General features: G+C 65.4%; 78 protein-coding genes, 1 tRNA gene and 1 pseudogene (2 of these 80 cut by a window edge). 13 read left to right on the forward strand and 67 right to left on the reverse strand.

Annotation, left to right across the window (positions count from 1 at the left end; translation table 11 throughout):
- On the forward strand, nt 1-351 hold the 3' portion of the coding sequence (locus tag AC4LGL_RS32675; protein ID WP_491842379.1) for an ABC transporter ATP-binding protein. It extends 390 nt beyond the left edge of the window; the window shows 351 of its 741 coding nt (coding positions 391-741); the start codon falls outside the window, past its left edge; its stop codon occupies nt 349-351.
- A gap of 195 nt (nt 352-546) precedes the next feature.
- On the opposite strand, the gene AC4LGL_RS32680 is transcribed toward AC4LGL_RS32675, so the two are convergent.
- Complete coding sequence (locus tag AC4LGL_RS32680; RefSeq protein WP_491842380.1) at nt 547-1233, reverse strand: GntR family transcriptional regulator; 687 nt, start codon at nt 1231-1233, stop codon at nt 547-549.
- Nucleotides 1234-1244: 11 nt separating this feature from the next.
- The gene (locus AC4LGL_RS32685) at nt 1245-2402 is read right to left on the reverse strand and encodes an acyl-CoA dehydrogenase family protein (protein WP_491842381.1); all 1158 of its coding nucleotides are present in this window, start codon (nt 2400-2402) and stop codon (nt 1245-1247) included.
- Between the two features lie 405 nt (nt 2403-2807).
- Between AC4LGL_RS32685 and AC4LGL_RS32690 the strand changes: the two genes are divergently transcribed.
- Entirely contained in the window at nt 2808-3470 is a 663-nt protein-coding gene (locus AC4LGL_RS32690; RefSeq protein WP_491842382.1) for a hypothetical protein, read from the forward strand.
- 380 nt (nt 3471-3850) lie between these two features.
- Nucleotides 3851-4705, forward strand: a complete 855-nt coding sequence (locus tag AC4LGL_RS32695) for a tyrosine-type recombinase/integrase (protein WP_491842383.1) — start codon at nt 3851-3853, stop codon at nt 4703-4705.
- On the opposite strand, the gene AC4LGL_RS32700 is transcribed toward AC4LGL_RS32695, so the two are convergent.
- The gene (locus AC4LGL_RS32700) at nt 4702-4884 is read right to left on the reverse strand and encodes a helix-turn-helix transcriptional regulator (protein ID WP_491842384.1); all 183 of its coding nucleotides are present in this window, start codon (nt 4882-4884) and stop codon (nt 4702-4704) included. The genes AC4LGL_RS32695 and AC4LGL_RS32700 overlap by 4 nt on opposite strands.
- A 138-nt stretch (nt 4885-5022) precedes the next feature.
- Here AC4LGL_RS32700 and AC4LGL_RS32705 point away from each other — a divergent pair, with 138 nt between their 5' ends.
- The 5 genes from AC4LGL_RS32705 to AC4LGL_RS32725 all read left to right on the forward strand — a co-directional run bounded on the left by AC4LGL_RS32705 (nt 5023) and on the right by AC4LGL_RS32725 (nt 6997).
- Nucleotides 5023-5508 carry a hypothetical protein gene (locus tag AC4LGL_RS32705; protein ID WP_491842385.1) on the forward strand — a complete coding sequence of 162 codons (486 nt, stop codon included), beginning with the start codon at nt 5023-5025 and terminating at the stop codon, nt 5506-5508.
- On the forward strand, nt 5508-6143 hold the full coding sequence (locus tag AC4LGL_RS32710) for a DUF732 domain-containing protein (protein WP_491842386.1): 636 nt from the start codon (nt 5508-5510) through the stop codon (nt 6141-6143). The genes AC4LGL_RS32705 and AC4LGL_RS32710 overlap by 1 nt, the downstream gene beginning before the upstream one ends.
- Nucleotides 6140-6289, forward strand: a complete 150-nt coding sequence (locus AC4LGL_RS32715) for a hypothetical protein (RefSeq protein WP_491842387.1) — start codon at nt 6140-6142, stop codon at nt 6287-6289. The genes AC4LGL_RS32710 and AC4LGL_RS32715 overlap by 4 nt, the downstream gene beginning before the upstream one ends.
- Before the next feature lie 283 nt (nt 6290-6572).
- Nucleotides 6573-6761 (forward strand): hypothetical protein, encoded by a 189-nt coding sequence (locus AC4LGL_RS32720; protein ID WP_491842388.1) that lies wholly within the window; start codon nt 6573-6575, stop codon nt 6759-6761.
- Entirely contained in the window at nt 6758-6997 is a 240-nt protein-coding gene (locus tag AC4LGL_RS32725; RefSeq protein ID WP_491842389.1) for a hypothetical protein, read from the forward strand. Before AC4LGL_RS32720 ends, AC4LGL_RS32725 begins: the two co-directional genes overlap by 4 nt.
- Here AC4LGL_RS32725 and AC4LGL_RS32730 read toward each other — a convergent pair.
- From AC4LGL_RS32730 to AC4LGL_RS32895, 34 genes are all read right to left on the reverse strand, one after another.
- A complete protein-coding gene (locus AC4LGL_RS32730) occupies nt 6994-7242 on the reverse strand; it encodes a hypothetical protein (protein WP_491842390.1) in 249 nt (82 codons plus the stop codon). The two genes, AC4LGL_RS32725 and AC4LGL_RS32730, sit on opposite strands and share 4 nt — an antisense overlap.
- A complete protein-coding gene (locus AC4LGL_RS32735; protein WP_491842391.1) occupies nt 7242-7433 on the reverse strand; it encodes a hypothetical protein in 192 nt (63 codons plus the stop codon). The genes AC4LGL_RS32730 and AC4LGL_RS32735 overlap by 1 nt, the downstream gene beginning before the upstream one ends.
- Nucleotides 7434-7464: 31 nt before the next feature.
- Nucleotides 7465-7920, reverse strand: a complete 456-nt coding sequence (locus tag AC4LGL_RS32740; protein WP_491842392.1) for a hypothetical protein — start codon at nt 7918-7920, stop codon at nt 7465-7467.
- Between the two features lie 196 nt (nt 7921-8116).
- On the reverse strand, nt 8117-8497 hold the full coding sequence (locus AC4LGL_RS32745; RefSeq protein ID WP_491842393.1) for a putative phage holin: 381 nt from the start codon (nt 8495-8497) through the stop codon (nt 8117-8119).
- Entirely contained in the window at nt 8498-8680 is a 183-nt protein-coding gene (locus AC4LGL_RS32750) for a DUF7620 family protein (protein ID WP_491842394.1), read from the reverse strand.
- Nucleotides 8680-8961, reverse strand: coding sequence for a hypothetical protein (locus AC4LGL_RS32755; protein ID WP_055117158.1), 282 nt, complete (start codon nt 8959-8961; stop codon nt 8680-8682). Before AC4LGL_RS32755 ends, AC4LGL_RS32750 begins: the two co-directional genes overlap by 1 nt.
- A complete protein-coding gene (locus AC4LGL_RS32760) occupies nt 8958-9212 on the reverse strand; it encodes a holin (RefSeq protein ID WP_491842395.1) in 255 nt (84 codons plus the stop codon). The genes AC4LGL_RS32755 and AC4LGL_RS32760 overlap by 4 nt, the downstream gene beginning before the upstream one ends.
- A gap of 23 nt (nt 9213-9235) precedes the next feature.
- On the reverse strand, nt 9236-10369 hold the full coding sequence (locus tag AC4LGL_RS32765) for a peptidoglycan-binding protein (RefSeq protein ID WP_491842396.1): 1134 nt from the start codon (nt 10367-10369) through the stop codon (nt 9236-9238).
- The gene (locus tag AC4LGL_RS32770; protein ID WP_491842397.1) at nt 10369-11589 is read right to left on the reverse strand and encodes an N-acetylmuramoyl-L-alanine amidase; all 1221 of its coding nucleotides are present in this window, start codon (nt 11587-11589) and stop codon (nt 10369-10371) included. The genes AC4LGL_RS32765 and AC4LGL_RS32770 overlap by 1 nt, the downstream gene beginning before the upstream one ends.
- Before the next feature lie 114 nt (nt 11590-11703).
- The gene (locus AC4LGL_RS32775; protein WP_491842398.1) at nt 11704-11832 is read right to left on the reverse strand and encodes a hypothetical protein; all 129 of its coding nucleotides are present in this window, start codon (nt 11830-11832) and stop codon (nt 11704-11706) included.
- Nucleotides 11829-12005 carry a hypothetical protein gene (locus AC4LGL_RS32780; protein ID WP_491842399.1) on the reverse strand — a complete coding sequence of 59 codons (177 nt, stop codon included), beginning with the start codon at nt 12003-12005 and terminating at the stop codon, nt 11829-11831. Before AC4LGL_RS32780 ends, AC4LGL_RS32775 begins: the two co-directional genes overlap by 4 nt.
- A gap of 2 nt (nt 12006-12007) precedes the next feature.
- Complete coding sequence (locus tag AC4LGL_RS32785) at nt 12008-12319, reverse strand: hypothetical protein (protein WP_491842400.1); 312 nt, start codon at nt 12317-12319, stop codon at nt 12008-12010.
- Nucleotides 12320-12336: 17 nt separating this feature from the next.
- Nucleotides 12337-14934 carry a hypothetical protein gene (locus AC4LGL_RS32790; RefSeq protein WP_491842401.1) on the reverse strand — a complete coding sequence of 866 codons (2598 nt, stop codon included), beginning with the start codon at nt 14932-14934 and terminating at the stop codon, nt 12337-12339.
- Nucleotides 14934-16025, reverse strand: a complete 1092-nt coding sequence (locus AC4LGL_RS32795; RefSeq protein ID WP_491842402.1) for a phage tail protein — start codon at nt 16023-16025, stop codon at nt 14934-14936. The genes AC4LGL_RS32790 and AC4LGL_RS32795 overlap by 1 nt, the downstream gene beginning before the upstream one ends.
- 2 nt (nt 16026-16027) lie before the next feature.
- The gene (locus AC4LGL_RS32800) at nt 16028-16525 is read right to left on the reverse strand and encodes a phage gene 29 protein family protein (RefSeq protein WP_491842403.1); all 498 of its coding nucleotides are present in this window, start codon (nt 16523-16525) and stop codon (nt 16028-16030) included.
- On the reverse strand, nt 16526-18235 hold the full coding sequence (locus AC4LGL_RS32805; protein WP_491842404.1) for a Gp37-like protein: 1710 nt from the start codon (nt 18233-18235) through the stop codon (nt 16526-16528).
- Nucleotides 18232-19254 carry a hypothetical protein gene (locus tag AC4LGL_RS32810; protein WP_491842405.1) on the reverse strand — a complete coding sequence of 341 codons (1023 nt, stop codon included), beginning with the start codon at nt 19252-19254 and terminating at the stop codon, nt 18232-18234. The genes AC4LGL_RS32805 and AC4LGL_RS32810 overlap by 4 nt, the downstream gene beginning before the upstream one ends.
- Nucleotides 19251-22967, reverse strand: a complete 3717-nt coding sequence (locus AC4LGL_RS32815) for a phage tail tape measure protein (protein WP_491842406.1) — start codon at nt 22965-22967, stop codon at nt 19251-19253. The genes AC4LGL_RS32810 and AC4LGL_RS32815 overlap by 4 nt, the downstream gene beginning before the upstream one ends.
- Nucleotides 22967-23293, reverse strand: a complete 327-nt coding sequence (locus tag AC4LGL_RS32820) for a hypothetical protein (protein WP_491842407.1) — start codon at nt 23291-23293, stop codon at nt 22967-22969. Before AC4LGL_RS32820 ends, AC4LGL_RS32815 begins: the two co-directional genes overlap by 1 nt.
- A 15-nt stretch (nt 23294-23308) precedes the next feature.
- Entirely contained in the window at nt 23309-24061 is a 753-nt protein-coding gene (locus tag AC4LGL_RS32825) for a hypothetical protein (protein ID WP_491842408.1), read from the reverse strand.
- Complete coding sequence (locus AC4LGL_RS32830; RefSeq protein ID WP_491842409.1) at nt 24051-24299, reverse strand: hypothetical protein; 249 nt, start codon at nt 24297-24299, stop codon at nt 24051-24053. The genes AC4LGL_RS32825 and AC4LGL_RS32830 overlap by 11 nt, the downstream gene beginning before the upstream one ends.
- Complete coding sequence (locus AC4LGL_RS32835) at nt 24296-24817, reverse strand: hypothetical protein (RefSeq protein ID WP_491842410.1); 522 nt, start codon at nt 24815-24817, stop codon at nt 24296-24298. The genes AC4LGL_RS32830 and AC4LGL_RS32835 overlap by 4 nt, the downstream gene beginning before the upstream one ends.
- 11 nt (nt 24818-24828) lie before the next feature.
- Nucleotides 24829-25236, reverse strand: a complete 408-nt coding sequence (locus tag AC4LGL_RS32840) for a hypothetical protein (protein WP_491842411.1) — start codon at nt 25234-25236, stop codon at nt 24829-24831.
- Nucleotides 25236-25490 (reverse strand): HMG-box domain-containing protein, encoded by a 255-nt coding sequence (locus tag AC4LGL_RS32845; RefSeq protein ID WP_491842412.1) that lies wholly within the window; start codon nt 25488-25490, stop codon nt 25236-25238. Before AC4LGL_RS32845 ends, AC4LGL_RS32840 begins: the two co-directional genes overlap by 1 nt.
- Nucleotides 25490-25816 carry a hypothetical protein gene (locus tag AC4LGL_RS32850; RefSeq protein ID WP_491842413.1) on the reverse strand — a complete coding sequence of 109 codons (327 nt, stop codon included), beginning with the start codon at nt 25814-25816 and terminating at the stop codon, nt 25490-25492. Before AC4LGL_RS32850 ends, AC4LGL_RS32845 begins: the two co-directional genes overlap by 1 nt.
- On the reverse strand, nt 25816-26361 hold the full coding sequence (locus AC4LGL_RS32855; RefSeq protein ID WP_491842414.1) for a hypothetical protein: 546 nt from the start codon (nt 26359-26361) through the stop codon (nt 25816-25818). Before AC4LGL_RS32855 ends, AC4LGL_RS32850 begins: the two co-directional genes overlap by 1 nt.
- A complete protein-coding gene (locus AC4LGL_RS32860) occupies nt 26354-26581 on the reverse strand; it encodes a hypothetical protein (protein WP_491842415.1) in 228 nt (75 codons plus the stop codon). Before AC4LGL_RS32860 ends, AC4LGL_RS32855 begins: the two co-directional genes overlap by 8 nt.
- Before the next feature lie 83 nt (nt 26582-26664).
- Nucleotides 26665-27939 (reverse strand): phage major capsid protein, encoded by a 1275-nt coding sequence (locus tag AC4LGL_RS32865; RefSeq protein ID WP_491842416.1) that lies wholly within the window; start codon nt 27937-27939, stop codon nt 26665-26667.
- Nucleotides 27936-28748: an HK97 family phage prohead protease gene (locus tag AC4LGL_RS32870; protein WP_491842417.1), complete on the reverse strand. Its 813-nt coding sequence runs from the start codon at nt 28746-28748 to the stop codon at nt 27936-27938. The genes AC4LGL_RS32865 and AC4LGL_RS32870 overlap by 4 nt, the downstream gene beginning before the upstream one ends.
- Nucleotides 28735-30123: a phage portal protein gene (locus AC4LGL_RS32875; RefSeq protein WP_491842418.1), complete on the reverse strand. Its 1389-nt coding sequence runs from the start codon at nt 30121-30123 to the stop codon at nt 28735-28737. Before AC4LGL_RS32875 ends, AC4LGL_RS32870 begins: the two co-directional genes overlap by 14 nt.
- Nucleotides 30124-30135: 12 nt before the next feature.
- Nucleotides 30136-31950: a terminase large subunit gene (locus AC4LGL_RS32880; RefSeq protein WP_491842419.1), complete on the reverse strand. Its 1815-nt coding sequence runs from the start codon at nt 31948-31950 to the stop codon at nt 30136-30138.
- The gene (locus AC4LGL_RS32885; RefSeq protein WP_491842420.1) at nt 31901-32380 is read right to left on the reverse strand and encodes a phage terminase small subunit P27 family; all 480 of its coding nucleotides are present in this window, start codon (nt 32378-32380) and stop codon (nt 31901-31903) included. The genes AC4LGL_RS32880 and AC4LGL_RS32885 overlap by 50 nt, the downstream gene beginning before the upstream one ends.
- A 120-nt stretch (nt 32381-32500) precedes the next feature.
- Nucleotides 32501-32662 (reverse strand): hypothetical protein, encoded by a 162-nt coding sequence (locus tag AC4LGL_RS32890; protein WP_491842421.1) that lies wholly within the window; start codon nt 32660-32662, stop codon nt 32501-32503.
- Between the two features lie 5 nt (nt 32663-32667).
- Nucleotides 32668-32841, reverse strand: a complete 174-nt coding sequence (locus AC4LGL_RS32895) for an HNH endonuclease (RefSeq protein WP_491842422.1) — start codon at nt 32839-32841, stop codon at nt 32668-32670.
- A gap of 386 nt (nt 32842-33227) precedes the next feature.
- On the opposite strand from AC4LGL_RS32895, the gene AC4LGL_RS32900 reads away from it, so the two are divergent.
- Nucleotides 33228-33473 carry a DUF2188 domain-containing protein gene (locus tag AC4LGL_RS32900; protein ID WP_491842423.1) on the forward strand — a complete coding sequence of 82 codons (246 nt, stop codon included), beginning with the start codon at nt 33228-33230 and terminating at the stop codon, nt 33471-33473.
- Between the two features lie 9 nt (nt 33474-33482).
- Nucleotides 33483-33656, forward strand: a complete 174-nt coding sequence (locus AC4LGL_RS32905) for a hypothetical protein (RefSeq protein WP_491842424.1) — start codon at nt 33483-33485, stop codon at nt 33654-33656.
- Between the two features lie 35 nt (nt 33657-33691).
- Here the strand turns inward: AC4LGL_RS32905 and AC4LGL_RS32910 are convergent, their stop codons facing one another.
- The 28 genes from AC4LGL_RS32910 to AC4LGL_RS33045 all read right to left on the reverse strand — a co-directional run bounded on the left by AC4LGL_RS32910 (nt 33692) and on the right by AC4LGL_RS33045 (nt 48280).
- A complete protein-coding gene (locus AC4LGL_RS32910; protein WP_491842425.1) occupies nt 33692-33901 on the reverse strand; it encodes a hypothetical protein in 210 nt (69 codons plus the stop codon).
- A gap of 452 nt (nt 33902-34353) precedes the next feature.
- A complete protein-coding gene (locus AC4LGL_RS32915) occupies nt 34354-35199 on the reverse strand; it encodes a hypothetical protein (RefSeq protein WP_491842426.1) in 846 nt (281 codons plus the stop codon).
- Nucleotides 35196-35630 carry a RusA family crossover junction endodeoxyribonuclease gene (locus AC4LGL_RS32920; RefSeq protein WP_491842427.1) on the reverse strand — a complete coding sequence of 145 codons (435 nt, stop codon included), beginning with the start codon at nt 35628-35630 and terminating at the stop codon, nt 35196-35198. The genes AC4LGL_RS32915 and AC4LGL_RS32920 overlap by 4 nt, the downstream gene beginning before the upstream one ends.
- 11 nt (nt 35631-35641) lie before the next feature.
- Nucleotides 35642-36037 (reverse strand): hypothetical protein, encoded by a 396-nt coding sequence (locus AC4LGL_RS32925; RefSeq protein WP_491842428.1) that lies wholly within the window; start codon nt 36035-36037, stop codon nt 35642-35644.
- A gap of 254 nt (nt 36038-36291) precedes the next feature.
- Nucleotides 36292-38829, reverse strand: a complete 2538-nt coding sequence (locus AC4LGL_RS32930) for a DNA primase family protein (protein ID WP_491842429.1) — start codon at nt 38827-38829, stop codon at nt 36292-36294.
- Entirely contained in the window at nt 38826-39239 is a 414-nt protein-coding gene (locus AC4LGL_RS32935; RefSeq protein ID WP_491842430.1) for a DUF4326 domain-containing protein, read from the reverse strand. The genes AC4LGL_RS32930 and AC4LGL_RS32935 overlap by 4 nt, the downstream gene beginning before the upstream one ends.
- Entirely contained in the window at nt 39239-39631 is a 393-nt protein-coding gene (locus AC4LGL_RS32940) for a hypothetical protein (protein WP_491842431.1), read from the reverse strand. The genes AC4LGL_RS32935 and AC4LGL_RS32940 overlap by 1 nt, the downstream gene beginning before the upstream one ends.
- Nucleotides 39628-39822, reverse strand: a complete 195-nt coding sequence (locus AC4LGL_RS32945) for a hypothetical protein (protein WP_491842432.1) — start codon at nt 39820-39822, stop codon at nt 39628-39630. Before AC4LGL_RS32945 ends, AC4LGL_RS32940 begins: the two co-directional genes overlap by 4 nt.
- Nucleotides 39819-40211: a hypothetical protein gene (locus AC4LGL_RS32950; protein ID WP_491842433.1), complete on the reverse strand. Its 393-nt coding sequence runs from the start codon at nt 40209-40211 to the stop codon at nt 39819-39821. Before AC4LGL_RS32950 ends, AC4LGL_RS32945 begins: the two co-directional genes overlap by 4 nt.
- A gap of 64 nt (nt 40212-40275) precedes the next feature.
- Nucleotides 40276-40662: a hypothetical protein gene (locus tag AC4LGL_RS32955; RefSeq protein WP_491842434.1), complete on the reverse strand. Its 387-nt coding sequence runs from the start codon at nt 40660-40662 to the stop codon at nt 40276-40278.
- Entirely contained in the window at nt 40659-41069 is a 411-nt protein-coding gene (locus AC4LGL_RS32960; RefSeq protein WP_491842435.1) for a hypothetical protein, read from the reverse strand. The genes AC4LGL_RS32955 and AC4LGL_RS32960 overlap by 4 nt, the downstream gene beginning before the upstream one ends.
- Nucleotides 41069-41890, reverse strand: coding sequence for a DUF6551 family protein (locus AC4LGL_RS32965; protein WP_491842436.1), 822 nt, complete (start codon nt 41888-41890; stop codon nt 41069-41071). Before AC4LGL_RS32965 ends, AC4LGL_RS32960 begins: the two co-directional genes overlap by 1 nt.
- A complete protein-coding gene (locus AC4LGL_RS32970; RefSeq protein WP_491842437.1) occupies nt 41890-42165 on the reverse strand; it encodes a hypothetical protein in 276 nt (91 codons plus the stop codon). The genes AC4LGL_RS32965 and AC4LGL_RS32970 overlap by 1 nt, the downstream gene beginning before the upstream one ends.
- 95 nt (nt 42166-42260) lie before the next feature.
- Complete coding sequence (locus AC4LGL_RS32975; RefSeq protein WP_491842438.1) at nt 42261-42857, reverse strand: hypothetical protein; 597 nt, start codon at nt 42855-42857, stop codon at nt 42261-42263.
- A 76-nt stretch (nt 42858-42933) separates the two neighbouring features.
- The gene (locus tag AC4LGL_RS32980) at nt 42934-43224 is read right to left on the reverse strand and encodes a DUF4406 domain-containing protein (protein WP_491842439.1); all 291 of its coding nucleotides are present in this window, start codon (nt 43222-43224) and stop codon (nt 42934-42936) included.
- Nucleotides 43221-44111 carry a hypothetical protein gene (locus tag AC4LGL_RS32985; protein ID WP_491842440.1) on the reverse strand — a complete coding sequence of 297 codons (891 nt, stop codon included), beginning with the start codon at nt 44109-44111 and terminating at the stop codon, nt 43221-43223. The genes AC4LGL_RS32980 and AC4LGL_RS32985 overlap by 4 nt, the downstream gene beginning before the upstream one ends.
- Nucleotides 44112-44402: a hypothetical protein gene (locus tag AC4LGL_RS32990; protein ID WP_491842441.1), complete on the reverse strand. Its 291-nt coding sequence runs from the start codon at nt 44400-44402 to the stop codon at nt 44112-44114.
- Nucleotides 44399-45256: a DUF2303 family protein gene (locus tag AC4LGL_RS32995; protein ID WP_491842442.1), complete on the reverse strand. Its 858-nt coding sequence runs from the start codon at nt 45254-45256 to the stop codon at nt 44399-44401. Before AC4LGL_RS32995 ends, AC4LGL_RS32990 begins: the two co-directional genes overlap by 4 nt.
- A gap of 33 nt (nt 45257-45289) precedes the next feature.
- Nucleotides 45290-45625 carry a YfdP family phage-associated protein gene (locus tag AC4LGL_RS33000; protein ID WP_491842443.1) on the reverse strand — a complete coding sequence of 112 codons (336 nt, stop codon included), beginning with the start codon at nt 45623-45625 and terminating at the stop codon, nt 45290-45292.
- A gap of 11 nt (nt 45626-45636) precedes the next feature.
- Nucleotides 45637-46002 carry a WhiB family transcriptional regulator gene (locus tag AC4LGL_RS33005; protein ID WP_491842444.1) on the reverse strand — a complete coding sequence of 122 codons (366 nt, stop codon included), beginning with the start codon at nt 46000-46002 and terminating at the stop codon, nt 45637-45639.
- Nucleotides 45999-46286 carry a hypothetical protein gene (locus AC4LGL_RS33010; protein WP_491842445.1) on the reverse strand — a complete coding sequence of 96 codons (288 nt, stop codon included), beginning with the start codon at nt 46284-46286 and terminating at the stop codon, nt 45999-46001. Before AC4LGL_RS33010 ends, AC4LGL_RS33005 begins: the two co-directional genes overlap by 4 nt.
- Entirely contained in the window at nt 46283-46522 is a 240-nt protein-coding gene (locus AC4LGL_RS33015) for a hypothetical protein (RefSeq protein ID WP_491842446.1), read from the reverse strand. Before AC4LGL_RS33015 ends, AC4LGL_RS33010 begins: the two co-directional genes overlap by 4 nt.
- Nucleotides 46519-46809, reverse strand: coding sequence for a hypothetical protein (locus tag AC4LGL_RS33020; RefSeq protein ID WP_491842447.1), 291 nt, complete (start codon nt 46807-46809; stop codon nt 46519-46521). Before AC4LGL_RS33020 ends, AC4LGL_RS33015 begins: the two co-directional genes overlap by 4 nt.
- Complete coding sequence (locus tag AC4LGL_RS33025; protein WP_491842448.1) at nt 46809-46967, reverse strand: hypothetical protein; 159 nt, start codon at nt 46965-46967, stop codon at nt 46809-46811. Before AC4LGL_RS33025 ends, AC4LGL_RS33020 begins: the two co-directional genes overlap by 1 nt.
- Nucleotides 46964-47326, reverse strand: a complete 363-nt coding sequence (locus AC4LGL_RS33030) for a hypothetical protein (protein ID WP_491842449.1) — start codon at nt 47324-47326, stop codon at nt 46964-46966. Before AC4LGL_RS33030 ends, AC4LGL_RS33025 begins: the two co-directional genes overlap by 4 nt.
- Nucleotides 47323-47691, reverse strand: coding sequence for a hypothetical protein (locus AC4LGL_RS33035; RefSeq protein ID WP_491842450.1), 369 nt, complete (start codon nt 47689-47691; stop codon nt 47323-47325). Before AC4LGL_RS33035 ends, AC4LGL_RS33030 begins: the two co-directional genes overlap by 4 nt.
- A 62-nt stretch (nt 47692-47753) precedes the next feature.
- Entirely contained in the window at nt 47754-48122 is a 369-nt protein-coding gene (locus AC4LGL_RS33040; RefSeq protein WP_491842451.1) for a hypothetical protein, read from the reverse strand.
- Entirely contained in the window at nt 48119-48280 is a 162-nt protein-coding gene (locus tag AC4LGL_RS33045) for a hypothetical protein (RefSeq protein ID WP_491842452.1), read from the reverse strand. Before AC4LGL_RS33045 ends, AC4LGL_RS33040 begins: the two co-directional genes overlap by 4 nt.
- A gap of 107 nt (nt 48281-48387) precedes the next feature.
- Between AC4LGL_RS33045 and AC4LGL_RS33050 the strand changes: the two genes are divergently transcribed.
- A complete protein-coding gene (locus tag AC4LGL_RS33050) occupies nt 48388-48750 on the forward strand; it encodes a hypothetical protein (RefSeq protein ID WP_491842453.1) in 363 nt (120 codons plus the stop codon).
- 14 nt (nt 48751-48764) lie between these two features.
- Here the strand turns inward: AC4LGL_RS33050 and AC4LGL_RS33055 are convergent, their stop codons facing one another.
- Nucleotides 48765-48983, reverse strand: coding sequence for a helix-turn-helix domain-containing protein (locus AC4LGL_RS33055; protein WP_491842454.1), 219 nt, complete (start codon nt 48981-48983; stop codon nt 48765-48767).
- 150 nt (nt 48984-49133) lie between these two features.
- Between AC4LGL_RS33055 and AC4LGL_RS33060 the strand changes: the two are divergent.
- Nucleotides 49134-49370, forward strand: a pseudogene (locus AC4LGL_RS33060) (helix-turn-helix domain-containing protein); the annotation flags it as partial.
- A gap of 13 nt (nt 49371-49383) precedes the next feature.
- Here AC4LGL_RS33060 and AC4LGL_RS33065 read toward each other — a convergent pair.
- Nucleotides 49384-49456, reverse strand: a tRNA-Arg gene (locus AC4LGL_RS33065).
- A gap of 105 nt (nt 49457-49561) precedes the next feature.
- Here AC4LGL_RS33065 and argS point away from each other — a divergent pair.
- Nucleotides 49562-49779 carry the start of an arginine--tRNA ligase gene (argS, locus tag AC4LGL_RS33070; protein ID WP_491842455.1) on the forward strand. The gene runs 1432 nt beyond the window's last position, so the window shows 218 of its 1650 coding nt (coding positions 1-218); its start codon is at nt 49562-49564; its stop codon lies off the right edge, out of view.

Raw genomic sequence — 49779 nt, forward strand, 5'->3', positions numbered from 1 at the left:
GGCGGTGAACAACAGCGTGTGGCACTGGCCCGGTCACTGGTGCGCAATCCGGCGCTGCTGCTGGCCGACGAACCCTTCGGGGCGCTCGATGCGCTCACGCGGGTTCGGATGCACCATCTGCTCAAGGAGTTGTGCGTGAAGTACGAACCCGGGGTGCTGCTGGTGACCCACGACGTCGACGAGGCGGTGACCCTCGCCGACCGGGTCCTCGTTCTCGATGGTGGTTCGTTTGTCGTCGATCGACACCTGGATTTTCAGACTCCGGACGCCCGTACCTACCGCAATCCCGAGTTCGTCGCGCATCGTGAGGCGCTGCTCGCCGCGCTCGGCGTGGGGGAGCCCCAAAATTGATCAGTGGTGACCCGCTGTAAACGGACCACCACTGATACGTGGGCGGTGTTGGAGGGTTCCTCCCCCTGATCACCACCACCGCTCCCGCGCCTCTGGTCGAAAGCCGACGCGATGGAGCCACTGTATACCTCCCGCGCAGTTTGCTGAAGGGTTGTTTGCAGAGGCGAACAACCAACTTCAAGATCGCTTCGCTGTCTAGGACTGGTCTTTGCCCGCGGAGGATTCGCCCTGAGCGAGATGCTCGGCGAGCAGCGCTCCGGCATTGCGGATGTGGCCGGCCATGGCAGCCCGGGCCTTCTCGGGGTCGTTGGCCCGCAGGTGCTCGATGACGGCGCGGTGATCCTGGGCCGAGGCTTCGGGCCACCCTTCCACGGCGGCGAAGAACTTGCGTGGCGCGTAGGACAACGTCGTCTTGATCAGCCAGCGCATCTTGCGTGATCCGCTCAGCTGGTAGATGAGCGCGTGGAACTGATGGTTGAGGCGTTCTTCCTCGTCGAAATCGCTGGTGGCAGCGGCTCTTTCGAGAGCATCTTGGATGCGCTCGAGTTCGTCGACCAGTGCCGGGGTGATCGTCGCGGCGGTACGGGCGGTGAGTTCACCGCCCAGCAGTGCCTGCGCGTCGTAGATGTCGCGGATGTCGTCGCTCGACAGCGCGGTCACCATGAAGCCGCGCCGAGGCTCGACGGACAGAAAGCCTTCGGTCTGCAGTTGCAGCAGGCCTTCCCGCGCCGGGGTGGCGCTGATCCCGAGTTCGTCGGCGACAGTTTCCGGGCGGATGAATTCTCCGGAGTGCAGCTGCCCCGAGACGATGAGCTCGCGAACGTGGGCCGAGGCGACGTCGGACAGCCGCATCGGCGCGCGTCTCTTCGAATTCGCGGTCATGCCAGCGGGCCTCAGATGTCGAGTCCGCCGCGTTTGACCAACTGCTTGGCGATCACGCCGCGCTGGATCTCGTTGGTGCCCTCGCCCACGATCATCAGTGGCGCGTCGCGGAAGTAGCGCTCGACGTCGTACTCGGTGGAGTATCCGTAGCCGCCGTGGATCCGCACGGCGTTCAGCGCGATCTCCATCGCCGTCTCGGAGGCGAAGAACTTGGCCATACCGGCCTCCATGTCGCAGCGGCCCCCCGCATCGATCCGCTCGGCGGCATCCAGCAGGAGGCTGCGCGCGGCGTACAGCTTCGTGCCCATGTCGGCGAGCATGTTGCCGACCGATTGGTGCTGCCAGATCGGCACACCGAAGCTCTCCCGGTCTTGCGCGTACTGCAGTGCGTCGTCGAACGCGGCGCGGGCCACACCGGTCGCCCGGGCCGCGACCTGGATTCGGCCGACTTCAAGTCCCTTCATCATCTGGGCGAAGCCGCGTCCTTCGACGCCGCCCAGCAGTGAACTCGAATCCACATGGCAGTCAACGAAATTGATCTCACAGCTCTCGACGCCCTTGTAACCCAGCTTCGGCAGGTCCTTCGAAACCGTGAAACCGGGGACCTTCTCCACCAGCAGGATCGACACGCCCTTGTGTGCCGGGGTGGCGGCCGGATCGGTCTTACACAGCAGCGCGACGAGGCCGGCCTTGCGCGCGTTGCTGATCCAGGTCTTCGAACCGTTGATCACATAGCCGGACTCGTCCTTCGTGGCGACGGTGCGCATGGCCTGCAGATCCGAGCCGCCACCGGGTTCGGTGAGTGCCATCGTGGCCCGCAGCTCGCCGGTGGCCATCCGGGGCAGGTACTTTTCTTTCTGCTCCTCCGTACCGAACTGCAACAACAGCTTCGACACCACGGTGTGTCCGCCCATGGCGCCGGCCAGGCTCATCCAGCCACGCGCGAGCTCTTCGGTGACCTGTGCATAACAGGGCATCGAAACCGCGGCGAAGCCATACGGTTCCGGGATCGCCAACCCGAAGATGCCCAGCTCCTTCATCGCGTCGATGAGTTCTTCGGGATAGGTGTTGGTGTGCTCGAGTTCGCGGACCACGGGCCGGACCTGCTTGTCGACGAAGTCGCGGACGGTACTGACGATGGCCTGCTCTTCGGCGGACAAAGTGATCACTGCGGCAGCCTTTCCATGAACTCTATAGAAAATATTCTATAGAGAATGCGCTCCTGCTGTTGCCCCGTGATTCAGCTAGGGTTCGCTGAACATCGGGAGGTTTGGCAGGATCGGCCGCTTCGAGTACCGGGTCGGCCGTGAAAGGGGAGGGTGATGGCCGGGTGGCGGAGTGTTGCTGCGAGTGCGTCTCTCGCACTGGGAGTCGTCGTGGCCTGTGCACCCTCTGAGAAAACGGATGTGCGCCAGATACCGAGCAGTGAAACGCAATCGGTCAAGCGGCCGGACAAGCTCAGCGATTTCCGTTTTCGATGGACTGCCGAGCCGGGCATTGATCTGTACTCGGGTGCTGCTGTCCCACTGCGCGCGTACGCGGAGTCTTGGCGGGTCGCGCAAATGATGTCCGACATGAGCGCTGCGTACCCCGGATTCGAACGGGCCGTTCCTGCCAACCGTGAACTGACCGATCATTCACCGCGTGATGCACCCGCGTACATGTTGACGTTTGTCCGTCCGTACATGGATGACGAACTCGACGAGGTGTACACCGGTCAGCCCCGATATGAGTCAAAGCGGTTCTATGGCAACGAGTACTTCCACATCCTGTCGCTGGACGAGGTGGATGGCGGCTGGCGGGCGTACCTGTGCGACGGGTTGTACGACATGTACCGCGATGACGCGGACGGCTACAGCCCGGTCACCGGTTTGCGCGGTTGGGCCGGACCTCCCAAGGAGCCGATGAAGGCCATCCGGGTGTGGCACGTCGAAATGGCAGCACCAGAAAGTTCGGCAGCGAGTGCTCCTCAGAAAGGTCCCAACCCGGCCCCGATGGACGACGTCTTCTCATCGTGGCGCATCCGGGGCGCGGCTCCCGACAGCAAGTGGGAGTCTGCTCCGGGATTCGGCGGCAGCGATTACCACGAGACCTTTGCCGACTTCGAGCGCCGACGGGAGCAATGTAGCGACCGGTTACCTGACGGACATGGTGCGCGGAACGCCGACGGCCGATCAATCAATACCAAGCCGGATATGCAGCCTGCGGTACCAGGCTGGCCGGACAACGCGGCATAGCCGACTTCAGCGTCGAGTGCCCGTTGTTGCTGAGCGTTTACGCAGTTCAGAGAGGGTGCCCCCGGCAGGATTCGAACCTGCGGCCTTCTGCTCCGAAGATACCTCGGAACGTCCGACGGATGACGACGCGATGGCCGATGTTATCCAACTGCCAGCCGCCCCCGCGCCCGATCGGGAAGACCTATCCACGGACGCCAACGTGATCGCGTTCGATCGCGCCGCAACGCGCTGAAGGAAACCCCGGTGCGGCGCCCCGACTGGGTGACTTGATCGTGATTCAACGGTGACTCAACGGTGACCGTCATTTGCCAACGGCAATACCTGCCGGTGCTGCACAGTGACCCTATAGTCAATTCACGGTTCGAGGGGAACCACGTCGCATGATCAATACGAATGCCATTGCACACCTTGATGATTGGGTCCTCTGGATGCACGGCAAGCGCAACACGATGACGGTCATTGGAGAGCGCGTCCGGATCCTTACTCAGTTTGCTGTCGAGACAGAGATCCAGCCAGCAACGGCGAAAGCGATCGACATTGTCCGATGGTTGGCCCTGCATCAGTTCGACTGGTCGGACGGCACTGCCTGCACTTACGTCGGCTACCTGCGTGCCTGGTTCAAGTGGCTGCAGGTCACCGACCGCCGTCTCGATGATCCGATGCTCAAGGTGGGGACGCCGTCAGCGCCGGACCGCGAACCGAGACCAGTCTCCGACAACGGCGTGATGCGCCTGCTCAAAACCCCTATGCACCACCGAACCCGCGTGATGATCCTGCTGATGCTGCTGGCCGGCGAGCGGGTCAGCGAAGTCGCCCGAACACGGGGTGAGCATGTCGACCCCACAGTTCCGTCCGTTTGGATTGATGGCAAGAACCGGAAAGCGCGGACAGTCCCGCTACATCGGCTGCTTATCGAGGCAGCCGCCACGATGCCGACGCACGGGTTCTGGTTTCCGGCGAACTCGACTCGGCCGGGCGAGCACGTGCTCGGTAAATCGGTGTCGCACATCGTAAGTCTGGCCATGCGCCGCGCTGACGTCGCCGGCACGCCGCACAAGCTGCGGCACTGGTACGGGACAACCCTGCTCGATGACGGCGCGGACATTCGGACCGTGCAAGAGCTGCTTCGGCATTCGTCACTGTCGACCACTCAGATCTACACAAAGGTGCCGGACAAGCGGCGCCACGATGCGATCAACAAGCTCGATCCATTCCGTGGGCGAGGCGCTGCTTAGCCGCGCAACCGGCGCTCATTCCATACGTCGATAGTGCTCGGCAACCAGCCCTTCACACGTTCTCCGATCAGAGCGTCGGGCTGCGGCAACTTGCCTGGTACCTGGCTATAGGCCTTGATCGTGTTCAGCGACAGTCCGGTCCGCTTGGCAATGTCGGAAACGCTCAGGTACCTGACCACTCGCCTGACCGTAAACACACTTTCGGGCATGTACGTCGGTGCACACCCATCGGGGCGTCCACGGAAGTACACGAATAGCGCTCAGGAGTTTTGTCAGCTTCTGTTCCCGCCAGTGCTCGGTGGCAGTACGATCCCGACATGTTCAGGGGGCTCACAGCTGCTGCCGCTATTGCACTGCTGGTCGCGGGCTGTGGCGGCTCGACCGAAACGTACAAGGGTCCGCCGATCGCGGAAACCAGCACCACCACCGCGGATCCCGCTGAGACGATGAGCGAGTTCGTCGACCGGCTCGATCCGATCATGGACAAGATCGGCAAAGACTTCCGGTGGATGGGCGGCGCCGCGCAGAGCCTCGACATGGCAGACCTGCGCGCGGCGTGCCGCGACTTCGACACCGTTGTCACCGACCTCGAGAACGCTCTGCCCGGCCCCGACACGCTGGTCAACACAAGTCTTCGTGAGGCGGTGAGGGACTGGCGTCAGATGGGCGACATCTGCCAGGGCGCCAGCCCGAGAATGTCGTCCGAAGAGATTGGGCAAATGGGTTCGCTGCGGGACTCTGGTATGGATCACTTCGGGTCTGCAGTGGACCTGATCAAGAAGGCTCAGCAGCCGGGGGAATGATGATCGAGCCCGACGAACCCGCCGAGTCTGCCGCACCTACCGAGTTAGCCGGCGTCGCTGAGGCCGACACGATGTCTGCCTACGCGTGGTCGGAAGATGACGGCCTGGGCGATGAGCCGGAGCCGGGAGCGCAGTGGCCGTTCAGGGTGACGGCCGCTGCGGTCGGGGTGAGTCTGTCGCTCGTGGCGGTCGCCGGGGTCCTGGGATTTCGATATGCCACGGATGGGGAGTCGCGGCCGGTGGCAGTGTCCGCGCCCGCCGCCACGACAACAGTGCCGCCGATCCCGAATGCCTTGCCGGTTCCGCCGCCTCCACCTGTGACCGTGACGACGGTTGTCGTGCAATCGACTGTGCAGGTGCCGCAGGCCGCACCGGCTCCAGAGCCGGGCATTCTCCCGCCGTCGGTCGTGGCGTCTCTCGATCGGCAGTTCATCGCCAGTCTGCGGGCGAAGGGGTGGGCCGTCGTCGACGAGTCGTCGACCGCTCACGATGCCCATGTGGCGTGCGCGTTTCTGCAGCAAGGGATGTCTCGGGGCCTGGTGAATGCGAAGTATGCCGAGGCGTCGGGTAACGGCATTGTTCAGGCTGACCAGTTCACGGTGACGGCGATGCAGACGTACCCGGATTGCCCATGAGGCGGCCTGTCGAGGTGGTCGACGCGGAGCTTCGGGTCCTGGCCGCGTTCCGTGCGGCGTGCGCTGCTGATGGTGATCCTGCGCGGTCGACGGCGGTGGTCGATGGGCTGCTTGATGAGCGCGCCGCGTTGACCGAATCTTCTTGAATCTCTTGTTGAATCGCTTCTAACTTTACCGTCCGGAACGGTTGCACTATGCCGTTTGATACGGTAAAGTGAGTGATGTCAGAGAGAAAGGAGGTGGTGGATATAAGAGAAAACCTGGGGCTTGCGCTAGCCGCAGCGACCTTGGTCGTAAACCTCTGGATGGCGATCCAGAACCGCAAGCCAAAGAAACCAGGAAAGCACCGTAAGAAGCGGTAGCCGACCGGGCCGGGTTGGGAATGGACCTAGCATCCCCAACCCGGTGCCCGGAGGAACCAATACTACCGTGACAAGCAGCAGAAAGAAGGACACCAAAATGCTTCACCTGCTCAAACGCAACTACGACATTGTCGGGACCGTGTCCACAGCCGGCGTTCTCCTCATCGTCCACGCGCCCTGGCCGTTCTGGGTCGTGTGGGGCGGAATCGCCAGCTACCAGCTCGGTAACCGCATCATCAACGGCTGGGCCCGGTGAGCAAGGCGCGCAAGACCCGGCGATACATGAACGTGGCCCAGGTCGAGCACCACCTCGGCCTGGGCCGCGGCGCGCTGTCCCGGATCAAACTGCCCGAGCCGGATGTGATCGTGGGCCCGGTCAACGAGGACGGGACGATCCCGCGCGGCACGGCGCGCGGCTGGACGGTCGAGACGATCGACGAGTGGAATGCCAGTCGGCCCGGCCAGGGTGCACGGACCGATCTGAGCGATTAGAGCTCGACCACCGTTGCGGGCCCGGACAGTGGCCGGCACCCGGCCGATAGCGGTGGCCCGTAGATCACGGTGTCGCATTCGCGGCAGCGCCACGAGGTGTGGCCACCGCGCTCATCGCACGAACAGGGCACGTGGCCGACGAGGACCCGGCCGCGGCTGAGCTGGTGCCCGTTCGGGCAGTGGCGGGGCGGCAGGGTCATCCATCGGTCGTCGGTGGTCGGGACCAGGTCGCCGACGTCGGGCATCAGGATCCCGGCGGGGCGAGCGGCAGTGTTTCGACCTGGGCGCCGTGCTCGGCGGCGTAGGCCTCGGCTTCGGCGCGCTGGTCGTCGGTGAACGTGCGGATCGTGGACCAGTGCGGCCGGACGATCAGGGTGAGGTCGGCCAGCTCGGCGTTGCCGCGGGGCTTCTGGCGTTGGACGAGCGGCTCTGACACGGCCCACACCATAGCGGGCCGGTCCGACAGATCAGATTCGTGCCGCCGTGGCCAGGTCGAGCACGGCATCAGTGGTCGGGGCCTGGACCTTGAAGCTGGGGAGCTGCTGGTCGCCGCCGTTGAAGGTGACGTGGTTGAACGCGATGTCGTAGCCGAGGATTGTGCCGGCGGCCAGGCCGAGGGCGTCGGTTTGGGCGACGAGCCGGACGTCGGGCTGCAGCGCGGTGAGTTTGAGTTGGCCGCCGTCGAGGCGGGCCCGGATCGGGGCGAGCGCGATCAAGGTGGGCGGGGTGAGTGTGGCGGCCACGAGGGTCGCGGTGCTGACCGTCTTGCCGTTGGCGTCGCGCAGGAACGGGGTGATGGTGACCCCGGCGTTGATGCCGTTGGTGTCGGGGTCGGTGTCGACGTCGCCTTCGAGTTGTTCGGGGGTGTCGGCGACGACGGCTTTGTAGTAGAGCCGGGCGGTGAAGTAGGTCAGTGCGGCCATGGTGCGCCTCGTTTCTGGTCGAAAAACTGGGACATCCGGGGGTCCCTGCCTGGCGCCGGATCAAGCCATTGCCCAGATGGCGACCAGCGCAGCGCCAGGCAGGGAGGTCAGAGGAGAACGTGCACGAGCAGCGCGACACACATGCAGCAGATGAGCGCGAGCCAGATCGCGCGTCGGCACTCAAGCTGCGGATCGGTCATAGGCCCTGCCGACGCTTCCGATCTCGCCGTTGCTCACGCCACAGCGACACCAGCATCGGGATGTATACGATGGCGCCCAGCGTGTAGATGACGTACCGGATCTGTTGGCGCCATGGGTACTCGGTGTCCCACCAGGACGCGAGCACGATCTGCCACAGCACTGCGGCCAGCACCACGCTCTTGGTGAAGAAGATTTTCCCGATCCGGTTGGCTCGCCACAGCGACCGCACCCCGTACAGCACGGTGAACGCGGTGACGAACGCCGCGGCGAGCACGAGGGAAATGTTGGCGCCGAGTCGGTAGTCGATCGTGAACCAAACGTCGGAGACGAATATGCCGACGATGGTCAACACTCCGGCCAGGTACACCCAGCGCATTCAGTGGCCCCTTTGCATGGATGCGAGAAACAGTTCGGTCCAGCCGTTGACGTCGGATTCGCGGCGCAGCGCGTTGGTGGCTTGAAGTGCTTGCGCGGCGAGCTGCTGGACTCCTCGGTTACGTGCTTCGGACTCGGCGAGCTTGCGGTCGGCGTCGGCAATGCGCCGCTTCCAGGGCCACATCAGCCATCACCGGCCTTGATCGTGGCTTCGCGCAGCGAGGCGAGGATCCGAGGTATGGCCATCTCGGTTGCGCGCTGCTCGGTGACCGCGCGTGACAGTGTGGCGATGGACTCGGCGTCTTTCTCGGCGCGTGCATCCAACCGGGCGACTTCGGCGCGATGCGCTTTACCGAGCACGATCCACTCACGGAGCAGCGCGACGACGAACAGCACGGCGACGAGCAGCGCCAACGCCGGAGCCCCGAGGTTGCTCCAAAACTCGGGGTTCCACAGGCCATTCATTCGCCCGAGGTGGCGGGTTCAACAGCCTTGGACAGCGATGCCGTGCCCCTGTTGGCGACGCCAGCCGACACGATGGACGTCAGTAGGGACAGGAACGCGGCACCGCCGCCGGCCCCGGCGAGGGTGAGCCAGTCGAGGTGTAGGACGTTGACCGCGCCGCCACCGAGGGCCAGGATGACGCCCTGGGCGAAGCTCTTGAGTGCACGTTCGGCGGTGTCTTTCCAGAAGTTGAGCGACCAAATCGTGTTCATGGGTGAGCCTTTCGTGGTTGCGGTTACGGGAGCTTCCAGGCGGTCCAGGCCGGCGGCCCGTCGTTCCACCACGAGACGGTGCCGGGCACGGTGAACACGGTGGCCTCGGTGACCTTCTCGGTGATGATCTGCGCGGCGCAGTCCACCGCGGTCAGCCCACGCCAGAACGTTTCGGGCTGATCGTGGTAGCGGTAGTGGGCGTTGGTCTCGACGAACTTCAGTGCCGCGGCGATGGTTTGGATGATCTGCGGCAGAAGTGTGAACAGCTTCATCACGTCGAGGATCGGGCCGCTGGTCTGCGTTTCTGGGCCGCTGGTGACCATGCCCGCGATCGCGGACAGTGCACCAGCGCCGGGCAGCGTCGACGCCACCAGACCGAGGAGCTGTCTGCCCACTGTCGACATGAACAGGTTGAAGAGGTACGCGGCGAACTCGAGGCTGACCTCCATGCGGGTGAGGATCTGATACAGCCACGGCAGCAATCCGACTGCGTTGGCGTACATGTCGCCCTCGTGGGTGAACTGGTAGGTGCGATCAACCGCCCAGTCTGGCCCGTACACCCCGGCGATCCCAGCGCCGCCGGGATCATTGCCGAGCAACGTCGGGCCACCGCGGCGGCTCGGGCCGCCGAACCCGGCGATCAGCTTGATCTCGTCGCGCCGGTCCTCGGGCCACTGCAGCAGCGCGGTGTTCACGACGTCGTCGCCCATGCTGTAGCCGATCCACACCTTGGGCACGCCGACCATGGGCAGGGCCAGGCGCAGCAGCTCGGCGGCGCCCTCGGTCCGGGCGTCGACGTAGGAGTGGGTGGGGTCGCCCATCAGGAACGCGTCGGTGGAGAACCCGACGCCCTGCTGAATGAACCGCTTCGTCGGGGCCTTGGGCGCGACGACGATGACACCCAGCCGGACCTTGCAGTCGTAGGTGAGCACCCCAGGCTCGCGGTCGTACTTCGGATCCTCGGTGGCGGCCAGGTATTCCTGCATGTTGCGCAGCGCGCGGTCGGTGGCCGCGTCGAAGATGCCGGACTCGATCACGCCCTCGTCGATCGCGCGGCTGTTGGTGGGGAACGCGAACAGCAGCCGATGCTGCAGCTTGCGGATCTCATCGGTCGGGCCCATCGGCGGCTCGGTGAGCTGAGGCTGCTGCCAGCCCATCAGAGCGCACCCATCTTGCGGAGCGCGGCGGCCAGGCCGGCGCGCAGCGTGCGGCGCTGCCCCTGGCCGTTGCGGCCGAGGTCGCCGTCCTCGCCCCACTCGTCGAGTCCGGGGCCGAGCTGCGCGCGGATCTCCCGCGCGTCGACGGCCATGGACTCCAACAGTTCCCGGTCGCTGTAATCCTTCGGGAACTGCTTCACCGGGTCGGGCGGCGTTGTGATCCCGCCGGCTGCCCAGAAGGTGACTCGCTCAGCGAAATAGTCGACCGGGAAGCCACCGCCGACGTCGGTGTGCGTGCCGTCACCCAGAATCTTGGTGACGTACTGGTGATCCGCGATGCCTGCACGCGCAGTGGAGTACTTGCCGCCGACGCCGATGACGACAATGGGGATGCCGTACTTCTTGCAGTCCTGTACCGCGAGGTAGGCGGCTACATCGATCGCCTTGGACTGCGCCATCCACTGGTCGCGGGTCCACGACGCGCGGGATCCGGCGAAGCAGAAGTTGATGCTGCGGTTGTTGGCCGACAGGACCGACCATGAGGCGAGGTCGGTGTCGACGACATCGCAGACGGTAACGCCGCCGTCGGATGCCTGGGACGCGGTGTAGTGGTAGCTCACCTTGTTGGCGGGGTTGGCGAGGTACTGCGCCAGGTTGTCGGCGGCGTCGTTCCCGCCGCCACCTTCCTGGGTGTGCAGGAGCCACAGGTCGACCTTGGCCCCGTTGCGGGACTGGCTACTGGGGGACTGCACCCAGTACTCGTTGAAGTCGGGTCGGTTGTCGGCCACGGGTTCTCCTCCGTTGATGGGCCAGTACTTGTCGAGGTATGGGGTCACGGTGGCGATGCGCGACTTGATCTCGGTGAGGTAGGCGCGGCGGCCGTTGGCGTACCAGTAGGCAGCGCTTTCCCAGTTCGGGGCCTGCTGCATCCAGCAGATGTTCAGCCAGATGTCTTTGCTCGCACCGGCCTTCCTGCGCCAGACGTCGAGCTTGTCGAAGAATCCCTTGATCTGAGCGGCCGCGCCGTCGAAGCGGTTCGGGTACGAACCGTCCTGCTGTGCAATGCCGTACGTGGTGTGCGTCGGGTCCCAGATGGTCTCGGACCAGCCCGACTCCTGGTAAAGCGTTGATTTCACGGCCAGGCACTCGTCCCGGGTGTAGCTGCGCGCCTTCGCCTCAGCGACGATGAGCTGCGCGACTTGATCCTTGGTGGCGGCCATCGCGGTCCTTTCACGACGAAGCCCCGGTCACCGAGGTGGTGCCGGGGCGAAATTTGTTTCAGGGGTTGAGGGGTCGGCCGGACTTACACCGGGCTGACAGCCCTTACAACCGGGTCAGAAGGGAGGGTGAGTGTCCTGGTCGAGGATCGCGCTGATCGGCCAGATGCCGAAGTAGAAGGCGACACCGACGATCGCGGACACGGCGGCCCCGATCGCTGAGCCCAGCGCGAGCGCGCGGATCATTTCGCGGCCAGCTCTGGCCAGTCCGCGATCTCGGCGTCGTTGGCCCAATGTCCACCGTTCGCCGGGTGCATGACACCCCAACGGTCAGCAGCGGCCTGGACCGCGACGGCACCGAACAGGTGCGACTCGGGATCGGTGCACTGCTTGACGGTGGGCAGCTTCTTCGCGGCCATGGTCAGACTCCTTCGGGAACGTTGAACTCTGCGCGGTACTCCGCGTCGGTCAGAACACGGATCACGCCAGTGGAGGCGACGACGATCCAGGCTGCGGCATCGGCCACCATCTCGGGGCTCTCGTCCGGGCGCTGAAGGACGATTCGCCAGTGCACGCTGCCATCCGGATCGCGGCGCCCCTCTGCGGACCCACGGACCAATAGTCCGCCCTGTAGGCCGGAGTCGATCGCCCCGACGATCTCGGCGGCATCGGCGACACCGCCATCGAACTGCATCGAGTTGTACGAGGGTTGCTGGATCGGTTCTGCTGGCATGAAAGGCATTCCTTCTCCTATGGTTTCGGTTCGACGATGATGTTGCGGTCGTAGAACGTTGCGGTCGCGGCGCTGGCCTTGTACACCGCTTTCACCGTGGTCGTACCCGGGTTGAGGCCGGTGAGATGGACTGTGCGGTGGATAGTTCCGACCACCCCGCCGGTGCTGACACCCCACCCGGATGCGGCTCGCGCATCGGCGGCCGCGAGCGTGTTGGCCCCTGACAGAACGAAACCCAGGTATCCGCGGACGTTCAGGTTGGTCGATGTCTGCAGCCACGCAGAGATGTGCACGAGGATCTCACCGCTTGGTGGCACGTTGAGCGTGACCGATGGGCCCGTTGTGGCCAGGTCGGTGTAGCTGGTGCTGCCCGTGCCCTGGCTGGTTGCCACGCTGTTGCTGGTGATGCGCGACGGGGTGCCAGAGTCGAGGAACGCGAACTGAATGATGCTGCCAGGCAACGCCGAATCCGACGACGCCCAACCGCCGGACCGGTAGCTCGCACCCATCAGCGATGAATGCGCCGCATCGTTGTACGAGTCGAACGGGGTGCCGTTGACGCTAATCGTGTAGATGTAGCCGTCGTCGGAGGTCAGCGAGAACGCGTTGAATGGCACCGCTTCGGAGATGGTGCCGGTCTTCCACACCGACTTGACCCCCGACGACACCCGGCCCAGCTCGTAGTTCGTCGCGCCGCTGACGGTCTTCACCCACAGGTACACGTAGCTGGTGAACGCGGTGTTGGCCCGGATGATCAGGATGTGCCCACCCGACGAGCCGCCCGGCGGTGTGCGGCCCCACGTCGCCGCCGCGGTCATCGCATCCGTCAGGGCGACACCGGTGTTCAGCCGATAGGTGGGCAGCAGCAGCGTGCCCATCGAGGTGAACGCGGCCGGCATCGCGGCCCGCGCCCGCACGTACACAATGCCGTCGCCGCCGCGGCCCGGGCTGAACCCGCCAGCTGTCCCCGCACCGCCGGCGCCGACCGTGCCAGTGAACGGCGCGGTCGTAGCGCCGGGTCCGAGAATGGTGGTGCCCCAGGCGCCAGCGTTGCCGCCCTTGCCGATCACGTTGAAGAAGTTGCCGCCGCCACCACCGCCGCCCGGCTGAGTTCCATCCTTGGTGTTCGTGCCACCAGCACCGCCGGGATACAGGATGTCGTTGAGCATCTGGTTGCCAGGGCTGGCACCGATACCGCCACCGGGACCAGGGCCGACCGCCGCGCCACCGGTGCCGGTGGCCTTGGTGACGCCGTTGGCCTTGAACACCGAATCAGTGCCGGGACTCGAATCGTCAGACAGGCCACCACCACCGCCGGAGGCGCCGCCACAGAGGGCTACGTCGAGGGAGTCGGTCGCGGTGTTGAACCACGACGGCAGGGTGTAGCTGAACGCACCTGCGACGTCGAACACGGCCGTTTCGGGCTGCCGGAACGGAACCGATGCGCTGAACCCGTTCGCGCCGTCCAGCAGGTTCTGCAGGGTGGTGATCGCCGCACCCTGCGCGCTGATCGTGTTGGCGAGCGCCTGCATCGTCGCGCTCGCCTGTGACAGCGTCGCGGTATCGGCGTTGTTGCCGCCCAGTTTGTTGAACAGCTGGGTGATCGTCGAGCGCGCCGTCGACTGTGCCGTGGTGGCCGTGGCGTCCGCGGTGTTCGCTGTCTCCTTGGTACCGAGAAAATCCGCGACACTCTCACCGATGTCGCCCCACCCACCGCCGGTAAACCACGACTGCCAGTTCCCCTGCGCTGTCGACGCATCGGAGGCGATCGTGTCGAGCCCGCTCACCTTCGTCTGGTCGAGGATCGGAATGTTCGCACCGGACAGCAGGCCGGTAACCCAGCCAGCCGAGATGCTGGTGATGTTCAGGAACGCCTGCGCGATGCTGCCGCTGGTGATCTTGGATCCGTCGAGCGCCGGAACGTTGATCGCGCTGATCGGTGAGCCGATGTTGCCGCCCGGGATCGCGAACAGCGCGTTGTACACGTCGGTGACGGTGTGCCCGGTCCCAGGAACCCCCATCGCGTTGCAGATCTTGTCGATCAACGCCTGCGCGCCGGGGATCGCGTCGATGTTGCCCTGCAGCAGGTCCAACGTGTCCTGAAGGTCGCCGATCCGGCTGATCGGGAACAGGCCGGAAACGATCTTGCTCGCATCCAGACCCGGGATCAGACCACCGGGGATCAGACCACCGACGAGCGCCGCGAACAGATTCAACGGCAGCACGAACACCGACATCACCGCGGCCCAAACCTCTTCGGGCGTATGCGGAATGCTCAGATCGATGCCGCCGAAGATCGCTGCGACCGTCTGCAGTGCCTGCACCAGAAACGGCAGATCGATGCCCTTCCCATCATCGAGCGACGCGATGAACGCATCCCACGATGACAGGTCGATACCGGTCAACTCACGGACAACGAAGACGAACGCATTGCGGATCTTCTCGCCGACCTCGCCGGCCGCATCCGCGATCGCCCCCATCGGATCGGTCCAATCCAGCGCATTCCGCAGCGGATCGTGATCGTTGTCCGGGATCTTCCGGTCATACGAGCCGCCGCCAGAGTTGATCGACGCTGACTGGGCGCCCCGGAAGCGGGACAGATCGAGCTCGCCCATCAGGCGACGACCGGCTCCACGTTGATGCGCAGCTGCGCGTTGTAATCCTTGACGAAGGTCCAGGATCCGGAACCGCCGATCTTGTGGACGAACACGTACACCGTGTACGCCGTGCCGGCCTCGCAGCGACCCGCGGTGGTGTCAGGGTCGGTCGAGCGATCCGGATCGGTGGTTTCAGAGAAGTGCGGGAAGATGTTCGCGATCGTCGCCGAGTCCAGCAGCGCGACGCTCGGGTCGTACGGGGCCAGTCCGCACAGCGGCTCACCCTCGCCGGTCGAGGCGCCGGTGATGCCGATGCGGACTTCGACCTCGCACTGCACCGACGACAGGATGTTGCCGCGCTGCAACTTCACGTGCCCGACAACGTCGGGGTACCAGTCGGATGCCTGCGGTGGCAGGTTCTTCGACGCGATCATGAACCGCGGTTCGGAGCCGGAGTGCCCGATGAAACTGTTGTGCGGGATCGTGTACTTCTTCGGCACATACAGCGTGGGAGAGCCCAGTCCGTAGGTGGTGGGGCCGACCCCGGTGACCACCACGGTCTTCCCGATTGCCGGGTCGGAGTCGTCCATGTCCGACGCCGAACCGATCGATGCGGCCGGGCCTTCGGGGCCGGGGATGCCGGGGATCTTCAGATGGAAGTGCGGCGCGGTCGACGGCCCTGATTCTTCGACCTCGATCTCGCCGATCGGACCGGTCTCCGGGGCCTCGATCTGCTCGGCGGACATGCCGATATTCGGAGTGGTCCCGGGCGGGCCCTGGATGCTGCCCTGCAGGATGTGGTACTCGCCCGGCTTGTCGAACACATGCCACTGGCCTTGGATGTACCAGCCACGGCCATAGTCGGATTCGTCGAGCGTGAGCGGGTCGGGTAGGTCGCCCGGGTCGGTCAGGCCGTACTCGCGGCGGATGATGTCGGCCGGCTCGCCGGGGATGCCTTGCGGGCCGACGATCGCATCGGTCAGCAGCGTGGCCTCGTCGTCGACGATCGTTGCGGTGCCCACCACCCGGCGCGGTGTGCCGGGTTCCCGCGGCAACAGGAACCACCGCATCCGGGTCAGATACTCGCCGGCGAATACCGGTTCGGCCATGGCTACTGCCCTTCCTTCGACACGCGCTTGCCGCGTTTGCGGGTTCTCTTCGTCTCGGCGGTGAACTCCTCAGCGATCTGCCGTTTCAGCTCGGCCAGGATCTTCGGATCGACTTCGTCGCGCAGCTTGGCCCGCAGCTCGGCGGCCTGAGCCTCGGCGACCTTCGGATCCGGGGGCAGATCGTCAGGCGCGAAGTCGCCTTTGACCCGCCACTCGTGGACGCCCTGGAAGATGCCGTATTCGTCGTCTCGGACCCGGTGCTCGATGAACGCCAGGTCGTCGTGAATGTCGCAGCCGGCCAGCGCGGCGTGCAGCGCGATGATCGCCACCGTGCCCGGGTCGATGTACATCACCTGTCCGGACGGCCCGACGACGTCGGTGAGGACCGTGCGGATCTTCTCGAACCGTGCGTAGACCTCGTCGAGCTCGGCCTGCGTCCAGCGCCGCTGATATGGGAACTTCTGGACGCTGATCTTCGGGGGTTCAATGACTTTGGCCATTTAGAACATGTCTCCACTTCCGGCCAGCAGCGCCGCGAAGTTCGCGACGTTGGCCACTGTTGCGATCCCTTGGGCGAACGGATCCTCTTCACGTGAGTCGTCACCGAACGACAGCGTCGGCCGCCCGGTCCCGTACCGGGTGCCCTGCCGCTTGTACGCCAGGATCTGGTCCCGGTAGAGCACGCCGCGTTCTTCAGCCGCAACCTGCGAGCCGAGCCGGACGTCCTCACCGAAGACGAACAGGCTGTCGTCGACGTCGAACTTGAACGACGTGTAAGGCCTTGTCTTCCACCAACCTTCACGCAGCGTGAAGATGCTGTTGACGGTGAAGGCGGATCCGGAGCCGGTCTCGAAGTGCTCCTGGAATGCGTACGGTCCGACTTCAGCCGACCGGATGGGGTCGATGAAGTTGATGAACGCGAGCAGGGTGTCGTCGAGCTGGCCCTGGTAGAGGTTGTCGAGGCCTTCGGTGCCGTACTGCTGGTATGCGCCGATGCCGTAGTTGATGGCCTGGGCCAATTGGCTGAGGCCATAACGGATCCCGAACGTGATGGCCTGGTTGACCCAGCCGGGACTTCGACCACCTGTGTTGATGATGATGGCCTGCGACTTGTGGATCGTCATCTCGCGCCGGTTGGTGCTGCCGTAACCGACGTCGCGGTACACGAACGGGGGCCGCTTCGGCGCGACACCGAGAAGCTTGCGGATCAGCGGGTCGGTCTCACCGTCACCGTCACCGTCGACCGGGAACAACGCCTCGGTGATCAGATCGTCGGCGGTGGCAGCGAACAGGTTGATCAGGCCATCGACCGCGGTACCGGTCGGGCCGGTGATGCCACTGTCGTTCTCGAAGCTGAGGATGACGCAGGCCCGGGTCGGAACCAGGATCTTGCCCAGGTCGGTGCCGAATACCTCGGTGTACGGCGGGGGATCACCGGGCAGCCACGTGTACGCGTGGCAGATGACACCGCAGTCCTTCATAACCGGTGTCAGAACGGTTTTCGCGTCCTTCCACCGCGCGGCGATCGTGCACCAGCGGGACTGATCCAGGATCGTGTTGATCGGCATCACCTGGACCGGCCAGTTCAGCGGCGAGACGTTCTCCAGCCACGTTTCGGGGGCCAGGATGTTGCGGGGGAGCGGCCACCAGGCGTTAAGCGTGTAGACGCGGGCGAGGTTGACCATCATGGCCGTCGCGCACGTGCTCGCGCAGGGGCCGCCCCACAAGAACATCTTCGGGAACTGCACGGCCGGCGGCAGCAGCGGCGAGGCAGCCAGGTTGAACTTGGCCAAATGGCGCCGGTTGCTGATGACGTTCAGCGTTGTGACCGTGGGCTTTCCACGTTCCTGAACGTCGCGGATCGTCTCGACCTTGCCGCCCCACCGGTTTTTGAAGTCGTGGGGTTTGTCGGGGTCCGGGTCAATCGTGATGTGCAGGTCTTCAGCTGGCCGCGTCTTGTGAATGATCAGGTCGCGCAGCCACTCGTTGTCCTTGCCGACGATCTCGATGTGCGCCGAGCCGTCGTCGTGCGCGATCTCCTCGCAGTCCCACGACTCCGGGATCTCGATCCGCGCAACGAAATCCATCTTCTTGTCGTGGACGCGGATCAGCGGCTTCTTGACCGGGCGATGCTGGTAGGCGTACGCACGGATGTTCAGCCGTTGCTCGATCTCGGCGAACTCGCTGGCGGTGAGCACCGGGGCGGTCATGAGATCGCGCGCTCGTATCGCTGCGGCAGACGCACACCCACGCGGGCGTTCTCCTGCGAATGGAACACAGTGATGGTGGCGACGGTGCCCGGCTGAATCGGGTTCGAGAAACCTTGGCCGTGAAAGCGCTCCAAGATGGTCTGGCCGCTCTCGCCGTACTCACCGAACAGCCACGACAGCAGCTCGGAGTTGCGGGCGAGGCGTTTGGTCCAGTTGTCCATCGGGTCCAGGTCGCTGATCGCGATGCGGTGCGACGGATCGGTGTCGATGCGCACGTGCTCGCCCGGGTTGAGCTTCGGCACGCGGATCATCTCGTTGGTGGAGCCGTTGGAGATCCAGCAGCGGCCCGGCGCGGAGACGGTGATGGTCGGCCATGCGATGTTGGTTCCGCGGTTGGCGACCTTGATCTTGCCGACACCCACGGTGATCGGTGTCGACAGCGGGTTGTCGTCGGGCTTGATCGTGGTGGTGCGCGACCAGTCGTTCACCCAGTCAGGCGGCCGCAGATCAGGCATCTGCCACGCCGGGTCACCGTCGGCGGCCAGCAGGATGTCCCACTCCTGCATGTTGTTGCCGTCCATCGTGGGGTCGTTCTCGAGTGGGGTTTCCACGGCGTCGAGCAGCATCATGGGGATGTAGAGCTGGCCCTTTGCGCGGGTGAACACGTCGAAGTACAGGGTGGCTTCGTCGCGCGGAACGCCGTCCCAGAACAGGGATTCGGTGTCGAACCATCCGAAGTCGTCGTCGGACATGAGCGTGATGCGGGTGGAGATTTCGCGGCGTTCGTCGACGGTGCGCTCGAACCGTGGTGGTCCGTAGGCCGGTTCGTGCCAGACGGACTTGAACGGGTGGTGGACCATGCCGGCGACGGGGCCGGTGATGATGGCGCCCTGGCGGCCGGCCATGAAGCCGCCGAGATTCCAGCCGCGATCGTTCGTGTCGATCGTGCCGATGTTGATGCCGGTGGCCTTCATGTTGTCGTCGAGGTCGCGCCACCGCTGCACAAGGGGATTGGTCATTTCAGGCCCGCTCCGAAGCTGGTGAGGCGTGCGACACCGCGGTCCTGGGCGCGCTGTTGCTCCTTGCGGAACGAGACCGGGTCCATGCCGACGTTGCCTTGGACGTTGGTCGACACGTTGTTGTTGATGACGGTGGGAGGCCCGGGAGGCGCACCGGTGCCGGGGTGCGCACCGGCGGCCGGCATCGGAGGCGGAACGACGTCGGGCATCCCGAACGCGCCGCCACTGGTCGACAGGCCGGCGGCAGGATCACCCATCTCCGGGGTCCAGCCGGGCTGTTGGATGCCGAGCTTGCCGTCGATCAGGCCTTGGAGCGGTCCAGCGAACGCGTTGAGGCCAGCGCCCAGCATCTGGATCGGCATGATGCTGGACAGGTCCGGCAGGAACGAGCCGTCGACGCCGAACGTCTCCTTGAGGAACGATCCGGCGATGCTGCCGAGGTCGCCCAGGCCCATACCGCCCTGGCTGCCCTTCTGCTTCTTGGCTTCCTTGGCAGCGGTGAACTTGCCTTGCTGCGCTTCGGCGAGGTCGTCCTGCGCCCACTGGGCGTCTTCACGGGCGCGGCGTGCGTTCTTCTCGGCATCGGCGATGGCGCGGTCAGCCTTGGCGCGGTCCTCAGCCGTGACGTTGATCTCGTCTTCGAGGTCGGCGCGCTTCTGCTTGGCTTCCAGGATCCGCTCGTCGGCGTCGGCGATCGCCTGCGCGGTGTCCTCGGCGCGGCGCTGCGCGTTGGCGATCTGGCGTGGATCGGTCTCGTAATAGCCGGGATCGCCGTACTCGTTGTAACCGGGTGTGCCGATGCCGGGCTTGTAACCAGCACCGAACCCATTGACCAGGTTCGGGGAGACGGGACCACTCTGGCTCAGGCCAGTCACGCCGCCGCCACCGAGAGCTTGCTCGAACGCAGCGGCCATGCCGTCCTTGACAGCGACGTGCACGTGGTTCTCGTGCTCGCCCATGGTCTTCGCGCCGTAGTCGAACGGGCCACCCGCGTTCAGGCTCACTCCAGGAACGGACGGATCGGAGTAGATGAGCTCCTGCAGGTACTGGCCGAAGTTCTCGTTGAGCCACTTGGCGAACGCCGCCTGCTGCGGGGTGTTGCCCTGGCCGTTGGAGAAGTCGCCGGCCTCGCCAGTCAGGTGGAAGCTCTTGCCGGATGCAGTTCCCGCCCAGTCGCGCTTACCGGAGGTCAGATCGAGGCCGAACTGCTGCTTGGCGATCTGGGCCAACATGCTGATCTGCGGGTTAGTGCCCTGTACCGAGGGCACGTTTCCCGACTGCGCGGCGGCGGGCACTGAGACTGGCATCGGACCGCCGCGCGGCGTGTTCGCGGTGACACCGGGGACCATGCCCTTGGTGATGGCTTCCCAAGCGCCGAGGCCCTGCGGATTGGTCCCCTTGTAGCCGCTGAACGCGATCCGCTCGGCGACGATGATCTGCTGTTCCTTTGTGGCAAGGTTGGCCGTCGCCGCGAACTCGGTGCCGCCGAACGCCTTCCAGGTTCCGTCAGTGATTTGAAGGCCACCGCGCGGCGCGCCCGACGAGGTCGTGTGTCCGCCGGAATTGTTGTCGGACCAGTTGCCGCTAGATTCGGCTTTGGCGACGGCGTCCCAGTCGAACGTGCCTGAACCGCGCCCGCCCGTGCTGGGTGGACCGCCGACGCCCGCTGCAGCGAGCCCGGGAATGCCAGCCGTCGCGGACTGTCCCGCGTGGATCGGATTGCCCGCCCCATCAGTGAGATTCAGCTTGATGTCTTTACGGTCCGGCAGACCCTTCAACTCATCGTTGAGGCCCTTCGTTCCGTCCTGAGCATCACCAACCTTGTCGCGGAGCTCGCGCAACGACTGCTTCCAGTCATCCATCTTCTCGGAATTCGAGATCATGTCGTTGCCGAGCTTCTGAATGCCTTCGCCCCAGCTGAAATACTCCTCAGCTTCGGCGCGCAGCTGAGCGGCCTGGTCATGATCACCGCGGATATCGGCCTGCCACGCCTGGAATTTCGTGACCGCACCCTGAATGTTGCCGATCCCACCGGCAAGCTGCCCCACAGCGACGACGATGTTGCCCGTGGACTTCACGACATCCTGAGACGCCGAGATCGCCGCGATACCAAGATTGATGAACACATTGGCGATGTCGCCCTCGTGCTGCTTCGCCCAATCGGCGGCCTGCTTCATCGACGGGCCAAACGCCTCGGCCAGCTTGTCCTGCACTGCCTGCAGACTGACCTCGATCGAACGTTTCGCTTCTTCGAAGTCGCTGGTGACGTTGTCGCTCATCGTTTCCGCCGCGGACTGGGCCGCGCCGTCCACCTGGCCGAGCTGATCGACCGCGTTCGACAGATCCATCTGATTGAACGCGCCACCGAGATCCTCGGCCTGAGTGCCGAACAGCGACACCGCGATCTGCGACTGCTTCAGCGGATCCTTGATCGAACCGATTGCCGTGAGGATCTGGCCGAACGCTTCGCGGGCCGCCGGGCCGCCTTCAGCGAACCGTTCGCTCATGTCCTTGGCGCTGAAGCCAAGATCGCGATACGCCTGCATCGTGGTCTTCGACCCGTCGACCGCGCGGATGCTGAATTCCTTGATCGCATCGGCCGCGACGTCCGAATCCCGAGCACCGCCCTTGAGCGCCTGCGAGATCAGGCCGACCGCTTCCGGCCCGGACAGGCCGAGCTTGCGGAACTGCGTGCCGTACTCGTTGAGGGTGTCGAGCCAGTCGTCGGAGATGTTCAGACCGGCCTGCTCGCCCTTAACGATCAGATCGAACGCCTGGTTGGCGTTGTCAGCCAGCCCGGTCTTGATGAGCTGGCCGGCCGCGCGGGCGGTCGCGGGAATCTCCTCGCCCAGAAGGGTCGAGACCGCGGTGAGATTCTCGATGACCTTCTGCGTGCTCGGATCATCAGGGTTCGAGATCAGCCCGGTCTGCAACGCGGTCTTCGCCGTGGACAGATTGGCCTGGACAGATTCGCCGAAGTTGTCCGTGTACGCCTTGGCCGCGGACTGCGACAGCTTGGCCATTGACGCCTCGTCGATGCCAAGCTGTGCCTGGATCAGGTCGCGGGCCGGTTCCCGCTCGATCCCGGCCATGACGTTCTTGACTAGCAGGCCACCACCGATCAGGCCGGCGGCCGCCAGAGCGACACCGATCGGCCCGCCGGCAGATCCGAGGCGCATCAACGCCGATGACCCGGCGAATCCCTCAGCAAAACTCGAGGCTGCTTCCGACCCCGCACTGCCAACGCCCGACGCCGCTCCACGCAGCCCGGACAGGAAACCAGTGCCGGCCTTCTCGCCGGAGTTCTGCGCGCTCTTGGCGGCGTTCTCGTAGTCCTTCAGCGCGTCCTTGGCCTGGTTGATAGCCCGGGTCTCATCACGGGTTGCCTTGGCCACCGCGGCTTTCGCGCGCTCGTACCGCTGCCCCTCGGTAACGCCCTTCCTGACCAGATCGTCGTAGCCGGCCTGGGCGACCTTCAGCTTGTCGGTGGCATCGGCCGCCTTGTCGGCGAGCTTCGCGTGATTGTCCAGGGCACGTTTGACGTCGGCCTCGGAGGCCTTGATCCCCTCGGACAGGTTCTTGCCGAAGTCCAGGCCGCCCTTCTTCCCGGCCTTGCCCAAGGCACCACCGAGCGAGGAGTTGACCTGTTTGTCGATCCCCTCAAACGAGAGGATGACCGGGATCGTGTAGTACTCGCCGAGGTCCTCAGCCATCAGCTGAAGTCGACCCCTTCACGCACCGCGGCCGAGAACACCACGAGGAACTCGTTGACGTCCTTACGTGTTGGGGCGAGCCGCTTCAACTTGGCCCACTGGTTCGTCGCGGACAGCTGGTATTCGGCGACCTGGTAGTACTGGTCTCGCAGCAGCGCGATCCACGCGTCAGCGTCCCAGTCGTCTCCGGAAGCGGGCACTGTGAATTCGGTGCCTCGGAACTCGAAGCGGACCAGACCGTCCTCGATGGCAGCGTGGACGTGAGGCTTCTTGTGCTCATCCTCATCCGGCACTTCGGGCTGGGTCTTGGTGGCTTGCTTGGGCATTGGTGGGAGTTCCTCTCACTTCTGGGCGTTGGCGCGAGCGGTTTCCAGTGCGCTGCCGAACCGGTCGCCTCGGCTCCCGTGACGGGCCTTGTAGTCGGCGACGGCATCAGCGCGTTTCTGCTCGGCGGTCTGACGTTGCTTCGCATCAGCCGGCGGCAGAGGCCTCGACGGATGGGCTTTCCCGGTCCAGGCTTCGTAGAGATCCATCACGGCGAGCGCCGCGTCGGACAAGGGGCGACGGCCACCGTTCTTTGCGATGGCCAACGGGCTGTCATATCGGGCGTGAGACAGCTGAACGTGGATCTGCCGCAACGTCAGTCGGCGCTGGCCGTTGTCGTCGCGACGGAAGCGATCTCGGTAATCGAGGCCGAGAGTCTGCAGGGTGGCCTCCACCGGGCCCGGCCACCGCCGCAGCTCGTAGAGCAGGCGGGGGACCGCCCCGAATGCCCGGTCTGCGGGCCGATCCGGGTTCCGGGGGATACCGGCGGCAGCTGCGAACACATTGGACGCCTCGACGAGCGCGCCTCGCTTGCGAGCAGTTGCCTTGAACTCAGGCCACTGGGGGCCGAGAAGAGATTCCAGCGCCGCGAGCACGCGGCGGTGGTTGGTGACGAGTTTGTCCTGCTCGGACAGGTAACCGATCGTGCTGGCGATGGCATCTAGTGGCCAGTCGTCGACATCGGTTGGGATGGACCAGTTCCGGCCGCCGAACTCTACGGTGAGAGTCCGGCAGCCGGTGGCCTCGGCCTCGATGGGGTCAGTTACCACCCGCGTCGGCGGGCTTCGGGCCCGCCTTCGCAGCGGCCGACTTGGCGTCGGCCTTGTCGTCATCCTCGACGACGACCTTGGCGACCTTGCGCTTGTCGACGAGCACCTTGGCCGATGCCGCGTCGACGTACCGGCGGGTGCCGGCCTCGATCGTGGTCTTCTTCGCGTCCTCGTCGGCGCGACCGGCTGCCGACTCGACGCTCTCGGTGTACTCGATCAGTACGAGCTTCTTGCTCATGCCGGGATTCCCTTCTGGATCGTGAAGATCTTCTTGGCGCTGTCGGGGTACAGCGACGCCTGCACCGGGAACCCGTCGACGGACTCGGCGTGGTTGTCGTTGGTGACCCACAGGTCCGAAGTCCGCTTGGTGAACCGGCGTTCGGTGTAGCCGGTGTCCGAATCGACGAACACCATGCACAGCCGCCGCGGCTTCTGTGCGGGCTGATCCTCGGGAGCGATCAGGTCGGCCGTGACGTCGTTGTCCTCCAGGACCGTGAAGTTCGCGTCGACCTTCCCGCCGCGGAACTTGGTGCGGTACCGCTTGATCTGCCACGCGTCCAGGTCGGTCTTCTGGATGTCGCGCGGCATCTCCACACCGGGATCGCCGAGCATCAGACCGGCCGGCAGCCATGCGGCGTGCAGCGGGTCGTCGATGGTTGCCGGGATGTGCGTCGCGAGAACGAACGTCACGTCGGGGTCGAAGATGTAAACGTCACCGGTCTCCCAGACCCGCACGTTTTCGGGTGTGCCAGCCATCTGGCGTCTCCTTAACTGGTGATTGGTCTCACGATGACCGGCATCGTGATCGACGCCAGAGCGGCGCCTGTCGCTCGGTCCTTCGTGGTGAAGGGGTCCGAGACGTCTTCCACCCGGCTGATTCCGGGTTTGTGGGCGAGGATGAAGTCGGCCGCCGCGTTGACTGCAGCGAGCGCTTCGTCACGGCCGACCGCGAAGCTGGTCAGCCGAATCAGGGGGCGGCGCGGGGTCTTCCGCACCAGCCAGGGCCCGCGCAATACGGCGGGCCCGCCGTCGTTGGCCACGAGAACGGTGGGCTTGCCGGCCGTGGGCCGGTAGTCATCGTCGACTTCGAGCGTTGCGGTCCACAGCGGATGCGTGGTCGACCAATCGGCCTTCAGCGCTTCCTTGATCGCCTTGGCCGGATCCGGTGCGGGCATCAGCCCTCGGCCGCCTGTTGGGCCGCGCGGGTAGCGATTCCGTGCTTGGCCTGCAGGTCAGCGGGAACCACGATCCCGACGACCTCGCGATCGGTGTGATAGACCTTCAGGAACACGTCGCGTTCGTCGAGGTCGGGGTTGTCCGCGAGGATCTTGGCCCGAATCTTCTCGGCGGCAGCGCGTTTCCCACCGTCCACGTTGTGCAGGATCCGGGCAACCGCCTTGGCGTTGCGCTTGAAACCAGGCTTGGCCATCACGCGCCCTTTCCGGTGGCCGATCGGCACACCACCACGACACCGCCGCGGCCAGTGCGCGGAGACCGCCACACCTGCACGCGGGAAAGACATGTGCGCGATCGGACCTCGACCTGGTCGTCGTCCTTGACCTTGTCCGCGTCGGCCAGCCGCAGGTACACGGTGAACTCGGCTGCGTCCAGGTCGCCGCCCTCACCGAACTGGCGAGTGGTGTTCCCAGGCGCGATCGCGATGGGTGTCAGCACCACCGCGGTCCCCGGAGGAACAGGGTTGCCGTCGTCGTCGTTACCGAACAACGGTGTCACCGTCACGGTTTCAGCAGCCATCAGGGCTGCGGCTCCAACCGGTACAGGTCCAGGATCGCCTTCTCAGCGGCCGAGAACGTCGACCCGGCCGACGCCGACCCCGTATCAGGGAACTTGAACGGCCCCACGGTCTCACCACCACCGGCGCCGACGCGATCCACTGCGGCCAGGACCGCGGCGTTGAAGTCGGGCGCTGTCGCGAAACCGTGAGTGATGGTCGCGGTGATGCCGCGGTACTTCCCGGTCCAGCAGCCTCGAGTTGCCTTGCGGACCAGGCCGCGGCCGGACCACTCGACGCCGTCGAGGTCTACCGCGGTGCCGTCCTCGGACAGCTCGGTCAGATCGACGAGTCGAAGGGTCGGGAACACCAGCAGCGGTGATCCCGGCCCGTCGATCGTCACGATGGCCTCGACCTCGGGGATTACGTGCCAGCCGCAGTAGGCGCGGGCCGCCGCCAGAGCACCGGTCAGCAGCAGGCCGGTACGTGAATCCGTCTCGGCCAGAAGGCCTTGCGAGTAGGCCGCGACGTCAGCCGCGGTCGGCTCACCCGTCACTGGGTCAGGCATCGCCCGACTTCGACGGCTTGTTCATCGCCCGCGAGACAGCCTCGGCCCGCTTGTCGGCCGCCGCGCTCTTGTTCTCCGGCGTCTTGGCCTTGTTCGGGGCGGTCTTCGCCTTGGCCGCGGCCTTCGCGACGGGCTTCAGGCCGCGCTTCTCGGCCTCGTCGTCCGGTAGCAGCACGGTGGTTTCCATCCCGCCCGGCACGTTGATCACGTATTCCTGCATCGTGATTCCTCGCTCTCAGGTGCAAGAACGGTTACGCCGCGCCCAGACTCGGGCCAGGCGCGGCGCTCCCGTCAGTGGATGGGTCAGGCGGTCCAGTCGAACGTGACCTTGCAGAAGCCGAGCGGCACACGCACTGCCAATGCCGTGCGCTCCTCGGCTCGCACGGTCACCAGGTTGCTGGTGAAGTCCGACGCGTGCTGCGTGGCAGCCTCGACTCGGACGCCACCTTTGCGGTACTGGGTGGCGGCCATCTTGTAAGAGCCCACCAGTGCGGTGCCGGCGGCGATGGCCGGGGTGACCACCGTGCGCTGGCCCCACAGCGGCGGGTCCATCGGAACGCCGCCCTGCCCGTACTGGCCGGCGAAGAACCCACCGCCGTAGTACTGGTCGTTGGCGTCCTTGGCCAGCCGGAGCTGCTGGTAATCCGTCGGGTTGATGACGATGCCGTCGGGCGCCAGACCGGAGTTGACGTCGATCTTGGTCAGTGCCCGGAACAACGCGTCCGCGTTGTCGCCCGGGCCGGCCGAGGTCTCGGTCTGGATACCGGCGCGGTTCAGCAGACCGGTCAGGTTCTGGCCGGTGCCATCACCGTTGAGCAGCTGCTGCTCCTCGAAGTAGGCCAGTCGGTACAGCAACCGGTTGTTGATCTCCGACACCAGGAAGTCGGCGTCTTCGAGGAACTCGTCGGTCATCTTGATGAAGCCGGCGATCTTCTTCAGCGCGTCGGTCACCTGCGTCGGGTTGACGAAGTGGATCTGCGGCTTCGCTCCGGCCTCCGCGACCGTGGTGAAGTCGCCTTCCATCGCGCCTTCGACCAGGTAGCTGATCGCGTTGCCGCTGATCGTGCCCTGGCTGAGCAGATCGGAGACCGTCAGGCGGATGCGAAGCGCCTGGACGATGGTCCGGTCGAAGTCGGTCAGGAACGGCGCACCGGCAGCCCAACCGCCCACGACGTGATTGTCGGCGGCGGCCTTGATGCCGAAGTCGGGCGCGGCGAACGTCAGACCGGTCTGGCCCTTGGCGTCGATCATCCGCTGGTGCGCGTGCTTGACGAAGTGCTCACCCAGGCTCATGGCCTTGGCACCTTCGTCGGGGGCACCGCCGGGGGTGACGATGCCGGCCTGGGGGTTCAGCGCCGCCAGGCTGTCGAGCTGGCCGAGGATGGCGCTCGACTTGGCCGCTGCCACCAACGCCTCGTTGATGCCCTTGATCTCGGTCAGGTACTCACCGATCTCCTGCTGCTCGTCGACGGTCAGATCGCGCTTCTCGCCCTTCGCCTTCTCGGCGACGGCCTGCGCCTTCTGCACCAGTTCGTCGCGGCGCTCCTTGCTCGGCACCGCGGTATCAGTTCCGCTCATGCTTCCATGTCTCCTTGTGCTGCGATTTGGATTTCCATCAGCGCCAGGGAGACGGACGGGCTTGGCGTGGTCGCAGCCGACGACGACTTCTCAGCCTCGGGCGACGGTTCCTTACCGCTGGTCTTGTCCTGGTCTTCTTCGTCTGCCTCGTCGTCGGATTCGACGGCGGACAGCACACCTTTGATCGCGGTCACGATCTCCTCGGCCTGGGCCAGCGCCCCGCGGAGCGCGTCCTCGTTCTTCGACGACAGCGCCCGGCCGGCCTTGGACCGCATGGCGCTGGCCAGTGCCTTCACGGCCAGGATCTCGGTCTCCTGGTTGGCGCCGATCGGCACGATGCTCACCTCGTACAGATCGAGCTCACGCAGCTCGTAGTACGCGTCGCGCCAGGTCTTGTCGTCACCCTCGGGCTGGATATAGGCCCCGTCGACGACGTGGTAGGCAAACGACATCTGGTTCACGCGGCCGGATCTCAGAAGTCGATAGGTCTGCGCCGACTTCGGCGATTCCATGTCGAGCTTGCCGTGGACCTTCAGGCCGCGTTCGTCCTCGGTGGCCTCGATGATCTCGCCGAGATTGAAGTCCGGGTCCGCGGTGTTGTGGCCCCACAGCAGCGGGATGGGCACGCCCTTGCGTTCCCACTCGGCCAGCGTGTTGGCGAATGCGCCCTTGATGACGACGTCGCCGTAGCTGTCCTTGTTGCCGAACACCGAGGCGTAGCCGATGAATTCGCCCTCGGCCAGGCCGTCGGTCTTGAACTTGACGACGACCGACTTGGTTCCGGCTGTCGGCCGGTCAGACGGTGACATTGAACGCGTGCCCGTTGTGTCGGTGGCTGCGGCCATTCTTGGTCTCCTCGCTCGGATCAGCCGGATCGTCGCCCGGTGCCGGTTCGGCAGGTATCGGTTCCTTGTCACCGTTCTGGGTGACGTTCAACGGCACGATCAACTCGTCGCCGCCGTCGATCGCAGGCATGTTCAACTTCGCTCGGCCCTCGTTGCGGGTCATGTAAGGTCCGCCGATCGCCCGCTGCAGGATGTCGCCCTGCTCCTCGAACGAGCCCGCCAGTTTCGTCTGCAGGTTGAACTCGCAGTAGAACCGGCGCCGGTCGACCAGCTTCGGGACGAGCTTCTTGTTGATCCGCTGCGCTGTCCGCTCGATCTCCGGGCCCAGGTTGTCGCCGTACAGCGCCTTGCGAAACTCACGTACATTCGAGTAGTTCGCGTTGTCGAGGATGCCGACCATCGTCGGGTTGATGAAATACACCTGCGCGCAGGTCTCCAGCGACAGCTTCGCGGCCTCGACGTACTGATTTTCCTTGGCATTGAACCCAACTTGCTTGAGCTCCATGCCATCTTCGAGCAGTGGTGTGCCACCAGCCTTGGCTCCGCGATCGCCGGCATACGAGTTCTGCCACTGGTCGATGAACCGAGAGCGAGGACTCGGGTGGCCCTCGCCTGCGGACTTGCCCCAGTCCGGGGCGCCAACGGGACGCGTCAGGTAGGCGCCCACCCGACCGCCGCGCTGCCACATCTGATCCCGGTACACCTGGGAATGGATCTGCTCGGCCAGAATCGCTTTCAACGCATGCACCGGAGACACCCCAGACCTCGGGTCGACCGGATTCCATCCGTGAAACACGATCATGTCCTCGGCCGGCACCTCTACGTACTTTCCGGCCGGTGTCCCCGGCATCGCGACCTTGTACCCTTCGACCCGGAACGCAGTGGCCCCAACAGTTCCGATCACCCATGGTGTCGGGATGTGCCGAATCACCCAGCCCGACGGCGCCCCCAGATCGCGGCCGACGTACCAGTAGGTCTCGTCGTACAGCATCCGGGATGCGACGGTCGCCTCGATGAGATCGAACTGCGTCATCTCGTCGTTGGGCTCGTCGAGAAGGTCGAACAATGGCCCGCCGCGCACTCGGTTTCGCCCATCCTCGGCGTCGCGCTCGAACACGTGGATGCCGAGGTGAGCGATGTTGCGCGAGACGAACCCCACGACCGTCCGCAGATGCGGCTGCTCCCGCCACAGCTTCTCCACCGGCTGCGTCAGAACACCTTTGAGGTACTCGTCGAGCGACATCCCCTCGGGGATCAGTTCAACGCTCGGCCGCAGCGGGCCAGCGACTTGCGGCGCTGACGCCGGCGGATTGAAACCCAGCCAAGAGGCTAGACCCACTGTCGTGCCTCCTTACAGGATTGCCAGGTCATAGTCTTCGTATGCCGAGCGACCCTCGGCTTCCTTCGCGGCCAACGCCCGTGACAGCGCCATGATCAGTGCAACAACGCCGTCGATCTTGTCGCCGGCGTTCTTCTTGTCCGGCTTCACGTTTCCGGCCGGGTCCATCGCGACCGCGAAGTTGTCGATCTCCCATCGCAGCAGCGGATTGCCGCCGTGCCGAATCATCGGCTTCACCGGTAGCCCGTCGTCGTCGGTCTTCGCGCCGACCCGGACCAGCCGCTGCAGGTCCCGTGTCGGTGCTGACATCGACGCGAACCCCTGGCCCATCGTGATCATCGGCGCGCCCTCGGTGATCAGGTTGTTCACCAACTGCGAGGCGTGCCAACGGTCGTACGCAACCTCCTGGGCGAGGAACTCATCGCAGTCACGTTTGATCTGTGCCTCGATGAAGTCGTAGTCCGTCACGTTCCCCGGTGTCGTCGTCAGCCAGCCCTGCTTGACCCACGTCGACGCCGCCCCCGCGGTGCGCTCATCGAGGTACTCCACGGAATCCTCTGGCGCCCAATGACGCGCCAGCACCTCGAACGCGCCGTCGTCAGCGGGAAACACCCACACCAGCGCCGTGAGGTCGGACGTCGAACCGAGGTCCAAGCCGCCGTAGCATTCCCGGCCGGCCAGCCGAGAAAGATCCACCATGCTCGCGTTGACGTCCCAGTCCTCAACTTCGAGGTACCGGGTCTCCTGCTTCGTCCGGATCCCCAAGTGCAGCCGCAGGAAGCGGGCCAGCTCGGCCGGATTGTCCTTCGCCTTCTCAGCGGCCTCGGCCATGTACCGCTTCGTCGGGCTCACCCCGTACCCGGGATTGGCCTTCTTCCAGGTCGATTCGGCGAACGGATCGTCACCTTTGACCAGCTTGCCGTTCTCGTACTCGGGTTTCTCCGCGGCGAATACCACGCCGTAGGTGGTCGGCCGCTTCAGCACACCCCGGGCCAGCTTCTCGATCAGCTGCCGTTTCTCGTCGTACGGCGTGTGCCGCTTCCCAGCATCAGCGGTCGTGATGAAGATGATCAGCGGCTGCTCACGCGAACCGGTGCCGGTCTCCAACGCCTCGATCAGATCCATCGTCTTGTGCAGGTGCAACTCGTCGACGATCGCGCCGTGAATGTCCGCGCCGTGCTGGGCATCACCCGCGTTCGCGATCGGCTGGAAGTAGCTTCCCGTGGCCGCGTGCGTGATCCGATGCTTCAGCGCCCGCAGATGCCGCTTCAACCCCGGTGACTTGGACACGATCTGACGGATCGGGTCGAACACGAACCCGGCCTGCCCCATCGTTGTCGCCGCCGCGATCACCTGGGCGCCGTGCTCCCCGTCGGCCGCCGTCAGGTAGATGCCCCACCCGGCCGCCGTCGTCGTCTTGCCGTTCTTACGCGGCATATCGACGTACGCGACCGTGATGATCCGCACCCAGTTCCCTGAGTCGATCGATCGATGCACCCACCCGGCGACCGGGGCGATCATGTACGCCACCTGCCACACATCCGGATCGAACCGCTGACCCGCAAACCGGCCCTTCGTGTGCCGCAGCTGGCGGAACGCCGCGATAACCACGTCCACCTTGGCCGGATCGAACCGGGCCCCGGGCACCTCGCGCGGCTCCGGCGTCTTGACCAACGGCGGGCAATCCGGCGGCGGATACCCACGGTCCTGCAGATACCACGCGACCTCGGGGCTGAGCTTCAGCGCATCGAGATCAGCATCAGCCCAAGGGCCGTCGTCAGTCGTCGTCAGTGCCGGTCGACGCGAACGGGTTCTTCTCGTCGTCACTTCCGCCGTCCTGCTTCGACACATTGCGCTCACCGGCAGGCGTCAAACCGAACTCGCTGGCATACTGCCGGAGCTGCGTTGATGCCTGCTCGGCCACCCGCACCGCGGGGTGCACCGCAAGCCGACCGCTCTCCGGGTTCAGACTCGTGATGCCGTCCCGGTTAACAGCTTTCGTCGCCTCCACGAACCGTGCCCACGTCTCGCAGTAGGCGGCCAGCGTGGCCCGGTCCTCCGGCTTGATCAGGTCCAGGCGCTGCAGACCCGGCGTGACACGCTTCCACTCGGCCTTCGCCTCACGCGACAGCCACGTCGGCGGGTTCGGAGCGGCCCGTTTGAACGCCGGAGGCGTCGCGACCGGGCGGCCGGCGCTGTCTTGACCCTCGCCGCGGCCGTTCAACAGCAGCAGCTTGGGCGGTTGCGCACTAGGCATGCGGTCCACCGAAAAAAAGTCCCGGGGTTGTGCAGAAAAAAGTTTCACCACCGCAGCGCGTCGCATCGTCGCAGGTCAGGGCGATTTTGACCCCATACCCCTCTGACCTGCGCAAATGCGTCACGACGCTGTCACCTCGGTCTCGATCTGGTCGCGGGTGCGGTGGGTGAACATGACCTGCTCGTGTCCGCACTTGAGGCAGGCCAGGGTGACTTCGTTGGCCTTGCCGCGTCCGGTCTCGGCGTAGTGGGAGACGGTGAAGTCGTGTTCGCAGTGGGCCATTGAGTTCACCTCGCTCTGGTCTTGCCGCGCTGTGCGTCGGCGGTTGTCTTCTCGGTGTGGTGGCCGTGGCAGAGGGCCATGAAGTTTCGGGGGTCGTACTTGGCGCCGCCTTCGGCGAGCGGTGTCACGTGGTCGACGATGTCGGCGAGGCGGATGCAGTCGGCCGGCCATTCGCACATGTGGTGTGTGGCGAGGTAGGCGTCTCGTGCTGCTTGCCATTGGCGGTCGTTGCCGCTGTCGTGGGTGGAGCCTTCCCAGGCGGGGCGACAGGTGCATGGCCGGTTTTTGGGGGCGGGTTGGCCGCAGCGGGCGCAGACCCGTGGGGGTGCGTATGGCATGGGTTCGGGGGCCAGGTACGGCGAAACCCCCAGGTGTCTGGGGGTTTTGGGCAGCGTCTTCGACTGGCAGATCGAAGTATACGCAGGTCAGCGGGTTGGTGTGTGATCGGTGGTGGTGTGGCGTGTCGGTGCCATCAGCTACTGGGTCTTCGGATTCGTCAATTCTGCTGTCGTGGGTGCTCTGGTGTTCGTACGATGAGCCGGATTTTGGTCGAGAGGGGATGCAGATGTCGAATCCGAATAGCCGTGATGTGGTGCCGAATCCTGATGGTGGTTGGGATGTCGTGAAGCCAGGTGCAGCCAAGGCGAGTGCTCATCTGCCGACTCAGGCTGATGCGATTGATCGGGCTCGGGAGATCGTGCACAACGCAGGTGGTGGCGAGGTTCGGATCCATGGTCGGGATGGGAAGATCCGGGATTCGGACACGATTGCTCCGGGCAACGATCCGAATCCGCCGAAGGACAAGCGGTAGGGCGGCGTCGTGAATCCTGAGATTCCGGAGCCGGGCCCGTTCCGAATCGCTGAGGCACTGGACCAGTTCCGGCTGGTCCATCCGGAGCTGGGCGACGATTTCGATGAGCTCGCCCGGTGTATCAAGGCGTTGGAGATTCAGACCGACAACCTTCGGCGGGTGCTCGGCATCACCGACTGGTAGCCGATAGAGCTTGCCTTATGTCGGGTTCGTTCGGGTTAGTCGCCTGTTCCGGAGCCAACGGAATCGTTCAGTTTCCCGAACAACGCCTGCGGTCGCGGATAGTCCTTGTACTCCTCGGCGAAGTCGGGGTCTATCGCCGCCAGGTCGTAAAGCTCCTGGCAGGCCGGACAGTCGGCAGTGTCGTCAATCGGTACGTAGCTATCGAACTCGACGCAGTAGCGAGCTGCCGGGTTGTGTCGTTGCATCAGAGATCCCTTCGCCGATAATTTCGCGTTGCGGCCTTGTGCCGGAACGCATTTCCCTATGTCAGGGCTGTGGTGCGGCCACGAGTTTGCAGTCCGCTTCACCCGTGCGAATGTGTCGCCACTCCAACGGCCTGGTCGCCCAGTAAATGACCTGCGAGCAGTGCTGGCATCGTTCCTGTTTGCTCATGGCGTTCTCCATTCACCGATAATGTTGCGTTGCGGCCTTGTGCCGGAACGCATTTCCCTATGTCAGTCGATCAGTTGACCGTCTGGACCTTGGCCAGACTCGATGAGGCGGGTCCAGTCGCTGACTGGAAGCTCGACGTTTTCCCTGCACCGGGCGCACGTGAACACCTCGCCCGGCCCCTGCAGGACGGCGTATCGCCTACCGCAATTGCGGCATGGGCGCATCACTCTCACGGATTCCTCCTAGCCGATAATTTCGCGGTATGTCATTTGGCCGCTGAATGTTTCGCGCGTAGTGCCCGGGCTTGGGACAGGCTGAAGACGCGAGGGTCGCCGCGGCGGATGCGGAATCCGACGATGCGGCCCTGGTGGATCCAGCCGCGTGGTTGGAGTTTCTTCGTGCGTATCCACTCGTAGAGCTGCACGCGGGAAACCTTCTCGTCGAGGTCGGCGAGCACTTCGAGCAGCTTCGGCTCGGGCAGCAGGTCGCGGTCGACCGCAGCACGTAACCGGTTCTTCGCGACGTCGCTCTTGGCGTCGCAGTTGTGGCAGACCGCGAATTTCTCGTCACGGTCGGCGTACAGGCTGGTGCCGCATTCGACGGGTTTGCCTTCGCGGTCATGGCCTTTGACGGTGGGGCAGGGGCCGACGAAGATCCGTTCTTGCCGGTTGATCGCTTTCCACAGTGGTGCTTGCCGGCCGATCTCGTCGTCGGCGACCAGGGCGTTGATGTCGCCGTAGATGTCTCCGCCCTTGGGGTGGTGAGCGATTCGCTGCACGTTGTGGGCGAGGGTGCGGGCAATGTCCGGTGTGGCCATGTGGTCGACGCGTAGACCGGGCAGCCCGGGCAGCGTGGTGAGCGTGTTGAGCGCCGCGACGAGGGTGGTTCGGGTGGCGCGTTCGGTGTCGAGCGCGGTGAGGTTGATCGGGCCAGGGTCGCCGTCGCTGTGGCCGATGGGGTTGCCGTTGGTGAGCTGGTCCTGGCGGCGGATGGTGGTGGCGAGTTCGTTGAGCAGCCAGGGCAGGTCGTCGAGCAGGGACCGGAGCGTGATGGTGCAGCGGTTGCACAGGTAGACCTGGGTTTTCGCGCCGCAGTGTTGGCAGGGGGTCACTGTGCCACCACGCTGACGGTGATCTGGACGCCGGGTGTCTCGTCGAGTTCGGCCAGCCGCTTGCGGGCTCGTAGGTCGATGACTGCGGAGTCGTCGGTGAATACGGTGTGGGTGAGTGCGTCGAGTACGGCGCGGGCGAGTTTGTCGGTGTCGGGTCGTTTGATGGCTGGCGGTGTGGATCGTTTCGGTGCTGCGGCCGGCCGGGGCATGACGAATCCGAGGTCGACGACGAGTGCGCATTTGTCGATCGGATGGCTGAGTCCTGTTTGGAGCATCGCGTTGTGTGCGGCCAGTGCGATGCGTTCGCGCCAGGGTCCGACCTCTTTGGAGGATTCGACGAGAATTCCGCGACCAACGTGCCGCTTGCTTCCCTGTGGTGCGGGTTTTCCGGGCACGAAGAATTCGACAATCGGCGCGAGTAATTGGTCCATTGCAATTCCTCTCAGAAGGGGCATTCGATGGCGGTGATGCGGGCGTAGGTGTCGGGGTCGATCCAGGGCATGTCGGATCGGGTGTCTCGGCAGGAGTCGGGCCAGGTGCGTCCGCATTGGTGTGCGGCGTGGACGAATCCGCGTTCGGGCCAGCGGGCGAAATTCCATCGGGTGCGGCGGCCTGGCCGTCGGGTGCCGATGGCTGGGACGTGGTAGGTGGCGACGCCGGCGAGGGTGGCCCCGATTTCGGCCTGTTGGTTGATGCGGACGGGGTCGAGTTCGGTGTAGACGCCGCCGACGTATCCGCGCCACACGATGGCCTTGCACGTTCCGCAGCGGCCATCGCGCAGCGGGGTGGTGATCAGGTACTGGTGGGTGGGCAGTTCCTTGGGTTTACGCGGCGCCATGGGACCACCTCGCGGAGTTTGCTGGCGAGGCCGATAGGGACAGATGGGACAGATGTTTTCCTATTGCAGTGCCGAGAAACGCATAATCCGACGTAATCACCTTGAAAACTCCCCTGTAGGAACAAACCTGAAAACATCTGTCCCATCTGTCCCTAAATAGCGTTTGAACAGGAAAAATAGTAGGGACAGATGGTGATTTTGATCTGTCCTCCATCTGTCCCATCTGTCCCTGTAGGGACAGATGCAGGGACAGATCATTTCGACCATCTGTCACTTTGCTGATCCTCCTCAGCGACCAGGGCGAGACTCTCGTAAAACCGAGTCGACATGCTCTTGACGGACTTGATGCCGAAGCGGCTGGACAGGTCGCGGCCGAGGGTGACGGCGTTCATCTCGCGCGCCCCGTTCTCCTTCGCCCACCGCTGATACCGGGCCAGCACGACGGTCGTCTTGGTCTTGACCGTCATGCCACCGCCGACGTGGCAGCACTCATCGAGGAACCGCCCCAGCGCGTCCTCTTGCTCGGCGTACTCCTCGGTGGCCTCGGCGACCGAGGATGGTTCGTCGATCCCGTTGGCGAGCATGTCGACGGCCCCGGCCACGATCCACGCCAGGATGGCCGGGCCCTCGCCGTCGACCAGGTCTCGGGCGAGGTTGGGGTTGCGTTCATCGGCGGGCACCGCGTGACGGAACGGAATGAGCCTTAGACGCCGCCAGAAGGAATGGCCACCGGCCGATACTTCGGGCTGGTGATTACCCATCAGAAATAGGGTGTGGGTGGGTTTGAAGTCGAAGAAATCGCGGTGCATGAATCGGCCGGTGAGTTTGTCGCCACCGGTCAGCAATTTCAATTTGGCTTCGTCGAATCGCGAGTCTTTGTTGACCTCGGAGCAGACGACGAGCCGGGCTCCGTTGAGTCGGGCGATCTCGGTTTCGTGCTTGGTCTGCCCGGCCAGCAGGAACGTTGATGGCGCGGTGAGGGCGTAGTCGCCGAGTACCTCGACGAGCACGTCGAGCAGCACGCTTTTGCCGTTCTGGCCGCCGCCGTGCAGGAACGGCAGCACGTGTTCGGACACTTCGCCGATCGCGGCATACCCGGCCAGCCGCTGGACGTAGCGGATCAGGTCCGGGTCGCCGCCGAACGTGGTCTGCAGGAATCGGTGCCACTGGGGGGCGGGGAGGTCGCGGTTGTAGCCGACGCCGGCGGTTTTGGTGTGCCAGCCGGTCGCGGTGTGCGGTGTGAGGCTGCCGGTGCGGAGGTCGACGATGCCGGCCGGGGTGTTGAGTGCGTATGGGTCGGCGTCGAGGCGGTCGAGTTCGACGCGCATGTCAGGGGCGCGGCGTGCGAGCGCCACCATGGCTTCGAGTGCGGTGCGGGACAGGCTCTTGATCTTGTGTTTGGCGTGGTCCTTGCTCAGCGTGGGGTCCAGGGCGCTGATGACGGCGCGGGCGGCGGTGAACGCTGCGCCGTCGTCGGTGTTGACGGTCCAGCAGGTGCCGTCCCAGGACAGCCATTTGCCCATTTCGGGGCAGTACCGCAAGTGGTGTCCGTGTGCGGCGGCGAGGAGTTCGGCATTGCCGGTGTCGGTGAGGTTGTCGATGGCGACCCTGACGGTCTGCTTGGGGGCGAGCTGGGTCACGGTGGCGAGTTGCCCGTCGCTGTCGCTGGGTGCGGTGCTGGCCGCCGGGGTCGGCATCGGGTGCACGGTGGCGCCCGGTGCGATTTCGTTCGGGTCGACTTCGGTGACGGTGCCGGTGATTTCGTCGAGGTGGCGGTGCTTGCCGAGCTCGGCGGCGAGCCGGTCGTCGCTCATTGCGGCGACCTGGTCCTCACCGAACCGGATGGCGTCGGCAATCTCGTAGACGCCGACTTTGCGGGTGTCGGTGCCGCGGTTGCAGAGTTCGCGGAATCGAGCCTCGAGGATGCGTTTGGCATCGTTGTAGAGGCCGGCGTCGAGGCAGCCGCGGCGGTGGGCCGCGGCGAGTCGGACGGCTTGGGAGACGAGCCAGGGGTGGCGGGCGTCGGGGTTGTCGGTTTTCCATCCGTCGACGACGGTGGGCCAGTACGTGCACATTTCGCGGTTGCCCCATTCCCACGCGGCGGGTGGGGAGACGATGTCGCCGGTTTCGCCTTTGTCGGTGTCGGTTTCGTAGATACCGGCCTCGTTGAGCCGTTCGTCGATCTCACCGACAGACAGCGGTGTGCCGCCCGGGTAGGGCTCGGCGGTCACCGGCACAGGCGCGTTCTTGTTGTTGGTGGTGCCGGGTGCGCGCAGGATGCGGGGCAGGTCGTAGACGTTGTCGACCTTGGCGCCGTGGTGGCTGGCGACGAGGGTGGTGAGGCGGCCCCAGCGACGTAGCAGCGCGGCCATCTCGGTGCGGCAGCCGTCGGTGATGTCGCCGTCGTCGACGATCCAGTAGGGCTGTAGGCCGTGGCCGCTCTTGACGATCGCGCTGGGGTGGGCGCCGAGGAGGTCGGCGAGTTCGTTGATGATGGCCCATGCGGATTGCATGGTGGGGCAGCCGGTGGGTTTGATGTCGAGGTCGCACCAGAGGGCGGCGAGGCGGGTGACGTCGTCGGCGGTGCCGCGGCCGGCGTTGGTGCGCACCGGGCCGGCGGTGGGGTTGACCTGGTACCAGATGTCGGCGGTGTCGGGGAGCTGGTTGACGTAGGCGGGTGCGGCTGTGGGCGGCAACACCGCGGTGCTGAACTGTCCGTTGGTGCTGTGGCAGATGCCGACGTGTTCGGTGTCGGTGTAGCCGAGGAGTTCGAGCAGTTCGACGAATGTCACAGCGCTGCGGCCTCCTGGTTTGCGATTTCGAGTAAGACGTCGGCGTGGCAGTTGATGTGGCCGAGCGATCCGTTTGGGTACACACGCCGGGGTGGGCACCAGCACGCAAGGTCGTGGCCGGCCAGCTGGGCACGGATCTCGTCGACGCTCGGGTAGTCGGGGTAGCGACCATTGAGCAGGTCGCACTCGAAGTTCCATGCAGCGAAGTGCCGCGCGGTATCGAGGTCGCAGTAGGCGGGTCCGCCGTGGTGGTCCATCGGTGATCCGTGGACGCGGTACATGGTGCAGTACCGGCCGGGCTCGGTCGTGATCCGAATCGGGTTGCCCCACTTGGTGGGTCGACCGACGTAGATGGTGCCTTCGGGCATCCGCCAGCCGGCGGTGCGCTTGCGCTGGATTCGTTCGGGCATCAGTCGGGCCACCTTCCGACGTAGACGTTGCGAGGGTGACCGTCTGCCCAGTGCGCATCGAATAGTTCCCACGTCCACGAGCCGTTGTCGGCCTCGAAGCGCATGAACCGTCTGCCGCCCTCGGCGTAGAACGTGGTGATGTCCCAGCCCATCGCATCGGCTGGCATCGCGCCTCGGTCGACGAAGTTCTTACTGACCAGGATCAGAGGTTCGGCGTTCTCGACCGTCGTGGTTCTCGTGATGTAGTCGCGCACAACGAGCGGAGGGTCACCGAAGGCGCCCCAGTCGCATTCGATGCCGTGGACGCAGCCGGGTTCGTAGCCTTCCCAGTGGGGTCGGCCGCATTCGCATTCGCCTTCGGGGGTAATTCGGAGTTCGATGCCAGCAGTCACCGTGCACCGTCCCGCAGGATTGCTTCGGCCTCACGCCACAGGTTGCGGGCGGCACGCCGCGACTCGAATGCCTCGCGTGTGTCGTCGGCACGCATGAGGACCCATCCGGCGCTGTAGATGGCTGCGTTGATGGCGCCGAAGATGACCCAGCCGAGCGGCACGGCAACAGGTTTCGGAAGCTGGCGCGTCATCGGGATGCCTCCGCAGCGGCCTTGGCGGCGAGCAGAGCTGACACGTAGGCATCGACCTCGGTGACTGGCATCGGGGTTCGGATGCTGGTCATGGAAATGCGTGGTACGCCGTCTCGGTACCCGGTTTCGATGCGGAGCTTGCCCGGGTAGTTGTGGTCCGAGCTTGGGACCTGCCAGAAGTCGTCGCCCCACTCGGGGTCGATCTGTGTCTCAGCGAGTTCGACGGTGGCGATGCCGGCGGTCTTAAGCGCGGCCAGGATGTTGCGGGCCTCGTCGTTGAGGATCTCGGCGATGGCGTCGCTGCTGACCCAGCGCGGTCCGGCCGTGAGGCGATCCACGAGGTTCTGCGACAGGGCTTCGGCGATGACGGTTACGGGGCGGTCGGTCATCGTTTCCTCCACATTGATCCGGTTCGGGCTCGGCGAGTTCGGTGCTGGCAACACGATTCAGCGGTCACGGAATCGCCTCCCAGCTAGTGAGTTCGGCGCGTTCAACGTGAGCGGTGCAGCCCCATGCGCGGAGCTGTTCGCACATCTCTACGACGGGGCCTCGGGTGAAGAATCGGCGCGTCGGTGCGATCGGCACGAGAATCAGCGTGGAGCCGGACCAGCCGACGTCGGGCTCACCGGGATCGCCGTACCAATGGGTGTGCCGAGCCGGGTCGGCAGCGCCCTCGGCGTAGGGGCTCAGGTCAGCTGGCAGCCACGCCGGGCCGACGCCGTTGCTGTAGTCCTCGATGATCTGTTCCCAGAACTCGAATGTCTGCTCAGCGAATGGGCAGCCGTCGGGCGTGGGCCACGCGTCGACGACGAGGCGGTAGACGTACTTTCGGGCGGTCATGCTGTGGCCCCGAACAGTTCGAGCTGGCCGACCGGCTCGGTGTCGGCCAGGCCGAGCACCGTCAGCATCGCGTCGTCGACGTTGTTCCGGTCAGCCTTGCGTGCTTCCATCAGCACGGCCCGCAGCTCCACCGGCAGGGCCTGCGCGAACCGCTTGAGCTGCGTCCAGGTGACTTTCACGATGGCACGGTCGTCAGGGTTGCCACCCTCGATGCCCGACGTGGTGACCTGATACGAGCGCAGCCACCCGGGCACCAGCGCGCGTCCGGGTGGCCAGCATCCGCCGGCCTGGCTCGTCTTGAGTCCGCGGATGCCGTAGTCGGGATCGATGAGCGCGATCGGCATCACGTGGCGCGCAGCGACGTACAGCAGCCAACGCTGGTCCTCGGTGAGCGTCGCGGCGGCCATCAGGCACCGGCCTTACCGGCCGAGGGAGCTCCCTTACCCACGCCGCCGAAGCTCCGAGACGACACCGAGAGTTTCGGGCCCGGCTTGCGGTTGTACAGCGCCATGATCGTGCAGGCCGTCAGCACCGGCAGCGTGCCCTGCTGCATTTCCCGCAACGCCGTAGCTTGCGTCTTGAGCTGGCGCGGCAGCACGTCGAGCAACGTGTCGACCAGGCGGGCCAGGTCGACCTGTTCGCGCAGGTTGTGCAGGATCAGCGCCAGGCCGTGGATGATCGGGGCGTCGAACGCGTCGCGGCGCCGGCCCCAGATGTCGATGATCAGCCCGAGAGTCTCGTCGAGGAGCGCGTCGTCGATGTCGGCGACCTTCTCCAGGGCGCCGACGCAGCCCACGCAGCCCTCCTGCGGTGCCGGGTCGACCTTGAGTCCGTGCTTGTCGAGAACGCGTTGGATCTGGGTGACGATCCAGTCTCCTGACGCGAGGCGGGCCTTGTAGTGCTCGAAGATGTTGACCTTCTTGCGTTCCCGGTTCAGCCGGTCGAACAGCTTCGCCTCGTCAGCGACGGTGAGACCTTCGTGGACGGTGGCGACGATCGTCGCCGCGTTGTTGAGGCGGAGCGTGGCGGCCCAGCGGTGCTGACCGTCGACCACCGCGTAGCGCGGGGTGCGACCTTCGCCGCGGTCGGACACTTCGATGACGCCGGCCAGACGGCGGTCCCAGGTGGCGGCCATCTTGCGGGCGCGGGCTTCGTCGACGGGCCGCTGATAGGTGGGGTCGGCGAAGAGGTCGGCGGCGTTGAGCGCGGTGACGTAGGTGTCGGACATCAGACACCGGCCTCGTCGATCGCACGGATAGTCGGGCACGGCGCGTCTTCAAAGCACCCGTGGCAGTACGTGCCGCTGACGCTGCTGGTTACCGTGTAGTGGATCTCCCGAACCGCGTTGATCCCCTGGGTCTGCCGTTCGGCGAGCTGAGCGGTCGCCGTGGCCGCGTCGGCGGCAGACAGAATGCCGAGCACCGCACCGTGCTTGATCGCTCCGAGGGTGTCGATGTCGGGTGATTCGCCGAGCGGTTCGGTCTCGTCGTCGCAGGCGTTCATCGTTGAGCCTTTCCAAATCCGCTGGTGCTGTTGTGAGTTGTGGGTGGCGCGGGCCGGGAGCCGTCGAGGGGGTGACTCCCGGCCCGCAGGGTTCGTTACTGCTGGCCGCCGGCGGTTGCGGAGACGAGCAGCGCGGCCTGGGCTTCGGGGGTGAGGGTCGCCCACACTTCGGCGGTGATGGTGGCGGGCAGTCCCGGCGGCAACGCCGCGGCTGCAGGGGCCGCGGCTGGCGCTGGTGCCGGAGCGGCAGCGGGTGCTGGTGCTGGCGCCTGCTGCGGAGCCGGTGCAGCCGCGGGTGCAGACTGGCCCAGACCACCGGCGCCGCGGGCAATCTTGATGCCGAACTCCTTGACGGTGTTGCCGCCCTGCAGATTCACGATCCCGTCCAACGTGATCTTCACCAGGTCACCCGGGTTCGGATCAGCGGCCATCACCGCGCGCTTCAGGCTGACCTGGCCGCAGGTGAGCTGGACGATGTCACCGGCGGCGTGCCGGAAGCTCTGGCCGGACTTGTTGTACGAGTCGGCGTCCTCGATCAGCTCGATGGCCAGCTGGGGGCAGGGGTTGCCGTTGAAGTCGCTGCCACCGGTGGGCGCGTATTCGAGCACCCTGCCGGTCACGTTCTGGCCGGAGTTGTTGCCCCAGCCGATGTAGGCGCCGCGGGGTACGTCGATCTCTTCCCAGTTCGTCATTTCGGTGTGTTCCTTTGTGTGTTGGTGTGTTTCATTGGTGTGCGTCTGTTTCACGCCTCGACGCCCGGCGAACTCTTCAGGTGCCCCATTCCCGGACTGTCATGCCGAGCTCGCGGGCCACGGACTCTTCGATGCGCGCGCCACGGCTGTTCTGCCAGCCGGGAAGCAACATCACCTCGTCGCAGTCCAGCAACTGCCGCAGCGCCAGCCGCATGTAGAACTGCCACGGCTTATCCGAACTGCCGCCGTCATTCTCGGCGGGGTTCTGCACCTGGTGGCCAAGCCCGCGCAGGTGCTTAGCAACCAGGTTGAACATCGGATAGTTGAACTCCGGGATGCCCGACATGGGCCCGGCGATGTAGATCACTTCGCACCTCCGGTGCACGCCGCCGGACTCGGATGGTTGCCCGTCGGGGTGAAGAACGGGCAAAAACCGCAGTTGTCAACGGTTTTCGGGAACCACGCCCACCGCTCGGGATGCTGCTCAACCTCGAAGTCATGGATGAGCACGATGGCGTTGTCGAGACGTTCGAGGGTTTCGTCGACCAGGGCGTCGTTGTACGGCTCCGTCCACAGGTGGCTGGTGGACAATTGGCCGGCGCGGGGCAGGAACCATATGCCGACGCGCTCGACGTCGAAGCCCTCGTTGCGGTAGCCGCGTCCGTAGGCGTGCGCCTGGCGGCGGTACACCTCGGACGGGCCGCGCTTGCGGTACTCCGTCATCTTCGAGACGCCCGGCACCTTGAGGTCCAACACGGTGTTGGTCCAGGTGTCGAACAGGTCGCACGAGCCAGTGAGGTCCGGCCGCACGGTGACGCGACGCTCGGATAACCACCGGCCGATCGGCTTCCCGTCGAGCCATGTGCACCGCTGGGTGTTGTCGATGAGGTGGGCAGCGACGATGCGACCGTTGTCGAGCGCCACCGCCTCCTCTAACTGGGCGTGGACCGCGGTGCCGACGTAGGCCGGCAGCGGGTCCCCGGCCGGGTTGATCCGCTCGACCTGCATCAGCTTGCCCGCCAACTGCCGCAGGCACGGATGCCCAACCTCGCTCGGCCCGATCGCCTTCTGCCGCGACCGAGGCCGCGACGCATCATGCTGGCGGATCAGCGTTTTCAGGTCACCGAGCAGCGGATCAGCACCGTTGCTGGACGGCACATCCACCTCGGTCCACAGCGTGTCCTGCGTGGCAGTGGTCGACGACGGTTGTCCTGTATCGACCGTCTCCCACGCGATGTCGGCTACCGCGGTCATCTACTTGACCTCGAACCTGCGGACTTCGCTGGTCGCCTTGCACTCCTCGTACACCTCGGGGTGCAGCGACTTGAGCAGCTTCTGATCCAGCGACGTCCGCTTCGACGTCTTCCAGGTGACGACGGGGATGCCGTCGAGCAGTCCGGTGTCGTCGGCGCCGAGGGCTTCCTGGATGGCGGCCTTGGCGGAGGCTTCGAGTTCGTCGATTCGGGCCGCGAGCTTCGCGCGTTCGTTGCGGCAGTAGGTGAGGATCTCGACCTGGGCGCGTACAGGTGTCAGGTCGGTGCTCATGGCTGCGCGTACACCGGCATGTCGAGGTGATCGACCACGGTAGCGGTGAGGTCGGCCCACGCCTGGCGCACGATCTCGCGCGTCGGGAACAACTTCACCGCCAGCTTCAGGTGGCCCTCGGTGACGTTGACCCGGAAGTAGGCCGCCACCTCGTACAACTTGGGGTGGCCGTCCCACGGTCGCAGCGACAGCTTGATGTGCTGCGGCACTTCGAGCTCGCGACCGACCGCGCCGGCCCGGGTAGATACCTCGACCTTGTAGGTCAGCGTCTGGCCGCCATTGGCGCGGTTGATCGACGACTCGAACTCGCCCTTGGTGGAGGCGCGGACGCTGTCGATGATTTCGAGCAGGTCGGCCTGGTCCGGGGAGGTGATGGTGTGGCGCAGCTCCTCGACGATGTCGCCGAACGGTTCCTGCGCCATGTACTGGCCCGAGAGCTGATGCCACCGCTTCCAGTCGGGATCCTCGGCGAGCTGCAGCGCGAGAATGTCGTCGCGCCACCCCGGGGTGCCTTCACCGGCCGCGCCGCTGTGGTCGTTGTAGACGGCTTCGATGCGTCCTCGGCTGGCATTGCCCCACAGGGTGGAGGTGGCCAGCGGCAGCGGCCGGCGGTCCAGCTCGGCCAGGAACGAGTCGACGTCGCTGACGGTGCGGGTGCCGGCGGCGCGGTAGGGCGTCGGCGCCTGGTCGGTCTCGTCAATGGTGCGCACTTCGAGGCCGCGGCCTTCGGTCACGGCGACGGCGTGGCGAACGGTCGGCCGGGTGCCTTCGACGATCTGCGCCTTGCGTGGGCCGTGCTCGACGGTCGCCATGATGTTGCGCAGCTCGCCGGGCGTCGGATTCGGTTCGGTCATAGTGGTGTTCCTCTTCTCGGTGGTTGGTGGTGGTTATTCGGCGTCGCCGTAGAGGGCGGGCTGGTTCGGGTCGTTGCGGTGCAGTCGGTTGTCCTCGTCGCTGAACCACATCGACGTCGGGGTTTCCTTCGGGATGGTGGCGGTGACGTTGGTGGCCAGCTTCACGGCGTTCGGAATGTTCGCCACCGCTTTGACTTTCACCTCGACCTTCACGGTGGCGTCCTTGCCGGTCGCCTTCACGGCCTCGACGGCGCGGCGCAGCTGGTCGGATGCTTCGTCGTGGGCGCGGCCGGCGGCGTGCTTGAGCAGCACGGCCGCGAATTCCTGCGGCGCCGGTTTCTTCTCGGTGGTGGTGTCGTTGTCGGGCATGGCAATTCCTTTCATCGGGGTGATGTCGACATGGCCAGTCGTCGCTTGTGGTCGTAGCGGCGGACGTTGTCGCGGCGGTGCGTCTTGCGGCAGCCATCGCAGAGCGGGGACTGACCGGCGGCCCAGTCGGTGCACGACGCGCATTTGCGTCGGAGGCGCCCGGTGACGGGGTCTCGGCGGGCATCCTCGAGTTCCTCGACCGACATGCCGCCCCACACGCCGAACTTCTCGCCGCGGTCTATCGCGGCCTGGCGGCATTCGGATTTCACGGGGCATCCACGGCAGATCGCTTTCGCGGGCTCGGTGGACTTTCCGTCGCCGGGAAAGAACACCGCGGGGTCGGTGTCGGCGCACGCCGCCAGGGTCTGCCACGTCATCGGGCACCGCCCTGCTTGTGCAGCCACGTGGTGAGATCGTCGATCATCTGCTCGGCAAGCGCCTGGTCCAGCGGCACGAACGGGGTGCAGTACCGGTGCACGATGTGCCCGGTCCAGTCGGTCATGCCCATGTGCTGGGCGTGCGCGGCCAGCTGGTCGAGCACGTACTGCGCGCCTTCCCGTTCGGACCAGGTGACGACGGCACCGGACATCGGCGAGCAGTACAGGTCACCGTTGGGCAACTGGATGGCGTACTGGACCGCGAAATCGTTGGGGGCGCTCATGATGCCGCCTTGTATCGGCTGGCCGGGTTCAGCGGGTGCTCGGCCGGCAGCGGGTAGCGGGGGAGGGTGCGGACCTCGGCGACGACCGCGACCAGTTCGGTGTAGCGGCCGACCGGGGGCAGTTGGGCGAGGATGTGCCACTCGGGTGGGGTGATGTTGGTGACGAACCGGTCGATGAACTCGGTGTCGGTGGTGATGTCCTTGGCCTTCGGCAGGCCACCATTGAGCGGGGTCATCGGCGGGCCGCCAATCGGTTGATGCGCCGCGACTTTCGTGCCTGCTTGTTCCGGCGCCGACGATCCGCGATCACCGCGGGATCGACGGTGCCCGCGTAGATGTTGCCGAGCTTCTGCAGCGCGACCATCGCCTGAGATGCCGCCTGAAACTTGCGCTCGCCGGGCTTCCACTCGCCGAGCAGCGGGGTGGTGTCGACCGTCTCGCCTGCGAGGCCGCCGGTCTGTGTTACCTGGTGGCGTTCCTCGTCGGTGAGGATGGGTGCTGTGATGCGGAATGACTTGGGCATCAGTGGTCTCCTGTGCGGGCAGTGAAGTCGGCGGCGATGGTGAAGGCCATCGCTGTGGCCAGTGAGGTGCCGAACATGGTGGGTGTGCCGAGCGCCAGCGAGCCGAGCGCGAAGCCGAGCGCGGCAGCTGCGATGTAGGCGAGCAGACGGGGGGTCATCCGAGGCCTCCGCATCCGCCTGGGGCCAGCGGCGGCTGCGGCGTGCCGTCGACTCGGATGCAGCGCGGGCCCTGCCAGAACGCGAGGGCGCGGAAGTAGTTCAGCCGCGTGCCATCTGGGAAGTCAGCGCCTTCGCAGTAGCCACCGAAGCCGCTGCTACCGCCACCGCCGGGGCACCAGCCGACCATCGGGATCGGGATCCGTGCGTCGAGGGCGGGCCGCGGGTTGATCACGATGATGTCGTCGGCCCGGGCCGGCGCGATGGCGGCCCCGATACCGGTGCCGACCACGATCAGCACGGAGGCGGCAGCGACGAGGACGCGGCGCGCGGTGCGCTTGTGGATGGTGCGGTGCTTCACGAAGCCACCGCCTCGATGGCGAGCTGGACAGTGCGCGGGCCGCTGGCCAGCCGCCAGGCGGCGAGCATGTCGGCGGCGTTATCGCGCGGCCACGGCTGCAGCAGGTTCGACGGCCAAGGCGTCATCGCCATCACGTCGATGTCGGTCGCCGAGTGCAGGCGCGCCAGCTGCACCTGGTGCACACCGATCGGGTCAGCTGCGAGTTTGGCGGCCTGGTCCTCAATGGCGTCGGCCAGCCCGCGGAAGTACAGCACATCCGACCACGAATCAACGTCGTCGTCGGTCATGACGTACGGCCAGGCGGGGAACTCGGGCAGCGGTGCCCACTTCTTGTGGTGCTCGGCGATACGATCAGGGGAGCTCACAATGGACCTTCTTCCTTTTGTGGGTGAAGGCCCCGGCCGTGGCAGCGGCGCGGGGCCGCTTACTACGGGGTGTCGAGTGCTTCGAGAGCCGCGAACTGGGCGGCACGATCCCGCAGCTCGTCAGCGAGATTCAGCAGGTCGTTCAGGGCATGCACGGTCGACACGCGCAATGCGAAAGCGTCGATATCGTCGGCAGCCCGCGCCAACAGCGCCGAGTCGGCCATGCGGGAGTAGTCCCCCGGGGAGGGCGACGGGTCGGGGGAATTGGCGCCGCTCACCTCCCCGGGGGTGTGCGCGTGCTGCGTCCCCTCAGCACGCCGCGTCTCCTCATCGGTGACAGGCAGATCTACGTCGCGGGTCTCGACCGTGAACGCCTTGCAGAACGAAACGCTAGCGGCGACACCGGCCCGAGCGAAGTCAGCGAGGTTCATGCCGTCACCTGCTCAGCGATCACATGCCCGCAACTCGTCGACACCAGGCCGGTATCGGTGGTGATCGTGAGCCATCGGTCTTCGTGCTTCTCGACCGTTCCGACGACCGTGGTCATTGCGGACGAGGCGTTGTCCCAGCGTTGGAACTGGACGCGCACACCCGGAGCGTGGTGTGGCAAAGCGCAGGGATTCATGCGTCACCGACCAAGGAACCGACCAGTTCTCCTACGCTCGGGGAGCTGTCAACCGAATGAGGGGAAGAACCATGACCGATAAAGAACTCGTTGTCCCGGGCCACCTGGAGATCGCGGTAGAGGCAGTCACCCGACTGCAGAGCGGCGAGTGGAGCACCAACGAAGTTCTGATTGCCGCACTGTCGGACCTTGAGTCGTTCGTCCGTACCCCGCCGAACGATCAGCCGTTCATCGACGCCGGCCCGCTGGAGCCGTTCCCGATCACGAAGATGGTGGTCAACAGCTTCGAGGAACTGTCGAATGCCACCAGCGGTCAGGCTTCGTACGGGTATGTCGCGGTGCAGCAGATCGGCTACATCGTCGCCGCGGTGAAGGGGCTGGAAGCGATGGTCCAGGGGTTGGGGCGTCGAGTCGCGGAGCTGGAGAAGCGCTGACGTCGTCGGCGCGCTCACGCGCTGGCCTTCGACTCGGTGAATAGGTCGCCGACCGCCAGGCCGAGGAACTCGGCGACGATGACGAGCTCATTTGCGTCGAACGGGGACTCTCCGCTGAGGCGGCGTGCCATGCTCGTTCGGGAGATTCCGAGTTTCGCCTGCAGTTCTTTCTGCTGCTTCCGCTGCCTGGCGAGCTCGGCTCGGACGGTTCCTGCAATGTCCGGAAGTTCCATAATTGGAACCTTCGCACCAGCAAAGGGGTTCTGTCAACGACCGTCGGGCTTATTTTTGAAACCTATTGGTTAGATATGGGCTCACATGTGCCAGAAACGTTGCATTGGTTGCAGAAGTGGTGCATGATCTTGGTCATGACCGAACTGGACATGGTTGGAAGCGAGACCACGGGATCGCTCACCGAAGGCGTCGCCAGCCGCCTGCGAGGACAGTTGGCCGAGCGCCGCATCCGGCAGACCGAGGTGATGTTGGCCACCGGATGGAGCAAGACGACCGCCTACCGCAAGATGAACGGCAAGTCGGCCCTGGATGTGGAAGAGCTCGAAAGGCTCTGGGATGCGTTCGGGATCTCCCCGGTTTTCCTGATTACAGGCCAGGTAGATGCACCGCCGCCGTCTGTGCCCCCGGCAGGATTCGAACCTGCGGCCTTCTGCTCCGGAGGCAGACGCTCTATCCCCTGAGCTACGGGGGCGCGGGCTGAAGATCAGCTGCGCCGATTGGGCTTGCATAGCGTAGCGCATGGAAGCGTCAATACGGATTCGGGGCGCGGGGACCCCAGACCATAGGATGGACCCTCGTGACCCCCGCCGACCTTGCAGAGCTGCTCAAGGCTACTGCCGCCGCAGTGCTGACCGAACACGACCTGGACACCGCCGCGTTGCCCGACACCGTCACGGTCGAGCGCCCGCGCAACCTTGAGCATGGCGACTACGCGACCAACCTCGCGCTGCAGCTCGGTAAGAAGGTCGGCGTCAACCCGCGAGAGCTGGCCGGCTGGCTGGCCGCCGCCCTGAC

The organism is Mycolicibacterium arcueilense, assembly GCF_058536225.1.

What these genes read in the sequence shown, in the direction of transcription:
- AC4LGL_RS32925 (WP_491842428.1), bottom strand. Translation starts at nt 36,037, where the DNA reads ATGGCGCCGCGTAAACCCAAGGAACTGCCCACCCACCAGTACCTGATC.
- AC4LGL_RS32970 (WP_491842437.1), bottom strand. Translation starts at nt 42,165, where the DNA reads ATGAACGCCTGCGACGACGAGACCGAACCGCTCGGCGAATCACCCGAC.
- AC4LGL_RS32955 (WP_491842434.1), bottom strand. Translation starts at nt 40,662, where the DNA reads ATGACCGCCCGAAAGTACGTCTACCGCCTCGTCGTCGACGCGTGGCCC.
- AC4LGL_RS32840 (WP_491842411.1), bottom strand. Translation starts at nt 25,236, where the DNA reads ATGCCCGCACCGGATCCGGCCAAGGCGATCAAGGAAGCGCTGAAGGCC.
- AC4LGL_RS32755 (WP_055117158.1), bottom strand. Translation starts at nt 8,961, where the DNA reads ATGAATGGCCTGTGGAACCCCGAGTTTTGGAGCAACCTCGGGGCTCCG.
- AC4LGL_RS33050 (WP_491842453.1), top strand. Translation starts at nt 48,388, where the DNA reads ATGACCGATAAAGAACTCGTTGTCCCGGGCCACCTGGAGATCGCGGTA.
- AC4LGL_RS33055 (WP_491842454.1), bottom strand. Translation starts at nt 48,983, where the DNA reads ATGGAACTTCCGGACATTGCAGGAACCGTCCGAGCCGAGCTCGCCAGG.
- AC4LGL_RS32800 (WP_491842403.1), bottom strand. Translation starts at nt 16,525, where the DNA reads ATGGCCAAAGTCATTGAACCCCCGAAGATCAGCGTCCAGAAGTTCCCA.
- AC4LGL_RS32890 (WP_491842421.1), bottom strand. Translation starts at nt 32,662, where the DNA reads ATGGCCCACTGCGAACACGACTTCACCGTCTCCCACTACGCCGAGACC.
- AC4LGL_RS32910 (WP_491842425.1), bottom strand. Translation starts at nt 33,901, where the DNA reads ATGCAACGACACAACCCGGCAGCTCGCTACTGCGTCGAGTTCGATAGC.
- AC4LGL_RS32895 (WP_491842422.1), bottom strand. Translation starts at nt 32,841, where the DNA reads ATGTGCGAATGGCCGGCCGACTGCATCCGCCTCGCCGACATCGTCGAC.
- AC4LGL_RS32865 (WP_491842416.1), bottom strand. Translation starts at nt 27,939, where the DNA reads ATGAGCGGAACTGATACCGCGGTGCCGAGCAAGGAGCGCCGCGACGAA.
- AC4LGL_RS32775 (WP_491842398.1), bottom strand. Translation starts at nt 11,832, where the DNA reads ATGATCCGCGCGCTCGCGCTGGGCTCAGCGATCGGGGCCGCCGTGTCC.
- AC4LGL_RS32920 (WP_491842427.1), bottom strand. Translation starts at nt 35,630, where the DNA reads ATGGACCAATTACTCGCGCCGATTGTCGAATTCTTCGTGCCCGGAAAA.
- AC4LGL_RS32900 (WP_491842423.1), top strand. Translation starts at nt 33,228, where the DNA reads ATGTCGAATCCGAATAGCCGTGATGTGGTGCCGAATCCTGATGGTGGT.
- AC4LGL_RS33005 (WP_491842444.1), bottom strand. Translation starts at nt 46,002, where the DNA reads ATGACGTGGCAGACCCTGGCGGCGTGCGCCGACACCGACCCCGCGGTG.
- AC4LGL_RS32815 (WP_491842406.1), bottom strand. Translation starts at nt 22,967, where the DNA reads ATGGCTGAGGACCTCGGCGAGTACTACACGATCCCGGTCATCCTCTCG.
- AC4LGL_RS32760 (WP_491842395.1), bottom strand. Translation starts at nt 9,212, where the DNA reads ATGAACACGATTTGGTCGCTCAACTTCTGGAAAGACACCGCCGAACGT.
- AC4LGL_RS32850 (WP_491842413.1), bottom strand. Translation starts at nt 25,816, where the DNA reads ATGGCTGCTGAAACCGTGACGGTGACACCGTTGTTCGGTAACGACGAC.
- AC4LGL_RS32870 (WP_491842417.1), bottom strand. Translation starts at nt 28,748, where the DNA reads ATGTCACCGTCTGACCGGCCGACAGCCGGAACCAAGTCGGTCGTCGTC.
- AC4LGL_RS32950 (WP_491842433.1), bottom strand. Translation starts at nt 40,211, where the DNA reads ATGACCGACCGCCCCGTAACCGTCATCGCCGAAGCCCTGTCGCAGAAC.
- AC4LGL_RS32715 (WP_491842387.1), top strand. Translation starts at nt 6,140, where the DNA reads ATGAGGCGGCCTGTCGAGGTGGTCGACGCGGAGCTTCGGGTCCTGGCC.
- AC4LGL_RS32790 (WP_491842401.1), bottom strand. Translation starts at nt 14,934, where the DNA reads ATGGGCGAGCTCGATCTGTCCCGCTTCCGGGGCGCCCAGTCAGCGTCG.
- AC4LGL_RS33025 (WP_491842448.1), bottom strand. Translation starts at nt 46,967, where the DNA reads ATGACCCCCCGTCTGCTCGCCTACATCGCAGCTGCCGCGCTCGGCTTC.
- AC4LGL_RS32855 (WP_491842414.1), bottom strand. Translation starts at nt 26,361, where the DNA reads ATGCCTGACCCAGTGACGGGTGAGCCGACCGCGGCTGACGTCGCGGCC.
- AC4LGL_RS32965 (WP_491842436.1), bottom strand. Translation starts at nt 41,890, where the DNA reads ATGTCCGACACCTACGTCACCGCGCTCAACGCCGCCGACCTCTTCGCC.
- AC4LGL_RS32740 (WP_491842392.1), bottom strand. Translation starts at nt 7,920, where the DNA reads ATGGCCGCACTGACCTACTTCACCGCCCGGCTCTACTACAAAGCCGTC.
- AC4LGL_RS33000 (WP_491842443.1), bottom strand. Translation starts at nt 45,625, where the DNA reads ATGCCCGACAACGACACCACCACCGAGAAGAAACCGGCGCCGCAGGAA.
- AC4LGL_RS32885 (WP_491842420.1), bottom strand. Translation starts at nt 32,380, where the DNA reads ATGCCTAGTGCGCAACCGCCCAAGCTGCTGCTGTTGAACGGCCGCGGC.
- AC4LGL_RS33015 (WP_491842446.1), bottom strand. Translation starts at nt 46,522, where the DNA reads ATGACCCCGCTCAATGGTGGCCTGCCGAAGGCCAAGGACATCACCACC.
- AC4LGL_RS32845 (WP_491842412.1), bottom strand. Translation starts at nt 25,490, where the DNA reads ATGGCCAAGCCTGGTTTCAAGCGCAACGCCAAGGCGGTTGCCCGGATC.
- AC4LGL_RS32745 (WP_491842393.1), bottom strand. Translation starts at nt 8,497, where the DNA reads ATGCGCTGGGTGTACCTGGCCGGAGTGTTGACCATCGTCGGCATATTC.
- AC4LGL_RS32690 (WP_491842382.1), top strand. Translation starts at nt 2,808, where the DNA reads ATGAGCGCTGCGTACCCCGGATTCGAACGGGCCGTTCCTGCCAACCGT.
- AC4LGL_RS32810 (WP_491842405.1), bottom strand. Translation starts at nt 19,254, where the DNA reads ATGACCAATCCCCTTGTGCAGCGGTGGCGCGACCTCGACGACAACATG.
- AC4LGL_RS33020 (WP_491842447.1), bottom strand. Translation starts at nt 46,809, where the DNA reads ATGCCCAAGTCATTCCGCATCACAGCACCCATCCTCACCGACGAGGAA.
- AC4LGL_RS32990 (WP_491842441.1), bottom strand. Translation starts at nt 44,402, where the DNA reads ATGAGCACCGACCTGACACCTGTACGCGCCCAGGTCGAGATCCTCACC.
- AC4LGL_RS32820 (WP_491842407.1), bottom strand. Translation starts at nt 23,293, where the DNA reads ATGCCCAAGCAAGCCACCAAGACCCAGCCCGAAGTGCCGGATGAGGAT.
- AC4LGL_RS32710 (WP_491842386.1), top strand. Translation starts at nt 5,508, where the DNA reads ATGATCGAGCCCGACGAACCCGCCGAGTCTGCCGCACCTACCGAGTTA.
- AC4LGL_RS32945 (WP_491842432.1), bottom strand. Translation starts at nt 39,822, where the DNA reads ATGACGCGCCAGCTTCCGAAACCTGTTGCCGTGCCGCTCGGCTGGGTC.
- AC4LGL_RS32770 (WP_491842397.1), bottom strand. Translation starts at nt 11,589, where the DNA reads ATGGCCGCCACCAAGGATCAAGTCGCGCAGCTCATCGTCGCTGAGGCG.
- AC4LGL_RS32805 (WP_491842404.1), bottom strand. Translation starts at nt 18,235, where the DNA reads ATGACCGCCCCGGTGCTCACCGCCAGCGAGTTCGCCGAGATCGAGCAA.
- AC4LGL_RS32960 (WP_491842435.1), bottom strand. Translation starts at nt 41,069, where the DNA reads ATGGCCGCCGCGACGCTCACCGAGGACCAGCGTTGGCTGCTGTACGTC.
- AC4LGL_RS32750 (WP_491842394.1), bottom strand. Translation starts at nt 8,680, where the DNA reads ATGTGGCCCTGGAAGCGGCGCATTGCCGACGCCGACCGCAAGCTCGCC.
- AC4LGL_RS33010 (WP_491842445.1), bottom strand. Translation starts at nt 46,286, where the DNA reads ATGAGCGCCCCCAACGATTTCGCGGTCCAGTACGCCATCCAGTTGCCC.
- AC4LGL_RS32680 (WP_491842380.1), bottom strand. Translation starts at nt 1,233, where the DNA reads ATGACCGCGAATTCGAAGAGACGCGCGCCGATGCGGCTGTCCGACGTC.
- AC4LGL_RS32705 (WP_491842385.1), top strand. Translation starts at nt 5,023, where the DNA reads ATGTTCAGGGGGCTCACAGCTGCTGCCGCTATTGCACTGCTGGTCGCG.
- AC4LGL_RS32975 (WP_491842438.1), bottom strand. Translation starts at nt 42,857, where the DNA reads ATGACGAACTGGGAAGAGATCGACGTACCCCGCGGCGCCTACATCGGC.
- AC4LGL_RS32995 (WP_491842442.1), bottom strand. Translation starts at nt 45,256, where the DNA reads ATGACCGAACCGAATCCGACGCCCGGCGAGCTGCGCAACATCATGGCG.
- AC4LGL_RS32835 (WP_491842410.1), bottom strand. Translation starts at nt 24,817, where the DNA reads ATGGCTGGCACACCCGAAAACGTGCGGGTCTGGGAGACCGGTGACGTT.
- AC4LGL_RS32730 (WP_491842390.1), bottom strand. Translation starts at nt 7,242, where the DNA reads ATGCCCGACGTCGGCGACCTGGTCCCGACCACCGACGACCGATGGATG.
- AC4LGL_RS32935 (WP_491842430.1), bottom strand. Translation starts at nt 39,239, where the DNA reads ATGCCCGAACGAATCCAGCGCAAGCGCACCGCCGGCTGGCGGATGCCC.
- AC4LGL_RS32765 (WP_491842396.1), bottom strand. Translation starts at nt 10,369, where the DNA reads ATGGGCTGGCAGCAGCCTCAGCTCACCGAGCCGCCGATGGGCCCGACC.
- AC4LGL_RS32795 (WP_491842402.1), bottom strand. Translation starts at nt 16,025, where the DNA reads ATGGCCGAACCGGTATTCGCCGGCGAGTATCTGACCCGGATGCGGTGG.
- AC4LGL_RS32785 (WP_491842400.1), bottom strand. Translation starts at nt 12,319, where the DNA reads ATGCCAGCAGAACCGATCCAGCAACCCTCGTACAACTCGATGCAGTTC.
- AC4LGL_RS32830 (WP_491842409.1), bottom strand. Translation starts at nt 24,299, where the DNA reads ATGAGCAAGAAGCTCGTACTGATCGAGTACACCGAGAGCGTCGAGTCG.
- AC4LGL_RS32985 (WP_491842440.1), bottom strand. Translation starts at nt 44,111, where the DNA reads ATGACCGCGGTAGCCGACATCGCGTGGGAGACGGTCGATACAGGACAA.
- AC4LGL_RS32695 (WP_491842383.1), top strand. Translation starts at nt 3,851, where the DNA reads ATGATCAATACGAATGCCATTGCACACCTTGATGATTGGGTCCTCTGG.
- AC4LGL_RS32780 (WP_491842399.1), bottom strand. Translation starts at nt 12,005, where the DNA reads ATGGCCGCGAAGAAGCTGCCCACCGTCAAGCAGTGCACCGATCCCGAG.
- AC4LGL_RS32860 (WP_491842415.1), bottom strand. Translation starts at nt 26,581, where the DNA reads ATGCAGGAATACGTGATCAACGTGCCGGGCGGGATGGAAACCACCGTG.
- AC4LGL_RS33040 (WP_491842451.1), bottom strand. Translation starts at nt 48,122, where the DNA reads ATGAACCTCGCTGACTTCGCTCGGGCCGGTGTCGCCGCTAGCGTTTCG.